Genomic DNA, 46,970 nt, shown 5'->3' on the forward strand with positions numbered 1-46,970 from the left:
CTTTGCAATGCCCTCTATACGCTTTTCGTCAAGCCTGAGCCTGTCCTGCTTGGCTTCGGTCATGCCGTTAGCCTTTGCAGCGGCGATATCCTTTGCGTTTTCTGCGATTATAAGCTCTTTGTTTTCAAGGAGAGCCTTTGATATCTCAGCGAGTGCCCTGTCCTTCTGCGAAGTTGAAGCGACTGCCGCTGCTGACTCCGCAGCCTTGGCTCTTTTTCCCAGTTCCTCTGTATAGCTCATATTAACACCTCTTGTTGTTTTATCTGAATAATAGCTCTGTTTTTTCGGATTTACTGTGCCTTGAAGAGAGTTCCTATCTCCTTGTCCTCAAAGAGGTCGTAGAGCTTTTCGGGGTCTCTTCCGTTCATGATTATCATGTCTATGCCTGCATTTGTGGCTATTTTTGCGGCATTTATCTTCGTGGACATACCGCCTGTGCCCAGAGGCGAGCCTGCGCCGCCTGCCATAGCCTCTATCTCGGGAGTTATCTTCTCAACGAGGGGGATAGGCTTGGCGTCGGGATTTTCACGGGGGTCGCCGTCATAGAGAGCGTCGATGTCCGAGAGTATAAGCAGGAGATCGGCTCTTGAAAGCTCCGCAACAAGGGCGGAGAGAGAGTCGTTCTCGCCGATCTCGAGCTCCAGCTCGTCGATAGCGATAGTGTCGTTCTCGTTAACTATGGGGATAACGTCCATATTCACCAGCTTCTCCACGGTATTCATGAAGTTTTCGCAGTGATTGGGGTTGTTTATGATCGTTTTGGTGAGCAGTATCTGCGCCACCGTAACGCTGTATTTTGCGAACATATCGTCGTATACGTGCATGAGCTCGCACTGACCTATAGCGGCAACAGCCTGCTTGGTCTTGGTGTCCCTGGGCTTTTCCGGGAGACCCAGCTTTCCTGCGCCGAGACCCACAGCTCCCGAGGAGACCATGATGATCTCACGTCCCGAGTTGTGAAGGTCGGAAATGACGCGGACAAGGTTCGTCATGCGGCGTATATTGAGCTTGCCCGTTTTGTGGGCAAGGGTGGAGGTTCCGAGTTTTATGACGATACGCTTCTTTTCGGATATATTTCTCATAAGTGTATCTTCCTTCAGTTGACTTTATTCTGCGGACTGCCTTTCTGCCATGCCCTGATGTTCGCACAGACGATGTCCACAAGCCGCTGTCTCGTTTCAAGGGGCGCCCATGCAGTATGGGGCGTGATGATGCAGTTCTTTGCACCCTTGAGGGGCGTGTCGGGAGACATAGGCTCCTTTTCCAGTACGTCGAGGTATGCGGCTGCGATCTTTCCGCTGTTCAGAGCCTGTGCAAGGTCGGCTTCACTGACAACTCCTCCGCGTGATGTGTTTATCAGCATTGCAGAGGGCTTCATACGGGAAAGGAGCTCGCTGTTTACCATTCCTGCCGTTTTGTCTGTGAGCGGACAGTGGAATGTGAGCACGTCGGCTTTTCCGACGGCTGTGTAAAGGTCTGTGACCTCATATGGGCAGTCCTTTGGCTGTGTTCTTGTGCTTACGACAATATTCATGCCGAATGCAGAGCCTATCTCTGCTACCTTTCGTCCGATAGAGCCGAATCCCACTATTGACAGAGTTTTCCCCGAAAGCTCGGAAGTCGGGACAGGGAAGTACGAAAATGCGGGAGAACGCTCCCATTCGCCGTTCTTTACGGCAATATCGTAGTCCCTGATGCGGCTGAAACGGTCGAGTATGTATGCGAATACCTGCTGAGCTACCGAATTTGTGGAGTACTGTCCCGCATTGCAGACCACTATGCCTTTTTCGGCGGCATAGGCGATATCAACGTTGTTGTAGCCTGTTGCGAAAAGTCCTACATATTTGATATTCGGGCAGGTGTCCATTATTTCCTTTGTGATAAGCACCTTGTTGCAGAGCACGATGTCCGCGTCGCCTATATTTGCGGCGGTCTCTTCGGGCTTTGTGAGCGGGATTATCTTGATTTCGCCCAGCTCTTCAAGCTGAGTTGTGGGGATATCTCCGCTGATATTGACTGTATACCAGTCCAGGACGGCTATCTTCATAGCTCAGTTCTCCTCTTTTTTGCTGTCCTTGTCGGAAGCTGCAGCTTCTTCGGCTTTCTTCGGCTTGCATATGACCGAGGATATGAAAGCGGCAAGGATAAGGATGAACTCTATTATCCCTACTGCGTAGAAAACTGTCTTGTTCTTTGAGATAAGCAGAAGCAGCGCTATAGGAGCTGCTATAGCGAATATAAGCTGAAATGGCTTTTTCTGTACAGCAAATCTGTAGCCGAAAAAGATAACGGAAGCTATTACGACTCCGATGAGCATCCATGACGGGAATGGGAAGATAGAGGGATCCTCAACGTCCGAGATCTTGGCGATAGCTGTGAGCATATTTGAAAAAAGCATTTTTTACTCCGATCCTCCGCCGTATACATTATATTTTCAAGTCGGAATATGGCGGAATTTTAAAATTATGCAAAAGCCTGCACATTACAGTATAACACAAACAGCTCAGAAATTCAACTATTTTTTAAAAAATACACAAAAAATTTGTTATGTATCCTGCCGTATTTTCGGCTGTTTTTAACAGGGACTTGAAATTTTGCAGTTTTCGGCGTATAATATTATATAAATCATAATTTTACTTTGCAAAATTATGATTAGTTTAGAGTTGAGAGTTAAGAGTTGAGAGTTAATGAGTTCGCTTCGCTCACATTATTTAAATGATGTCGCCGCAGGCGATACCATAACTTTCAACTCTCAATTCTCAACTTCAAAATTTAGCATAGCTGAATTTTGTTTTACAGGAGGTGCGGTAAATGATATATATGCTTGAAGATGAAGACGGGATAAGAAATTTTGTACTATACGGACTAAAAACCTCGGGTATGGAAGCCGAGGGCTTTGATACTCCGTCCGCACTCAGGGAGGCAATGTCAAAGCAGCTTCCCGACTTGCTCCTTCTCGACCGTATGCTCCCCGAGGAGGACGGTCTCACAGTGCTGAAAAAGCTCCGTAGCGCTCCCGAAACGAGAAAGCTTCCTGTGATAATGCTTACCGCAAAGGGTTCGGAGCTTGACAAGGTCGAGGGGCTTGACAGCGGAGCAGACGACTATATCGCAAAACCCTTCGGAATGCTTGAACTGATATCGCGAATAAAGGCGCTCCTGCGCCGTACATCAGATACTCCCGGCGGAAGTGAAAGACTGGAGATCGGCGGGCTCTGCATATTTCCCTCAAAGCATGAGGTCTTTGCGGACGGGGAAAAGATCACTCTCACCCTCAAGGAATACGATATGCTGCTGTTCCTGGTCAGGAACAGGGGAGAGGTATATTCCCGCGACAGCCTTCTGAAGGAGATATGGGGCTACGATTTTTCAGGCGAGAGCCGCACTGTTGACGTTCATATAAGAACTCTCAGGCAGAAGCTGGGCAGCTGCGGAGATATAATCCGGACTATCCGCGGAGTAGGCTATAAGGCAGGTGACGAAGCAGGTGACTAAGAAAATATTCCTCAGTATAATAACAATATGTATCATGACCCTGCTTGCAGCGATATTTCTCGTTACGGCTTTGCTCTACAGCAGGTCCGCAGAGATAGCGTCAGCAGAGGTCAGGACCGACGCAAGGCTTATTGCTTCCGCTGTGGAGCAGAGCGGCGGAAACTACCTCGACAAGACCGATTTCGGCGGAAATATCCGCGTAACATGGATAGCTTCCGGCGGAAATGTCATATATGACACCGATGAGGACCCTGATTCTCTCGAAAACCACTCAGACCGTGAGGAGATATCTCAGGCTTTCGATAGCGGCGAGGGCAGTTCCTCAAGATATTCCAGCACCATAATGCAGAAGACGGTAAATCACGCTGTAAGGCTGAAAGACGGCTCTGTTATAAGAGTTTCCGGAGTTCACAGCTCACTCACTGCGGAGCTTATGAAAGCTTTGAGCCCGATGCTTGCCATACTTATCGCAGTTGTGCTCTTTTCGGTGCTTGCGGCTTCAATGGTGTCGAGAAATATCGTAAGACCTATAAATAATATCGACCTTTCCCACCCGAAAATAAAGAAGAACTACAAGGAACTTGCGCCCCTTCTTGAAAAGCTGAATTCGCAGAATGCCAAGGTAAGCAGGCAGATGGACGAGCTTCAGAGCAGCCGCGAGCAGTTCAGCCTTATGACGGAAAGCATGGAGGAGGGTCTCATAATCGCCGACCCGAAGCTCATTGTCCTCACCTGCAATTCCAGTGCGCTCAGACTTCTCGGGGCAGGCTCGTTTACTCAGGGACAGAGCGTATATGCCCTGAACAATTCCGATGTTTTCAGACGCTGTCTCCTCAATGCTCTTGGCGGCAGGCGCTCGGAGTGCATACTGCGGACTGGCGACGGTCAGAGGGAGGTCATCGCAAGCCCTGCAAACAGCATAGACATGGTATGCGGAATCGTAGTCTTTATCATGGACGTTACGGAAAAGCAGGAGCTTGAAACAATGCGCCGCGAGTTTACGTCGAATGTTTCCCACGAGCTGAAAACTCCCCTTACCACTATCTACGGTATCGCCGATATGCTCGCAAACGGCATGGTGCAGAGCGGCGATGTGGCGGAGTTCGGCGGGAATATCCGCAGCGAAGCCGAAAGGCTCATAAACCTTATCAACGATATAGTTTCGCTTTCAAAGCTGGACGAGGACGCTGCTCCTCATGAGAACGAAAATATCGAGCTGTTCGCTCTTGCGGAGGAGGTACTTGACAGATTAAAGCTGAATGCTGAGGAAAAAGGCGTCGTTACGTCGCTTTCGGGAGAAAAGGTGTCTATAACGGGCAGCCGCACCATTCTAAGCGAGGTATTGTACAATCTCTGCGACAACGGTATAAAATACAATGTCAGCGGCGGAAGTCTCAGCGTGAAGATATCACATATCCCTCAGAGGGTGATAATCACTGTCAGCGATACCGGCATGGGAATACCTAAGCAGTATCTGGGACGTGTTTTCGAGCGCTTCTACCGCGTTGACAAGAGCCGCTCGAGCAGGATAAAAGGCACAGGTCTGGGACTTTCAATTGTAAAGCACGGCGTTCTTTATCATAACGGAACTGTCCGCGTAGACAGCGAAGAGGGAAAGGGAACTGTGTTCACGGTGGAGCTGCCTATCGAAAAAAAGCAGCATAACGAAGAACAGGGAGTGTTTTGATGAGCAGAGGCATTACTGCCGAGGAGCTTGAAAGGCTTGACAGCTCTGAGTATTTATTGATAGATATACGCGACAGCTCGGCTTTTGAGTACGGTCATATCGACGGTGCGGTGAATATAGCGCAGGATAAGCTCTGCGAGGCGGAGCTTCCTAAAGACAAAAAGCTCATAATCTGCTGCAGGAGCGGCATTATCAGCGGCCAGACCGCAGAGGAGCTCTGCGACAGGGGCTTTGACGCATATGACCTGGTCGGCGGTTATGTGGACTGGCTGAGAATAAAAATGGCTGACCGTCAGGTGACTGCCGATGTGGAGCTGAGCCTGCGGAAGAAGTTCAAGAAATCCATATGGTGCAAATTCACAAAGGCTATAAACGAGTACGAACTGGTAAAGCCCAATGATAGGATAGCCGTCTGTATTTCGGGCGGAAAGGACTCCATGCTCATGGCGAAGCTCTTTCAGGAGCTTAAAAGGCATGACAAGTTTCCCTTTGAGGTGGAATTCCTTGTTATGGATCCGGGTTACAGTCCCGAGAACCGCCGCGTTATCGAGGAAAATACCCGTTCAATGTCCATACCCGTGCATATTTTCGAGTCGGATATATTTGATTCGGTCTATAATATTGAGAAAAATCCCTGTTATATATGCGCCCGCATGAGAAGAGGCTATCTTTACAGCCACGCGAAGGCGCTGGGCTGCAACAAAATTGCTCTCGGACATCATTTCGACGACGTTATCGAGACTATCCTCATGGGTATGCTCTACGGCGGTCAGGTTCAGACTATGATGCCGAAGCTACACAGCACCAACTTTGAGGGCATGGAGCTCATTCGTCCCCTTTATCTCGTCCGTGAAGCCGATATAAAGCACTGGCGGGACTATAACGGTCTGCATTTCATACAGTGTGCCTGCAAGTTCACGGATACCTGCACTACCTGCGCTCCCGACAGCCGGACGGTATCGAAAAGAATGGAGATAAAGAACCTCATTGCTGAACTGAAAAAGGTCAATCCGCAGGTGGAGAAGAATATCTTCCGCAGCGTGGAAAACGTAAATACAAATACGGTCATAGCATATAAGGACAACGAGGGAGTTCACAGGTTCCTCGATACATACGACAGCAAAACGGACTTGAAATAAGTCCGTTTTTTCTTTCTTGAACATTAATTTCCATGTTTTAAAGACGTTTTGCGCGTCATAATAGTAACACGGCATCAAAAAACAATTAAGGAGAAATTGCAATGAGCAATAACAGCAATAACAATAAAGGCGAAATGACACAGAAGGGCAGAGAGGCTCTCGAAAGATTCAAGATGGAGTCTGCAAATGAGCTCGGTATCAACCTCAAGCAGGGCTACAACGGTGACCTTACTTCACGTGAGGCCGGCTCTATCGGCGGCAGCATGGTCAAGAAGATGATCGACTCATATAAGATGCAGTAACAGCTGTATTACGCAAAAAAGGGAACGCTCAGGCGTTCCCTTTGCTGTTGTCAGAAAAAAACGAATGCACATATTCCCACGATGACGGAGGCGAAAGCCATACCGAAGATCACCTTTACAATGGGCTTGTTGAGAGATTTCATGCGTTCCTCCGAGATCTCGTCAAGGGACTTGCCTTCCATGAAAGCCTTTATTTCCCTGTAGGTCTGGATATCGTTGGCTTTTTTCATTTTTTCCACTTTTATGGCGGTGAACATGGATACTGAAAAGAGTATTCCCCATATAATTCCGCCGATCCAGCCGAGGTACTTTATCAGCGGCAGGATAGAGACTGCAGCGATGATATACTCGGCAGTGAGGAGCCATGCCATAGCATTGAACTTCTTAACGTCACTTTTTTCGATTTCATTTTTCATAGATTCAACATCTCCTTTAACTAATTCGTCAAGAGAAATATTGAAAAGCTTTCCGAGAAGCAGAAGGCTGTGTATGTCGGGGTAGCTCTTGCCGTTTTCCCAGTTTGAGACAGTCTGTCTGCTGACATAGGCTTTTTCAGCAAGAGTCTCCTGTGACCAGTTCAGCTTTCCGCGGAACTTCTTGATCTGATTTCCGATCTCCATGTTTTTCCTCCTTTGGAGTTCTTTTCTCCTGACTGACACAAGTATAGCACCAGTCGGCGGAGATTACTACCAATGCTCTTTTACATCTGCGGAAAAAAAGCTGTAAAAAGGCGTTGACATTCCATGTAAAAGCAGTTTTACATGGCTGAAAACAGGCGTTTGTGAGATGTATAAAAACGGGCAGCTTAAAGGGCTGCCCTTTACGGAAAGGTCACTTGCTCTTTCGTCTTATAAGGATAGCGACGAGGTCGGGACCGATATTTGATGTGACTACAGCGCCGATGCAGCCCATCATCTCTGCCTTGCGGCCCGTCTTTCTTACGAGCTCCTTTTCGACTTCCTTTGCAACAGTATCGTCCCTGCCGTGAAGGAGTATGTACGGAGTCTGAGGAGTCATATTCTTTTCGGCGATCTCTGCGAGCTTAGGAACTATGTTTTTCTCGCCTCTTATCTTGTCAACAGTTTCGGTAGTACCGTCTGCGAAGAGGATAACGGGCTTGAGTCCCAGGAGCTCTCCCGCAAAAGCCTTTGCGGCGGAGATACGGCCCGATTTCTTGGCGTATTTCAGTGAGAACGGAACTGCATATATAGCGCAGACATTGAACCAGTCCTCGAGATAAGCCACTATTTCCTCGGCGTCAGCGCCGCGGCGTATCTTTTTTGCAGCTTCCATAACGGGATAGCCGTAGAAAAGGGTGTAGCACTTTGAATCGAGGTTGAAAATCCGGAGCTTGTCCTTTGCCTCGGGGTTATTGTCGAAAAAGTCGTTCTTTCCAATTATGGAGTTGTTGTATGTACCCGAGCCCTGTGAGTTTATGGATACGCTTATGATATCGGTATAACCCTGCCCGAAGAGTTCCTTGTAGGCTTCCTCGAAGGTCACGGGAGATATCTGCGAATGCTTCGGTATCTCGTCTGTTTCCGCGAGAAGCTCATAGAATTCCTGTGTGGACTTGTCATACATTTCGCGGAAACTCTTTCCGCCTACTGTCAGTGTAAACGGAAGTACCTTTATTCCAAGCTCCTCAACAGTCTCTTTTGGCAGGTCGCAGCATGAATCGGTAAGAATTACGATCTTTGACATAATAATATCTCCTTTACCAAGTATATTGTGTAAGTTTTCCCTCACGGGAGAGGTCGGGATAGTCCCATTGTCTCAGGACCTCATATACCGCTATGGCAACGGAATTCGAGAGGTTTAGGCTGCGGAGCTCGTTCCGCATGGGTATCCTCAGACAGCTGTCGGGATTATCGTGTAGGAGGGCTTCGGGAAGTCCCTTGTCCTCTCTTCCGAAGATGAGGTAGGAATTATCGGGGTATTCTGCTTCACTGTGGACGTGGAGTCCCTTTGTCGTGAAGTAGAAGAAGTTTCCGCCCTCATTCTTTGCGAAAAAGTCGCCGAGGCTGTCATAATATGTAATGTCCAGCTTGTCCCAGTAGTCAAGGCCTGCGCGTTTGAGCTGCTTGTCGCTGACCTCGAATCCCAGCGGACGGACGAGGTGTAGCCTTGCTCCCGTAACGGCGCAGGTTCGGGAGATATTACCCGTATTTTGCGGTATCTGCGGTTCTACAAGGACGATATTGAGATTTTGCATAATTATCCTTCTGTTTTTATAATATTGTTATTTGGCGTAAATCGCCTTTATACAGCAATTATTCGGCTCAAAGTCTATCTTCAAAACATCTTTTATATCGCTGTCGGTCATATCCTTCCATTTATCATCAATATAAACGAAAGACTTACCTTTTTCGGATACAGTTTTATATTCCAGATCGTCATAGTCGGCATCTTCTCCCTCAACAGGCGCTCCCTTGGTATAGCTGATAATTATGGCATAGTCGGTAACATCTATGGGAGTATCAAGGTCTATGGTATGATAACCGTGATAGCCGAGCTTTGCGTCCTGAGAACAGAGAAGCTCCGAAAAGTCCTCATTATATATCTCTATCTTTATATCCTGCAGGTCGAAGTTATTATATGTACCCACAGCAGCAAGCTTTCCTGCCTTGTGAAAAATATTGGCAGTTTTTGTGCTGTCTCCTGTCCTGACATATCTGTCCTCCTCTGTGCCTGCGTCATAGCTGAGCACCTCTCCGTATTTATCGGTAACGGAGTGGCTTATGGCGTATTCGAGAGGAGCACTGTAGGATATATAATAATATCCCGCTGAGCCAAAAGAGCTGTTATAGGTTATCCATGCGCCGTCCTCTGAGGCAGGCTCCTTGAAGTATTCCTTCGGGAAATGGTCATCGTAGCCTATAATGGTCACATCGTGGTCGAAATTGTCATCTTTTGTATAATTTATGGTGCGGTAGGTACCGAACCAGCCCTTTTTGCTGTCATCACTGTCAAGAATACCGATAGCGACTCCGCCTCTTTTGCGGATATTTTCCTTTATGGCTTCTTTGTCGTTTTTATCAAGAAAGACAGAGCTGTCAAGAACAAGGGCACCAAAACCGCCTGACAGTCTGAATGTTACTATCGGCTGTGATCCGCCAAAAAATTTTGCGTCTATGCCGTCTTTTACGAAAAAGCCCTCGTCTTTTTCAGCTAAGTAGGTGCTGTCAAGAAGCTTCATGGGATCTATTGAGATATAGCTTCCGTTTTTCTTGAAATATGCGGTCTCCATACTTGCAGCCGCTGCATGGAGCCAGCAGGTACCGTACTCCTGAGACTTCATTTCAAACTCTGTCATTTCATCAGCGATATTATAGTACCCTTCCTTGCCGTGAACGTAATCGTAGACCTTTTTCTCCTTTGTGGTGGGTTCAGCGGTAGTTGTCGCTTCGGTAGGAACAGGCAGCTTCTCAAAGGAGGTGTTGTTGTCAGAGCAGCTGAATACAGACAGCGTCCCCGCAATTAAAAATGATAAAATAAGCAGTTTTTTCATTACTTATTCCTTTCGTTGTATCAGAATAGTTATGCGTATTTTTCAGATAATAATACCGTCCGCACTGCGGATAATAATATGTACGGAGTTTTGGATATGAATATGAAATCGCTTGCAAAGGGTGCGGCTGCGGGAGCCATAGTCGGTATTGCCTGCTATGCTTTTTCCAATGCCCGTCCCATGAAGAAAATGAGTATAAAGCGTGACGCAGGGAAAACTCTCAAAGCTGCAGGAAATCTGCTTGACGATATAAAATCGGTGCTTATGTAGGTTCGCCTGAGTTGCGTCTGAAACCAAGATAGCTTTCGAGAATGAGGACGGCTGCAACGGCGTCAACGACTGCCTTGCGCTTTTTGCCGCGTGTGTTGGTGACGTTCAGCGCGTTATGTGCTGAAACGGTGGTGCAGCGCTCGTCCCAGAGCTTGACAGGACAGTCTGTGAGCTTTTCAAGCTCCTCGGCGAAGAGCCTGCATTTTTCGGCTCTTTCGCCGACTGTTCCGTTCATATTCATGGGATATCCGACTACTATCTGCTCCGCGCGCTGCTCTTTTGCGAGAGCGGCGGTTTTTTCTATACATTTGGTGAAGTCCTTTTCGGCTATGACGGTAACGGGAGAAGCTATCATCTCGCTTTTACCGCATATTGCGATACCCGTTCTCGCGTCGCCGAAGTCAACTGACATTATGATCATTTTATCGTTCCCCTAATACCATATTCTGCGGAGCATAAATATGAGCTAAGTTGTTAGTTTTTAGTGCATAGTGATTGGTTGATAATGTAGTGATATGCTAATCACTATTTACCACGGCTTGACCGTGCCGATTATATCCTTGACTGAAGCAATGCCCTTGCCGTCAAGCCATTCGTTCATTTCCTCAATTATCCTTACAGGAGCATATGGGTCTGTGAATATAGCCGCGCCCACCTGTACTGCGGAGGCTCCTGCCATCATGAGTTCGATAGCGTCGCGTCCCGAGGACACTCCGCCCATGCCGATAACAGGGATATTTACCGCATTCGCAACCTGCCATACCATGCGTACAGCGATAGGGAATACTGCAGGACCGCTCATTCCGCCCACGTTGTTGCGGAGTATCGGTCTGCCAGTATTTATATCTATCCTCATGCCGAGGAGTGTATTTATAAGTGAAACTGCGTCAGCTCCTGCGGCTTCCACGGACTTTGCTATGTCCGCAATGCTTGTGACATTGGGCGAAAGCTTGACAACAAGAGGTTTCTTTGTGACTGCGCGTACTCTCTTTGTGACCTCGGCAGCCATTTCGCAGCTCGTACCGAAAGCCGCTCCGCCCTGTTTTACGTTGGGGCAGGAGATGTTGAGCTCTATCATATGTACGTCTGTATCTTCCAGCTTTGCGGCGACTTCCGCACATTCGTCGGGAGTCGAGCCTGCAATGTTTGCAAGCACCACAAGGTCCTTTGTAAGCAGATATGGGAGCTCAGTACCGATGAAATGGTCGATGCCTGGATTCTGGAGTCCTACGGAATTGAGCATACCCGAGGGAGTTTCTGCAATTCTCGGGGCGAGATTGCCCGTGCGGAGATGTAAGGTCGTGCCCTTTGTGGCGATACCGCCCAGTCTGTCGAGGGGGAAGAGCTCCTCATATTCTCTTCCGTAGCCGAAAACTCCCGAAGCAGGTATTATAGGGTTCTTGAAGTCTACGCCGCAGACTTTTACAGAAAGATCAGCCATTACCAGAGCACCTCCTCAGCATTGAAAACAGGACCGTCCTTGCAGACGTGTGCGAAGTATTCCTCGTCATTGCGGACTGTGCGGCAGGCACAGCCGAGACAGGCTCCGATACCGCAGGCCATGCGCTCTTCCAGGGATATCTCGCAGAAAATATCCTTTTCCTTACATATTTTTGCAACATTTTTCAGCATTGGCATAGGTCCGCAGGCATAAACAGCGTCGATACCGCCTTTTTCAGCCAGCTCCGCGAGAGGTTGGGTCACAAATCCGTGAATGCCTGCCGAGCCGTCGTCGGTGCAGAGTATGGTCTCAGCGCCCGTGCTGCGGAAATCGTCCTGCAGTATTACTGCGGAAGCGTTCCTGAAGCCGCTTACAGCGACTGCCTTGCTGCCGTAGAGCTTCGCAAGGGGGAGCATCGGAGGAGTTCCTATGCCGCCGCCGATAAGGACTACTTTATTATATGAAGTATCAACAGTAAATCCGTGACCGAGGGGAGCAAGCATATCTATGAGCTCGCCCTTGTTGAGCCTGGCGATTTCAGAAGTTCCCTCGCCGCGTATCTCGAAAACTATGCGGAGAGTTCCTTTTTCCTTGTCGATACCGCAGATAGAGATAGGTCTGCGGAGGGTGAAGCCCTTTGCTCTTATATGTACGAACTGTCCCGGGCAGGCTGCTGCCGCCACTTCGGGACAGGCGATCGTGAAGCTGTATATTTCACGGGCGATTGCAGTTTTTTCTGTGATCATGAATTGACCCTGAGTATATTTCATATTAACTCCTTTCATAAATCAGAATTTAACAGTCACATAATTCTTTAATTCGTTGTTCTTGACTATCCTTTTCGCTTCCGGAAGAGTCAATTTCACATCTATGACGTATGGTATATTTCTGGTTTGCTCAACAAATTCACCTAAAGAAATTTCCAAAGAGAATGCTTTTCTGATTTTCATCAGTACACGTTTGTCGGTTATTTCTTTTTCAATGACAATCTGCGGTTTCTTATAGGCGTTATCATCAGCCTCAACATAAATAAAGCAATCATTTTCCAAATAATAATTGATTGCATCGATCAGTTGTTTAACAGTCGGATTGCTTTTTTCCATAAGGTATTCTGTGATTACATCAACAATTATTTCATCTGTGACATAGGAATCCATATCATTTTGAACTGCAAAAGAAGGATAAACTTCTTCGTCGTCATCTGTGACTATAATACTGTCAGATATACAGCATTCAGTTGTTTTCTTTATTTTCTTAACGTCTTTATAATACACAGTCCATCCGTCATCAACGATTTCTCCATCCTCGTTATAGACACTAAGTAATTCTTTTATCAAATCTTCAAAAGTCAGTATTCTATCTTTAAGCATAATAGTTACTCCTCTAAAGTATGATTTACACTATTATAACATATACGGTTAAAAAAAGCAACAGGCAAGGATTGCTCCCTTATAATATAGTATATATAATTGGTCAGACCAATATGAAAAAGCGAGAAAAAAGCTGAAAAGTTGTGAAATAGTGTGATAAATGCAAAAAAATCTTTAAAAAAACTCGAAATTGACCTTAAACAAGATTTGCGGTTCATATGAACTTATGTTATAATCATATCATCATCAGAGAGGAGTTAAAGACGATGAGTAGATTGATACCGGGCACAACAATGAAGTTTACAGATCAGGCAAGAGAATCAGCATTTTCCCTTATTTCTCCGGTGCTTGAGGCTACGGGCGGACTTACGCTCTCACAGCTCTCAAAGCTGACAGGCCTTGAGGGAACGACCATACAGAACTGGATCAAACGAGGGTGGGTATCTGCTACCAAGGGCAAGAAGTATTCCGAAAAGCAGATACTTCGCATACTCCTGATAAATATGCTCCGCAAGGCTATGAAGCTTGAGGATATCGCAAATCTTATGCGCTACATCAACGGTGACGTTGAAGATACCTCTGACGATATCATAGATGATATACTCCTTTATGATATCCTTTGCAGGATAATCTTCACAGCCGAGGACGAGGGTGCTTTCGATACAGAGCATATCAAGGCTCTTGTAGCTCAGGAGGTCGCAGATAACACAAAGGCTATCGCCGATGACGAAAAGCTCAAAAAAGCAATGTTCGTCATGGTAATGGGTTATCGCAGCGGCTGTCTCAGGACTGAAATGGAAAAGGGACTTGAGGTAATTCTCGACGAAATGTAAGTTTAGGGGTAAACATTACAGTATATATGGTATACGGGAGGTATTGAATATGAATGTTGTAACTGCATTATTAATGAACAAAAAGAAGATAATCAAGCTTTTTGAAGTATCAAAGGCGTTTTCGGCAGACAGTGCAAAGACTCTTGACGAAATGGGTATCTTTAATCCCGAAGCAACATTTGAACTTCTGTACGACAACGTGATATCAGCAACAGAGGACGGAAAATATTATCTCAACAAGGCTTAAAGCTTATAACGTACAATTAAGAGGTGAACCATTATGGCATTTGTATTTGCTCCGCCAGTTGGACTTATAAAGAAAAAAAGAGTGATCAGGGCGCTTATGAAAGCAAACGCTTATTCAGAAAGCAGCGCCAAAAGGCTTGATGAAATAGGACTGTTCAATCCGTACTCATTCCCGTTGGTGACCGCCCGGATGATACGGCGTCACGTAATATCAGTCACTGATGACGGAAGATATTACATTAACAGGACATGATGTATAAGATATAGTAGAGGAGGGTCAATATGGCATTTCTTCCATCTGTTTTCTATATGAGAAAAATAAAAATAATCAGCTTGCTCATGAGCGCAAACGCTTTTTCAGCTGATACTGCAAAAAGACTTGATGAGATCGGCCTCACAGAGCCTTACGCATTCCCGTCACTGACAGTCCGCATGATAAAAAGGAATGTCATTTCGGTGACGGGTGAGGGAAAGATCTATCTTTGCCAGTAAAAGGAGAATAATTATGGCAGTAAATGTAAGAGAAGTAAATGGAAATACAGCACCGAGGAAGTCAGGCTTCAAGGGTGTGAAGTGGATCATCGCAGGACTTGCAGCGATTTTTGTGGCTGCCAATTCCTTTACGATAGTTCCTGCAGGACATACGGGAGTAACGCTCACGCTGGGCGAGGTTGCAAGCAATCCGCTTCCTGAGGGCTTTCATTTGAAGGCTCCCTTCATTCAGACAGTAGAGAAGATGTCAAACAAGATACAGGTATATCAGACAGACGCTTCGGCGGTATCAAGAGACCTTCAGACCGTAAAGAGCACTATTGCCGTAAACTACAGACTTGTTTCGGATATGACCCCGAAGATGTACAAGGATACAGGTATGGAGTATGAGACCATTCTCATGATGCCTGTGGTACAGGAGTGTATGAAGTCCGCAACAGCCAAGTACAACGCAGAACAGCTCATCACAGAGCGTGAATCTGTCAGCAACGAGGTAAAGTCGGCTCTCGATGAAAAGCTTAATGGATATGGTATCTATATAGAAAAGTTCAACATCGTGAACTTTGATTTCTCAAAGGAGTTCAACGAGGCTATCGAAGCTAAGCAGGTAGCTGAGCAGAATCTTCTCAAGACCAAGACAGAGCAGGAACAGGCAAAGGTAGTTGCAAAGACCGAGGCTGAGAAGAAGGTCATCGCCGCCAATGCGGAGGCTGAGGCCATACTCGCTCAGGCACAGGCTCAGGCTGACGCCAACAGGCTCCTTGAGGAGTCGCTCTCCAATAAGGTTATCGCCTATGAGCAGATACAGAAGTGGAACGGTGTAATGCCTAAAGTTACAGGCAACAGCAACGGCGGACTTCTCATAGACGTTAATATAGATGACGCAGCACCAAATGCTGCAGACTGAACTGAAAATTGACTTTCGGGGGTCAACACGCTCTCGGAGCGGAATAAAGTTCTCATTCTCCGTTGGGGAACGGGAAATGAGGACACTCATCTGACCAGGAAAAATAGGGATCCGAAGCTGCTTGAAAGAAAGCTTCGCAAAATAAAAAGTGCAGATGTCTTGGGGAAGACGGTCTGCACAGGGGTAAACGATTCATATAAAGCATATAAATTCACATTACGCCATGATATAGGGGTGATCGGGGGTAAACGATCACTCAGGCAGAATGCGGTGGTTTTCTTGAAAAAAGCAGAGACAATGGGATTTCGGGTCTCTGAAGGGATGTATTGGGCGTTCCTTTACAACACTATAGGGGGATCTCAGGGAGAGCTTATGTAGGGGTACATAAGCTCTTCCGCATTTTTATGGAAAATAAGCTCTTTTTCGGAGTCCGTGAGGGGGAGCCTTTCTATCATGGCTATCTCGTTTGCCGGATCGTCCCAGGGGCAGTCGCTGCCGAAGAGGACTTTGTCTGCACCCTGCATACGGATTATGCGGAAGAGCTGCTCGTCCTCTATATATCGGGCGATAACGCTCACATCGAACCACAGGTTATCATATCTGCCTGCGGTGTATTTTTCAATATCGTTCCAAAGCTTCATGCCGCCGAGATGTGCGGCTATTATTTTCAGTTTCGGGAAGTTCTCAGCCACGGCCGCAAAGCTCTGCGGAGTGGCTCTTATAATATCCTCCGAGTACGGGTCCCAGCCGCCGTGAAAGACCGCAAGGAGCCCGAGTTCTGCTATTTTTTCGTATATGGGGAACATTCTCTCCTCGTCGGGACAGAATTTCTGATATTCCGAGTGGAACTTTACTCCGCACAGACCGAGGCTTTTTATCCTTTCAACCTCGTCAAGGGCGTCCTCGGCGTCGGGGTGGACAGTTCCGCAGCAATAAAGACCGCCGCCCTTAACGGACGCAGCCCATTTGTTGATAGTTGCCTGCTGTGAGGGCTTTGTTGCCACAGGAAGCAGCATTGCACGTTCTATGCCGTTTTCGGCAAGCTTTCTGCGGAGCCCGTCTACGGTACCGTCTGTTGCGGGCGATATGCCGCTTGTCTTGGCAAGTCCCGAAAGTGCGCGCTGAGCGAGCTCATCAGTGAAGGCATGGGTGTGAAAGTCGAAATACCGCATAGATCACTCCATAACGTGTTCCATTGCGTGGTAGAAGATAGTTTTTACGTGGTCGTCGCAGATGGAGTAGAATATGGTCTTGCCGTCGCGGCGCGAGCTTACGAGGCGAGCCTGTTTCAGCACTCTCAGCTGGTGAGAGATAGCCGACTGGGTCATTTCAAGAAGTCTTGCGATGTCACAGACGCACATCTCGCTCTGACAGAGCACGAAAATTATCCTTACCCTTGTGGCGTCGCCGAAGACCTTGAGAAGCTCCGCAGCGTCATACAGGTACTTTTCGTCGGGCATGACCTTTGAGACCTTTTCAACGATATCCTTGTGTACTCCGTGAGTACCGCATATGTGTTCTTCCATACTGATCTCCTTTATAGATTTGAGAGGATGATAACTGCTGCCGCAGCCGTTGCGATACCGAGTATAAACCCGATAGTGCAGGTGGCGCAGGAGAATTTATCGAATACGAATTTTTTGTTCCCTGCAAGCAGGACAGTGCAGCTTTTGTCGCTCCTGTAGAGCTTGCTTCGGAAAAAGCCCTCCTCGGGGAAAACGTTCGGGTACTCGCTGCCGTCTATAATGTAGTAGGCGACCTTGAATCGGCTGCGCGGACTTTTGTCGATACGTGAGAAATAAGCCGTCTTTTTCTTCGCAAACAGCATACGGACAAAGAAAAATATCAGCAGAAGCAGCGACAGCACATATATAGCCCCTACCAGGACAGCTCCCACAAAGAGCAGGTATATCGCGTCAATGCCGAGAACAAGGCAAAGTACGACGACAACAGCGATAACGAGTATGAACTCCAAAGCGATCCCCCCCTAACCGCAGGCTGATTATACTTTTTACTATTATAACACAGAATCTGAAATAAATCAACGGCTTAGTTCAGAACCGGTATCTGTATGGGCGCTTTCCGGACGCCCGTGGATATATGCTTGACTATTTCAGCCGTTAATAGTATAATTACAGCATAACATAAGGGAGTTGAGAATGCTGTGAAAGATCTGACTGAATTATTCCGGAAGGGGATAGAAAACGGAGCAGGCTATGAGTCGTATGATATCAGAAAGGCTGTAAATACCTTGACTGATATTTCCTGCGACCTGGACGATGAAGGCAGTAACTGGGAGCTTATCCTGCTGGGCGCAGGCAGGTCGGAAGCACGTGTGCTTGGCTTTGTATCGCGGTATTATCCCGTAGCTCTGCTGGTCAGGGACTGCCCCGATGAGCTTATAAAAATTCTTCGTGAGATGAATGTGGGAACAGAGTTTTTTGACAGCGACTGTCCGACGACAGAAATAAAGATATGGAAAGCGGAGGAGTTTATTAAGGAGCTTCGTGAGAATAATGTTTCAGCATATTTTATTGAAAAGTATTTTCCTATTTTGGAAATACAGAAGTCAGAAGGCAGAGAATTGCACATTCCGCGCTTTTACGGGAGCTTTTCGTGCGATGAAGAAATACTGAGAAAATATGCCCCGTTCAAAAGAATACTTGACGACCGCTTCCTTGATGACGGAGAATTTGACCTTAACGATGAAAGAATGTATTATATTTATGAGAATATCCCATATATCACGCCCTACAGCTTTACTTTTGAGGAGATAAGATGAGGCATAAGGATTAAGAACAAAGAACTAAGTATGGGCGCACTTGTGCGCCCATTCAATATATCTCCGATAATATTATTTCTTTCAGTTCTCCCTCATAAGCAGTGAACACATCCAGCTGCTGCAGGAGCTCTTCTGCACGGGCGCGGCATTCTGCGGAGCTCTTTCCGCGGAAGTACTTCACCTCGCTGAGACTGTCCGTAAGATAGCGCACAGCGAGCTCCCCTGTGAGCCATAGCACACCGTAGTACAGGGATTTGACCTCGTCAGTAGTGAGAAGCCCTCCCAGCCCTTGTGCAAAGCCATGTGTGATATCGCGGACTGCCTGCATATCAGGCTCTTTTCCGCGGCAGACCGAGCGTACAAGGTCGCCGTAGTCAATGGCTGTATAGCCGTACATGACCGTATCGAGGTCGATGATAGCGGGAGTATCACCGATGATAATGTTATCGGGCTTTGCGTCGCCGTGGATTATCCTCTTTTTCAGCGAGCCTGTGAATATCTGTCCAATGGTACTGCGGAGTCTGTCGAGTTTTGCCATTATATCGTGTCCTGTGCCGTTTTTGGCGGCAAGCGCGGCAAAATAGCGGTCAAAGCTGTGGAACCCTTCTATAGCAGGCACAGTATTCAGCGTCTGTCCGTCCATTACCCTTATAAATGTGCCGAAAAGCTGTCCCGCAGTCTCAGCGTCAGCTGATGTTTCGGGATCTGCAGCGATATACCTGTACATACGCCACACACTGCCCTCCGAGACTGCATAATTTCTGCCCTCACAGACAATGAAATGCGGGACTGAGATTTCGGGAATGTCCGAAAAAGCCGCTTCGATACGGCTTATATTGTCCATTACGGCTTCGGGAGCGCGGAAAACGGAGCTGTTCAGCGACTGGAGTATGTACTTTTTACCGCCGCATACTGCGAGAAAAGTGCTGTTTATGTGTCCTGCCCTGAGCGCGGTGAGTTCTTCTGCCTCGGGAAGTCCGAAAAGCATTGGTATTCTGTGTGTATCCATAAAAGTTCCTTCCAATAATTCGGAATTAAAAAGGGCGCACACAGTGCGCCCGTAAATGGCTGATAGCTGAAAGCTCAGTTTTTGAGGCTCTGCATAGGTGCAGGGATACGTCCGCCGCGGTTGATGAACTTTGCAGGGGACTTCTCTCTGATAGGCATGACAGGACCGCTGCCCAGGAGTCCGCCGAATTCGAGGGTATCTCCCTCCTTCTTGCCGATAGCAGGGATAAGGCGTACTGCCGTTGTCTTTGAGTTCACCATGCCTATAGCAGCTTCGTCTGCAATGATAGCCGAGATAGTCTCGGGAGCTATATCTCCCGGAACTACTATCATGTCCAGTCCTACGGAGCATACTGCCGTCATTGCTTCAAGCTTTTCAAGGCTGAGAACGCCTGCAACTGCCGCATCTATCATGCCTGCGTCCTCGGATACGGGGATAAATGCGCCCGAGAGTCCGCCGACTGTTGATGAAGCCATTACTCCGCCCTTCTTTACAGCGTCGTTGAGCATTGCGAGGCAGGCTGTAGTGCCGTGAGTTCCGCACATTTCAAGTCCCATTTCCTCAAGGATATGAGCAACGCTGTCGCCCACAGCAGGTGTGGGAGCAAGTGACAGGTCAACGATACCGAAGGGAACGCCGAGCAGCTCCGAAGCTCTTGCACCGACGAGCTGACCCATACGGGTTATCTTGAATGCGGTCTTCTTGATGATATCCGCAATTTCATTTATCGAAGCGTCGGGGTATTTGGTAAGGGCTGCACGTACAACTCCCGGACCCGAAACGCCTACGTGTATCTCGCAGTCGGGCTCGCCCACGCCGTGGAAAGCTCCTGCCATGAAGGGGTTATCCTCAACGGCATTGCAGAAAACAACGAGCTTTGCAGGACCTATGCAGTCGCGGTCTGCGGTCTTTTCGGCAGCTTCCTTGACTATCTGTCCCATGAGCTTTACAGCGTCCATATTTATACCCGACTTTGTTGAGCCGATATTTACTGACGAGCATATATTCTGAGTAACGTCGAGAGCCTCGGGGATTGACTTGATGAGAGCCATATCTCCTGCGCTGAAGCCCTTATGTACCAGCGCCGAATAGCCGCCTATGAAGTTTACTCCGCAGGTATCGGCTGCTCTCTGGAGAGCTTTTGCGAACTTTACAGTGTCACCGTCGGGGCAGGCAGCGGCTAACATAGCTATAGGAGTAACGGAGATACGCTTGTTAACGATAGGTATGCCGTATTCCTTTTCTATCTGCTGACCAACGGGTACGAGGTTCCCTGCTTTTGTAACTATCTTGTTGTAGACCTTTTCGCAGGCTTTGTCTATATCCGTGTCGATACAGTCAAGGAGAGATATACCCATAGTGATAGTACGTATATCAAGGCACTCGTCCTGTATCATGCGGATAGTTTCAAGTATATTATATACATTAAGCATTTAGCGGACTTCCTTTCATCAGACGCTGTGCATGGAGTTGAATATATCCTCATGCATTGTGTGTATAGAAAGACCGAGCTCTGTGCCGAGTGCTGTCATGCGGTCGACGAGCTCCGAGAAATCGCCCTTTATAGCGGAAATATCAACCAGCATTATCATTGCGAACATATCCTGAAGAACGCTCTGCGTCACCTCGATAACGTTAACATTGTATTCGGCGCAGATACCGCTTACCTTGTGGAGGATACCCACGGTATCCTTACCAATAACAGTTACAACTGCTCTCATAGTCAAAGACCTCCGTTTTCTTGTTATTCGGCGTATCCCGAATGATTGATATAATTATAACACACAGCTGATAAAAAAGCAACAGCCGCCATGAAAAAATTTGAGTTTTCAGCCTGCAAGGGTGCAGAGCGTGTCTGCGTCAGTCCGTTTCGGCTTCTTCCTGTATTATATAAGCGATATTGAACAGTATCTTTTTGCTGTCCAGCAGCTTGAAAAACTGCTTCAGGGTGAGGACTCCGCAGACGTTGTTGTACTCTCCTCCCTGCAAGCGGGGCAGGAACATTATCCTTTTCTTCGGGGAAAGGCTCAGGAGCTTTTTCATGACTGCCCTGAATGAACGGTAGTATCCCGGCTTGAAACGCAGGGTGTACATACCCGATGTCCTGTCAGTCCAGAACGGGTAGACTTTATCGGCTTCGGGGACAGAACTGTCTATATCTGCGATATTAAAGGCACTGAAAATGCGGTTATCGGTATCTGTTTCAAAAAGGCTGCACCATGCTCCTCTTTTTTCGGCCATATAGGAAAAGGTATCCGTATAGCGATGCCTTCCGCCGTATCTTGAGTTTACCTCTATCCGTATGTTATCAATTATCATTGGCTGTATGGACTTGCCGCCCTCTACAAGTATTTCAAGATCATATGACATATTTATCCTCCTTTTGGAACGATATGGCTGAAGTGCCGATGGTTTACGAAATTATAGCATACAGCTGATAAAAAGCAGCAGCCGCAGGGCGATTTTCCCTTTTTCAGTATGCGGAAAGGGCACTTACCCCTCGTCGTAATATCCTTTTTCAAGCCTTTCAAGATTGTTTGGGCTCACATACACGGGAAATCTTCCGGTGCGTTCGGCAGTCTGCCCGTTGAGCATACCCGTATGGAAGGATATGTGACGGAACTGCCTCAGAATCAGTTCAAGGCGCATGAAAGGGCAGCTTTCGGGATATTCGTACAGCTGCTCGTCGCTAAGACCGTCAAGATAATACATGGTCTTGATGCGTACCTGCTCAAGGTAGTCAAGAAGCTCTCTGTCGCTGAGGACAACGTCGCAGGGAATGTCAGGGTTGTCCATGCACGCCTCCCTCTGGAGCGAAGGCTCAGTGAAAACATTTGGGTTGAAGTACCATTTGTCTGCGGAATGGATTGTATGATATGCGTATCTCCACGCAGGAGAGCCGCATACAGGGGCGTTCCTGTTATATGTCATCAGCGCAGTCCTAAGGTTGACAAAATTTGCATTGGTCTCGTTTTTTATCATTTCCGTGAGCTTTCTCATGTAATATCACCTCTTGCTGTATATTCTATCACATAAAACCACCTCAGTCAACGCTTTTCAGAGGGATATTTTTACAGCTATACTCCTTCTCACTAATCACTGATTGCTGCTCGCTACTCGCTGTTCGGTTACTTTTTTTTTTAAACAGTGGAAATTTCTCTCATGATGTGTTATAATAATAGAATATAGCAAAAGGGGCTGAAACTATGAAACTTATGGACTGTCATACACATACCGAATTTTCCGTTGATTCCGAGGCTGATATTGAGCTTTGCATAAAGCGCGCCGCAGAGCTGGGACTTGCCGCATATGCCATAACCGACCACTGCGAGTGCAATGCGTGGTACGGCAGGGAGCACTATCCCGAGGATACGTGGTATCTCCGCGAAAGCTTCGATTATTCCGATGATTTTGAGTATTCCGCGACTGCTGTCACCGCCCTGAAGGAAAGATATGAGGGAAAGCTCAATCTTCTGTGCGGAGTTGAGCTGGGACAGATACTCCACGACGTTGAAACGGCTAAGATAGTAAACGCCGATAAAAGGGTGGATTTCATAATCGGCTCGGTACATCAGGTCATGGGAGAACAGGATTTCTACTTCATAGACTATGAGAAAATGACCATGGACGATATATATGACCTGCTGAAGCGCTATTTCAGGGAGGTTTACGACCTTAGCAGTACAAATCTTTTCGACGTTATCGGACACATTACCTACTGTCTGCGCTATATGAAGCAGAGGAACGGCATTGAAGCCGATATAAGCCGATATGACGACATTATCGCGGAGACCTTCCGCAATCTTGCCCGCAACGGCAAGGGCATAGAGATAAATACTTCGGGACTCAGACAGGGCTTCGGAGACTGCTTCCCGAACCTCAGGTACGTCAAAATGTACCGTGACATGGGGGGAGAGATAGTCACCATAGGTTCGGACTCCCATACAGTTGAGGATATAGGGGCAAATGTGGCTGATGGCATAGAAATAGCCCGTGCCGCAGGATTTACAAGGGCGGCGTACTTCAAAAACAGAAAACCTTATTTCATTGATATAAAGTAAAAATATACAACGAAAGGAACTGATATCATGAACGACATCATAAAAATATTACAGCAGAACGCCCGTATATCAAATACGGCGCTTGGCGAAATGCTCGGCATTACCGCAGAGGAAGCCGCCGCACAGATAGAACAGCTCGAAAAGAGCGGCGTTATCAAGGGCTACAGCGTTATCGTTGACGACGACCTTTACGATAAATCCACTGTTTACGCTACTATCGAGTTAAAGGTAACTCCACAGCGCGACTGCGGATTTGACGATATCGCAAAGACTATCATGATGTATGACGAGGTCGAGAGCGTAAGCCTTATGTCCTCGGGAGCTTACGACCTTGCGGTAGAGGTCAAGGGAAACGACCTCAAGGACGTTGCCTTCTTCGTTTCCGAGAGACTTGCCACCATTGACGGAATATTATCGACTTCAACACACTTTATACTGAAAAAATACAAGGAAAAGGGCATTTTCATCGACAGTGAAGAGCCTGACGAAAGGGGACTCGGCTGATCGTGATAGATTACGACAAGGTCCTTTCGGACAAGATAAAAAGCATAAAGCCCTCGGGAATACGTAAGTTCTTCGATATTGCAGGAACTATGGAGGACGTTATCTCCCTGGGCGTCGGCGAGCCCGATTTCAATACTCCCTGGGCTATAAGGAAGTCGGCTATACAGGTGCTGGAGAGAAAGCACATAATCTACGGTCCAAACAAGGGTATCGCTCCCCTCAGAAGCACTATTTCTGCTCATATCGAGAAAAAACACGGCATAAAGTACGATCCCGACAAGGAGATAATCGTTACTGTCGGCGGTTCTGAGGCGATAGACCTTACAGTCCGCGGACTTCTCGACCCCGGCGACGAGGTCCTCGTTGTGGAGCCTTGTTTCGTCTGTTATGCTCCTCTTGTGGAACTTGCAGGGGGAGTGCCCGTTTCCGTGCCGACACGCATCGAGAACAACTTCAAGCTGACTCTCGAGGATTTCAAAGACAAGATCACTGAGCGCACAAAGCTCCTCATACTGCCTTTCCCCAACAATCCTACGGGAGCTGTCATGACAAGGAAAGATCTGGAACCCATTGCCGATTTCCTGCGTGATACGAATATAATGGTACTTACTGACGAGATATACTCCGAGCTAACCTATGGAATGAAGCATTTCTCTATCATAGAGCTGGAGGGCATGAGAGAGCGTACAATATATGTGAACGGTTTCTCAAAGGCTTATGCCATGACCGGCTGGAGACTTGGCTATGTTACGGCTCCTGCACCTATAATCTCACAGATAGCGAAGATACATCAGTACGGTATCATGTGCAGTCCCTTCATCAGTCAGAATGCGGCTGTTGAAGCTCTTACCGCCTGTGACGCGGAAGTCGCAAAAATGGTTGACGAGTACAATACCCGCCGCCGCTACCTTGTAGGCGAGTTCAACCGTCTCGGTCTGACCTGCTTTAACCCCGAGGGAGCCTTCTATGTGTTCCCGTGTATCAAGAGCACAGGTCTTACAAGCGAGGAGTTCTGTGAAAGACTGCTCTTTGAGGAACGGGTCGCGGCAGTTCCGGGCAGCGCTTTCGGCGACAGCGGCGAGGGATATATGCGTATTTCCTATGCTTATTCTCTCAAACACCTTATGGAAGCTATCAAGCGTATCGAAAAGTTCCTGAAAAAGCTGGAGAACGAGAAGAAATGAAAGTAAAAACAGCAGCAAAGATAAATCTTGCCCTTGACGTTACGGGAAAGCTCCCGAACGGCTACCATACCATCGAGAGCGTTTTCCAGACCGTAGGGCTTTACGACGAGGTATCAGTGGAGCTGACACCAAAGGACATAGTTCTCAGCTGTGAAGTTCCGGAGGAGTTTGCGGCTTCCGACCCTATACCCTGCGATGAGCGCAATATCGCGTACAAAGCGGCGAAGCTGTTCTTTGAGGAGAACGGAATGGACTGCGGCTGCCGTATACATATTAAAAAGGGTATCCCTTCGCAGGCAGGCATGGGCGGCGGCAGCACCGACGCTGCAGCTGTTCTCTACTGTCTCGGCAGAATGACGGGCAAAAGCGTAAAAGCTCCAGAAAAACTTGGTGCGGATGTGCCTTTCTTCCTCACGGGCGGAACTGCCTATGTTGAGGGCATAGGGGAGAGGATAACTCCCATTGCCGATCATTCGGGGAAAATACTGGTCATTGCAAAGGGAAAAGAGGGCGTTTCCACAGCTCAGGCTTACGGAAACATCGACAGTCTCAGCGCTCCTGAGCACCCCGAGACCCGCAAGCTCGTGGAAGCCATAGAAAAAGCTCCTGATACGGCTTATAAATTCTTCGGGAATCTCTTTGAACAGGCTGTTGAGCTTGCAGAAGTCAGCGACATCAGAAGTGAAATGCTGAAATCTCGCGCCCTGAGCGCAGTCATGACGGGCAGCGGCTCGGCAGTTTTCGGACTTTTCAAAGAGCCTGCACAGGCAGTCAGATGCGTTGACAAGCTCAGGGAAAAGGGCTATTTTGCCTGTGTATGCGAGACAGTCCCCGAGAGCTTTATCATACTTGATTAAAAACTTATCGCCGCAGGGCGATAAGTTTTTTTATATCCTTTCATGCTTCGGTGTATTATTAATATGTTAGACATTTTGATGAAAATTAACAAAATCTATTGACAAGTCTGCTCATTTAAGTTATAATTATGATACAAAATCGAAAAATTCGATTTATTTTTACTTTGCTGAAAGGTGTTGAATAGTAATTATGGGAAAATTTATAATCAAGGCTACCAAGACAGGCTATACCTTTAGTCTGAAAGCTGGTAACGGAGAGATCATCGCTACGGGCGGAGAGGTCTACAATACTCTCGCAAGCGTAAAGAACGGTATCGCAAGTGTTGCCAAGAACGCTCCCGTTGCTAATCTTGAGGATCAGACGATCGAAGGGTTCCAGTCGGAGAACAATCCTAAGTTTGAGATCTATAAGGACAAGTCGGGCGAATTCAGATTCCGCCTTAAAGCAAAAAACGGTGAGATAATTGCCGCCAGCGAGGGCTATGTCAAGAAGGACAGCTGCAAAAAGGGCATAGCGAGCGTAAGGAAGAACGCTGTTGACGCTCCCGTTATCGAGCCGGAGCCCGAGAAAAAGTGAATATGAGTATAAGGGTGTGATGATCTTGATCTGTCACACCCCTTTTTGCTGTATTATAAATTGTAAATTACCTGTTGACAATTTCTATAGTGTTAGTATATAATAAGTATGGCGGAGCTTTTGCGTGTTAGCAGCGCAGAAGCTGTTTAGCACCGCCTTTACTGCTCTCTCCCGTGAGTCACCACCGATGGGAGCAATACTATGAAATTTTCAAAAATGCATGGCATCGGCAACGACTATATCTATGTGAACTGCTTCGAGGAGACGGTCAGCGAGCCGGAAAAGGTCTCGGTGATACTCAGCGACAGACACAAGGGCGTAGGCTCTGACGGACTTGTGCTCATCATGCCCTCGGAAAAGGCTGATTTCCGTATGAGGATATTCAACGCGGACGGCTCTGAAGCTATGATGTGCGGCAATGCCACGCGCTGTATCGGCAAATACGTCTATGATACGGGACTTACCGACAAGCCCGACATTACACTGGAGACAAATTCGGGCATAAAATACCTGAAGCTTTATACAAAGGACGGAAAAGTGGACTCTGTTACCGTGGATATGGGCAAGGCTGTCCTTGTTCCCAAGGATATCCCCGTGAACAGCGGAAAGGAGCGTTTCATAAGCGAGCCCGTGGAGGTCTGCGGCAGAACGTGGGATATCACCTGCGTTTCTATGGGGAACCCCCATGCAGTCATCTTTACGGAGGGCGTTTCGGAGCTTGACCTTGAAAAAATAGGCCCTTACTTCGAGAACCATGAGCTCTTCCCGAACCGCGTGAATACCGAGTTCGCAGAGGTCATCGACGACCACACCCTCAATATGCGCGTATGGGAGCGCGGAAGCGGCGAGACTTTCGCCTGCGGTACGGGTACCTGTGCTACAGTTGTAGCGGCAGTCCTCAACGGCATTTGCCGCCATGACGAGGAAGTCCTCGTACATCTTAGGGGCGGGGACCTGCGTATCACATACAAGTCCGACGGGACTGTTCTCATGACGGGTCCTGCGGAGTACGTTTTCGAGGGAAATGTTTCCGACGAGTTCATAAATAAAGCAAAGGAGAATGTTGTATGCCGCAGCTGAATGAAAATTTTCTCAGACTTGAGAAAAATTACCTTTTTATAAATATCGCAAAGAAAATAGCCGCTTTCAAGGAGCTTCACCCCGAGGCGGACATAATAAGAATGGGTATCGGCGACGTTACCCTGCCTATCGCACCTGTAGTCATTGAAGCCATGAAGAAGGGCTGCGACGAAATGGGCGTAAAGGAAACGTTCAAGGGCTATGAGGACAGCGGTGCAGGCTATGACTTCCTGCGCGAGGCTGTTTCACGCTATTATAAGAGCTTCGGAGCAGATGTGGCTCCCGATGAGATAAGGATAAACGACGGTGCAAAGTCAGACTGCGGAAATATCGTGGATATCTTCGGGGACGACAATATCATACTCGTTACCGACCCTGCGTATCCCGTATATGTGGACTCAAACCTTATGAGCGGCAGGAAGATAATCTATGCCGACTCCAACGAGGAGAACGGCTTTGCAGCTATGCCTGACGAGTCGGTACACGCGGATATAATCTATCTCTGCTCGCCCAACAATCCTACGGGCTCGGTCTACACAAGGGCTCAGCTTGCGGAGTGGATAGCCTATGCGAAGCGCAATAACGCTGTTATCATCTATGATTCGGCTTATGAAGCATTTATCACAGACCCTGATGTGCCGAGGAGCATTTTCTGTATTGAGGGCGCAAAGGAGTGCTGTATCGAGATGTGTTCACTGTCCAAGACCGCAGGCTTTACGGGTATGCGCTGCGGATACACGGTAATACCCGAGGCTCTCAAGGTCATAGCGAGCGACGGTACGGAGGTATCAGTGGCTCAGATATGGGGCAGAAGACAGGGAAGCAAGTTCAACGGCGTTTCCTATCCTGTCCAGTGTGCGGCAGCTGCCGTTTTCACTGACGAGGGACTGAAACAGGTCCATGAGAATATCGAATATTATCAGGAAAATGCCCGTATCATCTCTGAAACTATGAAAAAACTGGGCGTAAAGTTCACAGGCGGCGTAAATTCGCCTTATATTTGGTTCAAGTGTCCCAATGACATGAAGAGCTGGGACTTCTTCGACATCATGCTGGAAAAGATAGCCGTTGTCGGAACTCCCGGCGCAGGCTTCGGAAAGAACGGAGAGGGCTGGTTCAGACTTACCTCCTTCGGCGACAGACAGCGTACTATCGAGGCTATGGAGCGCTTTGAAAAGCTTGTAAACGGAATATGATAAAAAAATGGGCGTTTCGCCCATTTTTTTATTCAGCCTTTTACTCTCTGTATGATTTTGCACCTTTAAATGTCAAAAATCTATTGACAGGAACTCCAAAATATTATATAATAATTATGTTGTATTTATTTGCATAATATTACTATGGCAGTATATGCAGCTTTGTTTTACATCATTAATCCGCAGTCGGAATATATACATAGAAATAAGCGGTTCAAATATGATTATAGAACAAATCTTGGACGGGGATACTTACGTCCGTCTATTTTTTGCTGGCTGAGAAATCCTCAGCTGTTCATCTATATATTTACAAATGAATAAAATAATGCGGCATTTACCGCCTTTAAGTAATAATTAAAATTAATGATACAAACTAATTATTATTTTTACGAAAAAGGAGGTAATGCACTGTATGGATCCAATCATCGCTATTGTCCTTATAATAGCTGCTCTTGCAGCGGGAGTCGGCGTTGGATATGCTCTTTTCTTCAAAAAGGGTATCGCCGCAGGCGTGGAAAAGCGTAAGCGCGACGCAGAAGCGATAGTTGGTTCTGCCGAGCAGCAGGCCGAGCGTATCGTAGAAGACGCCGAAAAGGACGCTGACAACAAGAAGAAGAGCGCTCTTATCGAGGCTAAGGACGAGATACATAAGCTCCGTACTGAAGCGGATAAGGAGATCAAGGATCGCAGAGCAGAGCTGTCACGTCAGGAAAGACGTATGCAGCAGAAAGAGGAGAATTTAGACAAAAAGACTGATAACCTCGAGAAAAAGGAGGATATGCTCAATCAGAAGATCAAATCAGCTGACGAAAAGCTGAAGGAGGCTGACTCTATCAAGAAGAGCCAGATGGATATTCTCGAGCGTATTTCCGAGTTTACAAAGGATCAGGCTAAGGAGTACATAATCTCAAAGCTCGAAGACGACCTCGTACACGAAAAGGCTGTAAAGATAGCAGCCTATGAGCAGCAGATCAAGGACGAATGTCAGGAGAAGGCAAGAAGCTATATTTCTCTTGCCATCGCAAAGGTAGCTGCCGATCAGGTGTCAGAGGCGGCAGTATCTGTTGTTCCTCTTCCCAATGATGAAATGAAGGGCCGTATCATCGGCCGTGAGGGACGCAACATCAGGACCCTTGAGACCCTCACAGGTGTCGATCTTATCATTGACGATACTCCCGAAGCGATCACGATATCCTGTTTTGACCAGATCAGGCGTGAGGTCGCAAGGATAGCCCTCGAAAAGCTCATTGCCGACGGCCGTATCCATCCTACACGTATTGAGGAGATGGTGGAAAAGGCCCGCCGCGAGGTAGAGTACCGCATCAAGCAGGAGGGTGAGCGCGCTGTTATCGAGACCAATGTTCACGGCCTCAACCACGAGCTCATCAAGCTTATCGGACGTCTTAAATTCCGTACAAGTTACAGGCAGAATGTCCTCGATCATTCTATCGAGGTCGCTAAGCTCTGCGGAGTTCTTGCTTCAGAGCTGGGCGTTGACGCAAATATCGCAAGACGTGCAGGACTTCTCCATGATATCGGTAAGGCTCTTACTGCCGAGATCGAGGGTTCTCATGTACAGATAGGCGTTGACGTTTGTAAAAAATACAACGAAAATCCTGTTATTATCCACGCTGTTGAAGCTCACCACAACGATGTTGAGCCGAAAACAGTAATTGCCTGCATAGTTCAGGCAGCCGACGCTATCTCAGCTGCAAGACCTGCCGCAAGAAGCGAAAACTATGAAAGCTATATCAAGCGCCTCCAGAAGCTCGAGGAGATATGCAACTCCTACGACGGCGTTGAAAAGTGCTTCGCTGTACAGGCAGGACGCGAAGTCAGGATCATGGTCACACCTGAGGTCATCAACGATGAGAAGATGGTACTCGTGGCAAGACAGATCGCTCAGCAGATCGAGACTGAAATGGACTATCCCGGTCAGATCAAGATCAATATCATACGCGAAAGCAGAGTTACTGACTACGCAAAATAATGCAACTTACTGCGGAAGCAGAACCGTTTCCGCAGACGTTTCGGCTGTCGGGCATTATGCTCGACAGCCGATTTATTTTACTGTGGAGACTCCGGGAAGCGCTTCCCGGTGCCTTCAGAGTAAAATATCATGTCCATGATAGGATTACATGAGGGGGCTATTCTATGAAAGGAAAAGTATTTATCGGAGCGCTTGCTTCGGCAGCTGCTTCGCTGCTTCTTGCAGCGGCGTCCGTTTCTGTGGGCGCGTCTGCCGCATGGAAGAAAACAGGGCTGATAGGTGATATCAACGGCGACGGTGCTGTAAATATCGCCGATATTGTCACGCTGTCGAAACATCTGCGCGGAACTGAAAAGCTGGGCGAAGACAGCGTTTTCAGAATGGCTGACGGCAGCGATTATATCGTCAGGACTGCAGGAAAAGACGATGTGAAGCTTGAGGCGAATACACGGAGCATACAAAAAGCCGATCTGGACAGGAACGGCGCTGTTGAGGTATTTGACCTTGTGCAGCTCAGAAAGGTGGTAATTGCGTCTTCTCCCTGCGGTGAGATAATGAAATGGGAAGAGGATCCGAAGCCTGCAACAACTACCACAACTGTCGTAACAACGACCACGGCTACGACTACAACTGCTCCACCGCCACCGCCTCCTCCGCCTCAGAAAAAGGACTTCATCGAACCGCCTTTAGCGGATATGTACGGCAGTATGCCGTCTCAGGGAAAGGTCAATCTGCTTATATTCTATGTGGATTTTACCGACTGCAGGTTCGAATATGATCCGTCGGTGGAGGAAATAGAAAGGATAGCCTTCGGCAAAGAGGACGACAAATCGGCTTCGTATCCTTTCGAGAGCTTCAGCGCGTTCTATAAACGAGCCTCGAAGGGGGCTCTGGAACTCAGCGGAAAGGCTTACAAGTACACCTGTGAGGAAAAAATAGCCAAATACGGCGATGATGAATATAAATCACTGTTTGCCGAAGAGGTAATAAGCAAGATGGACGATATCGTTGATTACAGTCAGTTCGACGCGAACGGTGACCATGTTATCGACGCCATACTCTTCTGTGTGCCGGGCTCTTCGGGCAACGACTGGTGGTCGTGTGCAGGGCAGTACTACGGCGAGGCGCTTACTGTTGACGGCATGACCCCGGGACATATGATCACAGGCAATGCCGCTATCAAAAGCTCGAACAGCTATATAACTTTTATCTCCACATATTCTCATGAAATAGCTCACTGCATGGGACTTCCCGATTATTACCTCTATAACGAGAAGAAGGATATCGACGGTATGCACGGTTCTGCGGGATTTGAACTCATGGACGAAGCTTATTCCGATCTCTCGGCAGTATCCAAGCTCATGCTCGGCTGGCTGAGAGAGGATCAGGTTCAGGTTTACGACCCTGAAAAGGGAGAGCAGACCTTCACTATCGTCAACGGTCAGACCGACGGCGGAAACTGCCTCATAATCCCGAGAGGAGACCTTAACGGCTACAAATCTGAGTTCTTTATCGTTGAATATACCACCCTTGAGGGAAATAACAGCCTTTTAGAGTCAGCTTTCAGAAAAACCAGAGTCCTAGGAAGCGGAATAAGCGTAAAACACATCGAAGCGGACATATATACCAACATATACGGAACTTTTTTCAAGTATCAGAGCGGACATGACGAGTATACAAATTACAATAAGGACCGCCGCTTTATCAGGCTCGTAAATGATGCTGAGGGCGATGGAAGGCATAAAACCGATAATTTCTTCTATACAGGCGATGTAATATCAAACGCTGTGAAGGGCTTTGCGTGGTATGACAGCTACGGCAGCGAGACCGTAGACCCGAATCTCACCATAACTGTGGGAGAATTGAAGGATAACGCCTATACCGTAACAGTTTCAAGAAAATAAACTGCATCTGATGCAGGAAGGAAAGAAAAACAATGTCAAAATCAATCAAAAGCACCCCGAAAACTATCTTCCACACCACAGAGAAATCGAATTTTATCCTTAACATGACCGAGGAGCAGTATTCAAAGCTCGCTTCTTACGGACTTGTCATAGGAATGTTCCTGATGCCTCTGTTCACACTTGCACCCGAGATAAACGACGATAAGTTCTCCTATGCCATGACGGCAGGCGGACTTGCCGTTGCAGGCGTCATCAATATGATACTTGCCATTATAGCCATAATGAAGAAGTACATCACCAAAGCGGCAATGCTTCCCGTATGCGCTTTCGGAGGAATGATAGCGTGGGGCGTGATATCGCTTATAAACGGCTATGATTACGGAGTAGGCTTTTACGGCTTTACGGAAAGAGGCGAGGGACTTCTTGCAATACTCTTCTACGGCTGCTTCTTCACCACGGCGATAGCCATAAAGCGGAAAAGCGCAGTGCAGCGCGTCATAAACGGCGCCATTGGCGTGGGAGTGTTCAACTGCATAATAGCTCTTCTTCAGATATTCGGCGGATACCTTTCACATTATGCCGATATCGGAGCTTTAAGTGCAGACGGCGATATGAAAGACCTTTATGTATATGCAGCTTCGGGACTTTCGATGTCTCCGCTCTTCCTTGCAATGCTGCTCACACTTTCACTTACGGCAGCTCTCATAGGCTTTGTTACCTCTGACAGCAGGAGAAACAGGATAATTTATCTTGCTTCGGCGCTTCTGTTCTCCTTTGTCATCATGTTCACATACTCCCTCATCGGTATCTGCGGACTCGTGTTCTCACTGGTTGCGGCAGCTGCTGCAGTTATTATCCGCAAAGCTCCGAAAGTACGCCTTTTATGCGTGCCTGCCGCCGCTGTATTTGCAGCTCTTGCGGTGGTACTTGTTAATTCGGGCAATATAGGAAATATTGATTCATATGAGCTCCACGACGGACGTATACTGTGGTATGCGGACGGCTACAGCAGAGCGGGAGCTTCGGGCAATATAGATACAAGAGTACTCGATATCGACGATACGGGAGCGGTTTACTGGTATCTCAATGATACGGCAATGGATATCATCGGCAAATACAAGCTTACGGGAACAGGTCCCGAGCAGCTTATCTATCCTCAGCTGAAAACAGCCGCAGGCATGACCGACGTCAGGGATATGATACTTCAGAGGGGCAACAGACTGACCTTTGACAAGGTTTACAACGAGTACCTCTACACAGCGGCTACAAGGGGAATACCGTCCCTTATAGCGCTCCTGCTGGTGCTTATCCCGGTTATAGCCGCGGGCATAAAGGCTGTACGCAAGGGTAAGTACAACGAGCTCTTTATACTGTTCGCCATGACGGCAGGGGGAGTCATCATCTTCTTCATCGGCTGCAGCAGCATAGTCTATGCGCCTGTTTTCTGGGCGGTTGCAGGAGCTTCATGTGCTGATATCGTAGGCGACAAGCTTCCTTTGAATGAAAAGTCGGAAGAAAAGGCAGCTTCTGAAAAGAAGTCCGATAATACAAAGAAAACATCTGCAAAGCCGGGGAAAAAATCCGGTAAGAAAAAATAATATCAGAGTTTGCATATTTTGCGGACGACAAACAGCCGTTCCTGATATGCGGTCTGAAATGTTCAAATCAGCCTGAGAGATAAACTCTCAGGCTGATTTTGCCTGTATACAGGGCACTTGATAACAATTGTAAGCAAGAACTAACAAAAAACTATTGATTTTTTACTCAGATATGTTAAAATGAAAATACGAGGAGCGCAGGCTCCCGAATAACACGGAGGTGTATGTATATGGCATATATTATTTCTGATGATTGTGTAAGCTGCGGCGCTTGTGCAGCAGAGTGCCCTGTTGGTGCTATCTCTGAGGGCGACGGCAAGTACGTTATCGACGCAGACGCTTGTGTTGAGTGCGGTGCTTGTGCAGGTGTATGTCCTGTTGGCGCTCCTAACGCTGAATAATCAAAAAAAGACGATAAGCAGTTCCTTTTTCGGGAACTGCTTATTTTTTTGCCCCTTATTCGCAGCAGCCCGAGCGAACTACGAAGGAATTGCAGTCTGTACACTCGGGAACAGTAGGATTGTCCTCGTGAGTGCCTACAGAGATACAGTCGAGAGAGCAGTAATGCTCGGATACCAGGTTGTGTCTGCACTGAGAAACATCGCACTTAATGCTTTTGTTTTTCTTCTGATCTTCCATGATAAAATCTCCGTTCTGATTATTGGGTTCGCCTTGAACCGATAATAGTATTACCGCTTTTTTGCAGGATATGCAGAGAAGATATATGAACGAAAATAAAATAAATTATTACATCATGAAAACAATAATGCAGTATTATTGACTTTTACAAATGATTATGATAATATTATCAGTAAGGAGCGCAGCTCCCAATGATATAATATTATGGAGGGGTCCAGTATGTATGAAAATCAGGATAACAACATGAACACTGCTTTTTCTGACGGCTACGAAACGACCGTGTCGGGCGTTGACAACGTAACGAGAAAAGGCAAGGGAAGAAAGGCTGCCCTGATAGGGGGTATATCAGCAGCAGTTATCGCAGGCGGTTCTGTTACAGCTTATGCAGTTTCTGACACGGTAAAAAATCAGGTTAAGCTCCGCGTAAGCAGCCCTGAGAAGTACTACGCATGGGTGACTGAGAAGAACTCGGACACTATCGGCAGAACTGTAGGGGATAGTTACAGAAAGCTGCTTGAAAAGCGTGAGAAGGGTGAAACCCTTGATATCAAGCTCTCATTTGAGCCTTCACAGGACGCAAAGGATATGTTGAGCGATGGTATATTTGGTGACGTGGAAGATGAAGTTACAAAGAGCGTAACGGACGTTATCAACAATACGAATGAGATATTTCTTTCAGGCAGCTATAAGGTAAAGAAGAACAGAATCAGCTCAGATATCGGACTTGAACTTGACGGTAAGGATATAGCGACCTATGAGTTTGCTGCCGATGTCAGTGATATGGATTATTTCTTCCGGATCCCAGAGCTCAAGGAACAGTGGCTGTGCGTTGAAATGGGCGACAGTCAAGGAATGTACGGTATCAGCGGAATAATAAGCACCTACAAGGCTTTGCTTGAAGACCCGTCGGCAGTTATCTCGCCTGACGAGCTGGAAGAGGAAGTGAACAGGTACGCAGGCGTATGGGCTGATTTTGCCGATGAGGTAAAGCTTGAGAAAAAGGAAAGCGTTGATATCTGCGATATCAGTGTGAATTATACAGTTGCTACCGTAAACTTAACAGATAAGGACGCTGACAAGCTCGGTATGCAGTACCTTGAGGAAATGAAGAATGACAAGCTGCTCAGGGATATCGTTGTCAACAGGCTGAAACTTGTTGACGAGGCAGGATATATGGAAGATATCGAAGACGGTATCAGCGGTTTCAGGAACAACCTGGAGAAAAACGATTACGATAACGAAGTCATCGTAAGCATAGATACATACATCGACGCTACGGGAACTATCCGCGGCCTCTGGTTTAGAAATGACGACGAGGGTTTAAGAATGCTGCTCGGAAAGGACGGCAGCGCAGTAAGAGGCGAGTTAGCGTTCATTGACGATAATGAACCGAGATTCAGAGCGCTTCTCAAAGCAGAGGAAAGCGGCAAGAGCTACAGCGGCGACCTTACATTCATATCCAAGAATTACTATAATTATAACTTCTCGGAAGGTTGTTATGAAAATTTCGATGAAGAGACTGTTACCGTGAATTTCAGCGATGTTGAGGTAAAGGACGATGAAAAGGGCTATTTCAGCGGAGATTTCTCAATAATCGCCCCCGACGCCGACCCGATAGATATTTCATTTATCTCAGACGGCAAGAGTGAAGAGATAAAGTATGACATTATTATTGACGGCACAGATTACGGCAGGCTTAAGCTTGTATATGCGCTGAATGACGGTGTGGATATTGATATGCCGAGCAAGAGCGGTGCCTTTATGGTAGATATGACAAATATCGAAGACTATGAGGGTTATATCAGCTCTGACGAGCTCGCTGAGTTTTTAAAGAACACTCTCGAAAAGATCGGTATTGACAAAGAGCTTGCCGAGAGCGGAGCAGAAAGCTTCAAGTACGGATACGACAAACGTGCGGAAGAAGCTGACGGCTTTGACTATGATGAATGGGACAGCGACGACTTTGACTTTGATTATGACGACGAGGACGAAGATGAGTTCGGAAGTACCGCAGGTTCTTCCAAGAAGGAAGATATCATAGGCGGAGCTGACGCCCCGTCAGGTATGGTTATCGGCGGTTCAGATGACAACGGACTTGATTTCGAGTTTGACCCGAGCCAGTTCAGATATGAGGACTTCAAGGATCAGATGACTGAAGAAGAGTTCAACCAGTGGATGGATCTCATGGAGCAGTTTACAAAAAAAGCATCATAAATAAAAAACGGCCTCTTTATGTGCAGTACTCATAAAGAAGTATATATGGGACTTATCGGGGGAAACCTTTCTGAGGAAAGGTTCTCCCCCCGAACCCCTTTCCAAAGACTTTTAACCCAAATTTTTCCAAACAGGATGCCCCCTGTAAGATATACAGAGGGCGTTTTTATTATGTTGGGCATCCTGTTTGGAAAAATTTAAGCTGGAAGTTTTAGGAAAGGAGTTTGAGGAAGAACCCTTTTTCAAAAGGGTTTTCCTCAATAAATTCTCACAAATACTTCTCTATGCGTATCGCACATATGAGGTCGTTTTTTGATCCTTTTGTCTATGGTGGCGCACATTATGTATCGGAGAAAAAGCAGCGACATCAACAAATTGTACTGTTCGCTTTTGTGCAAAACATAGAATTTGAAAATTATTTTTTACTTATTAAACGGTTTTCCGTTTAATAAGGGCTGATTTCAGCCCCCTTATAGAAAGCGTTTTTCATTCAAAGAAAAAGGGCGGCAAAGCCGCCCGACTAATTACTTGCATATTGTAATTCTTAATTTTTAGTTCTTAGCTCTTAATTCTTATCAGCTATCTCCCTGAGCTTTGTAAGAATAACGTTAGCCGCGTCGAATTTGGACATCAGCTCCATTTCCTGCGTATCGTCAGGAGTAATCATGGTGATGATATTGGTGTCCGTACCGAAGCCGGAACCTGCCTTTTTCAGCGAATTGGCGCATATCATATCGCAGTTCTTCTTTGTGAGCTTTGCACGGGAGTTCTCGATAACGTTGTCTGTTTCCATTGAGAAGCCGCAGATAACCTGTCCTTTGCGGCGGTTTTCTCCGATATACTTCAGGATATCGGTAGTGCGCTTAAGAGGTATGCTCATATCGCCGTCGGACTTCTTTATCTTGCTGGTCGCAGTAGTTACGGGAGTATAATCCGCAACAGCCGCGGCTTTTATAACTATATCGGTCTCGTCAAGGCGCTCCTTTACGGCGTTGAACATATCCTCCGCAGACTTCACGGGAACTACGTTCACGAACATGGGCGGCTCGACATCGGTATGAGCGGCAACGACTGTAACTTCCGCTCCTCTCAGCATAGCGGCTCTTGCAAGAGCGAAGCCCATTTTTCCGCTGGAATGATTGGTTATGAAGCGGACTGGGTCGATACTCTCACGGGTAGCACCTGCGGTAACGAGTATCTTTCTGCCTGCGAGGTCTTTCTCGAAAGCAGCCTCGCGGACGATGTATTCAAGGAGAGTTTCCTCGTCGGGGAGCTTTCCGTCGCCGATATCGCGGTTTGCAAGCATTCCGCGTACAGGCTCGACTATTTCGTAGCCGAACTTTTTCAGCTTTTCGATATTGTCCTGAACTATGGGATTGTGGAACATATTATGGTTCATAGCAGGAGCGATTATCTTTTTGCAGGTACACGCCATAACAGTGGTAGTAAGCATATCATCGGCTATACCGCCTGCTATCTTGCCGATAACGTTTGCAGAGGCAGGAGCTATCATTACTACATCGGCTTTCTTGGCGATAGAAACGTGCTCCACGCTGTACTCGAAATTGCGGTCAAAGGTGTCGATGAGACACTTGTGCTGAGTGAGAGTCTCAAATGTCAGCGGATGAACGAAATTCAGTGAATTCGGGGTCATAGCAACATGGACGTCGGCGCCCAGCTTTGTGAGCATACGTGCAAGGTTACATATCTTGTAAACGGCTATAGAGCCTGTAACTCCAAGTAAAACAGTTTTTCCCGTAAGCATGGCATTCACCTCATATGTGCAGCTCATTAGGGCATTCCTCTCCCTTATGGCACGCGATTATGTTATTTACAGTAGTTTCAGCGATATTGCTGAGAGCTTCCTCAGTGAGGAAGGCCTGATGAGAAGTAACGATGACGTTTGGCATTGAGATAAGACGGGCAAGGGTATCGTCTGCAATGATGTGTCCCGAGAAGTCCTGGAAGAAAACATCTGCTTCTTCCTCGTATACGTCAAGGCAGGCGGCTCCTATTTTACGTGCTTTTATGCCCTCGAGTAGAGCTTCTGCGTCGATAAGGGCTCCTCGTGAGGTATTGACGATAACTACGCCCTTTTTCAGCTTTTCCACTGATTTGCTGTCTATCATGTGATAGGTCTCGTCTGTGAGGGGGCAGTGGAAGGAGATGATATCGCTTCTGCTGAAAAGCTCGTCCAGCTCTACATACTCGATATCGCTGTCCTTTGCAGGGAACTTGTCATAGGCGATAACGTTCATGCCGAAACCGCGGCAGATATTGATGAATATGCGTCCTATCTTACCTGTACCCACAACGCCCACGGTCTTTCCGTGGAGGTCGAAGCCTGTGAGACCGTTCAGCGAGAAGTTATGGTCACGGGTACGGATATAAGCCTTGTGAACGCGGCGTATGGACGTAAGGAGCAGAGCCATGGCGTGTTCCGCGACCGCATATGGCGAGTAGGCAGGAACGCTTACGACCTTCAGCTTGTCCTTTGCGTACTTGATATCAACGTTGTTATAGCCTGCACAGCGCAAAGCGAGAACTTTTACGCCGAGACTGCATAGCTTGTCGATAACAGCAGCATTGACGGTATCGTTCACGAAAACGCAGGCAGCTTCGCAGCCCTTTGCCAGCTCGGCTGTGTCCTCGTTGAGCTTGGTCTCGTAGAATTTGAACTTTATGCCGTTTTCCTTGCCGAATTTCTCAAATGACGGCGTATCATACGGTTTTGTATCAAAAAATGCGACTTTCATTTTATCACCTTCCTGTTATTTTTTAGTTTACCCATTAATTATGAAGCTCTAAGAGAAAAATCTTAGAGCTTCATAAGCAGTTTCTATTGTATTATCCCTTGATTTGCATTTCAGACTATCTCCGCAAAGATACCTGCAAGAGAAGCGATATATGTTTTCTGAACAGTTTCCGCAGGGATGACCTCGCCGTTTATCTTGAGGTCCATAGTAGCGCAGGCGTCAGCAACGAGAGTTACTGCATAGCCGTGGTCCATTGCTGCACGGACTGTTGTATCAACGCACATATGTGTCATCATTCCGCAGACTATGAGCTTTTCAACGCCGAGACTGCGTAAACAGTCGTTCAGCTCTGTGCCGAGGAAGCTGTTCGGGCAGTACTTGTTGATAACGATATCATCGGGCAGGGGAGCTATCCTCTCGGATATCTCGCAGCCGTATGTTCCCTCGTTGAAAAAGTCGTCATCGTCGGGGTTGATGTGTTTTATGTAAATGATCGGGCGTCCGATTTTACGGCTCTCGGCGATGAGCTCGACAATTCTGTCTTCTGCTTTCCTCGGATCGTGGAGCATACAGGCTCCGCCCTCGAAGTAGTCGTTCTGGACGTCAATTATCAGTAAAGCTTCTTTCATATACATATCTCCCTTAGTTTGTTATCTTTCTTTTTTACAGATGTAAAAACAACTTTTAAATAGTATACCACATTGAAGCGCCTGTGTCAATCTGTTGCACAGTGGTAATAATAACGAAATCTTATACATATAATGAAGTAAAAATGTAAAGTAAGCAAAATCATAATTATATGGCAGAAAACAAAAAGCAGGACAGCCTGCGCTGTCCTGTTACTGTCATACTTCTGGTGTTACGACCTCTCCGTTTTCATTTGTTGGTATCACGGGTTCTGTTGCTGCCGGTTCAGCGGCTGCCTCTGTGGGAGCTGTCTGTGCCTCGGGCTCAGCATTTGCTGTAGGTACTTCGGCTGTTGCAGAAGCGGTCTCTTCAGCTGCTTCTGTCTGCTGCTGCGGAGCTTCCGTCTGCGTTTCTGTACTTGCGGCAGTTGCTGCTTCCGTAGCTGCGGCAGTAGCAGCAGCGGTAGCTTCTTCTGCTTTCTGAGTTCCTGCGGCTGAGTCGTATGTGCTGTTTTCACCTGTGTAGCTGTATGTTTCAACATTGCATGAGCACAGGCTGATGACTGATAGTAAAAGTACTGCGATTGTTTTGAATTTCATTGTATTACTCTCCTTTTTGTGTTATCGTAAATAGGGCGAGACTATTGTCTCGCCCCTGTTTTGGATCAGTTTAGCCGCCAACTTCAACAGTTAATGTTTCGCTGTTGGTGATAACGTCTTCTGTATCGAATTCTGTGATCTCGATCTCAGCTGTAACATATTTTTTCATGTTTATCCCTCCCTGTTATCCTTACTTGTTTCTGTAGGTCATAGTTGCCTCATAGTATTTATATATTGAGGAAGCTGAGTCCTTATACGCTGTGTTGTAGTTACTGTTAAGTACAGCGTATACGAATGAGAGTGCAGATACATCGTATGTGCTTACTCCATTGTCTGTTGTGACCTTGATATTATATGTATTGCCAAGCTTGTGAGCGGAGATATTTGAGATTACTATCTTATAGCGTCCGTCGCTTGCCTGCTTGGTAACAGTATAATCATTCTCGCTGAGGCCGTCAATGCTGATCGAAACATCGCCGCTGTAATCCTTGTTCGGAGCAACGAAAACATTGAGAGCTGTCTCTGCATCAAGTGAAAGGGAATAGGTTATCTTGTCTATATCGGACTTTACGAGCTCGCCCTTGTGTGCATACTTCTCTGTAGCTGCCTTAATTTCGTCGTGATCGTAGGACTCTGTGTAATACTTGGTCATTTCTGTGTGATCAACGCCGATAGTCCATTTATTTGTATCTGCGAGCATCGGCTGAGCGTAATGACCGTAGTCAGCTATGGACTGTACAAGAGCAACCATTTCGGGCTCTAAAAGATCTGCAGACTTTTCTACTGCATTTACATATTCAAGTACTGAGTATGTCTTTTCTACAGTTTTATCACCGTAGTGGAATACTGCTGTGATAGTGTCTGCCATCTGAACAGAATTTACATAGCAGGTAAATCCGTAGTATTTGCCTGACTGATTCTTGAAGTTCTCGTCGAATGTATCTGTGTACTTCTTGCCGTTTACTGTGAAGTCAACGTAGCTTGCAGCCTTTTCTTCATCTGTGAGACCTGAGAGGTCAAGGAAGAAGTTTACACCGATCTGTCCGCTGAGGACAAGGTTCTGCCTTTGGAAAGTAGGCTCGACGAATGGCTCTGCCGCGATTATAACGTCTGCTTCGGAAACTTCCTTGTAGCCGTTTGCGTAGCCCTCAACAGGGAGGTAGTACTTGCCGCCGGCTGTGTAGTACTCGATGTTTCCTGCAACGCCGATGTCTGCGCTCTTAGCCTCTACCTTTGTGAAGTCGTCTGCAGCAACAACGTTGATAGTCTTTGAAGCTGTGCCTGTGTATTCGCCGAGACCGCTGATCTCAACTGTGAAGCTTCCGCTCTCGCTTGTGGAGTCTGCGGAAATGAACTTATAATCAGTTCCCTCTGTAAGCTCAGCATTATTTTCGTCAACTACGCTTACATAGCTGTTCGGAGAAGCTTTGCCGTTCTCGTCAAGAACGATAAGGTCAACTGCGGGAACGATGAAGTCGTCTGAAATAACGGAAGCTGTTCCTTCAATAAGAACGTCTTCCTCGGAAACTTCCCTGTATCCGTTTGCATAGCCCTCGACAGGGAGGAAGAAACGGTCGTCAATTGTATAGTATTCGATGTTTCCGTAACCGTTGGGTCCTGATGCCTTTGCCTCTACCTTTGTGAGTTCATTAGCAGCAACAACGGTCATAGTCTTTGAAGCATAACCAGTACAGCTGTTGATACCATTGAGCTCTACCGTGAACTCGCCGCTGTGGCTTGCAGCACCTGAAACAAACTTGAAATCAGTGTTTTCAACAAGCGCGGAAGATGTACCGTCTGCGTTTTCTGCAACTACTTTTACGAATGTGTTCGGGTAAGCCTTGCCGTCCTTATCGAGAGTGATAAGGTCAACAGGTGAAACGATATCAGTGTTGGTTATTTCATATGTGCCGACGTCATATATACCATATGATATGAAAGGTGTATCATCATATTCGTCAAATTCGGCAAGCTCGGGATTGTAGATGATATAGTATGCAAGACCGTTGCCGTAAGGCTGGATCCATTTTACAGTCTCATCCGATTCGATAACAGCCTTTAAGCGCGCTGCTTCTTCCTTGTCAAGCTCAGGATCCATTGTTAATATGCAGTCGTTTAATTTAAGCTTGGAGATATCAGAAGAAACTCCCTTCTTTGTCTTGCAGGAGAAGAGATAGTTAGTATCGTCGTAATATCCTGCATAACCTGCGATGAATACGCCAAGTTCGGGAGCAGGAACTTCGATATCATATCTGAGATGATAGGTTTTTGAATCGTACTTGAAGTTACCAACATTTTCTGTAACTTTGAAGTTGTTTTCGGGGCAGTCAAAATAAAGTGAATCGTTTGAATAAACGGAGCACTTCCTGTCGACCCAGTACTTCTTGCCTGTGTTTCCGAATGTAAGGGTAGGATCAATGTATTCGCCGTGCTCAACTGCAATCTGACCCTTGAAATACTTTTCAAACTGCATATATGATCTTACAGGAGTATAATTGCACTTGCTGCACTGAGATGAGAACTGGATATATGCAGAGTCAAGGTAATCAGATGTCAGCGAAGGATATTCCTCTTTATCATTTGCGTGGATGTATTCGGCAACGATAGTGTGTTTTCCTGAACCGAGGAAGAAGACGCCGGCTGATCTGTTGGTAGCGCCTTCAAAGTAATTGCCTCTGAATACATTATTGCCGTCGATTGTCAGTTTGAGGTAGTCGATATTTTCTTCGTTCGATACCCAGTAGTTCAGATTGACTGTACGTCCGTTAGGAACATTTACCTTGAAAGTTGTCTTTGCATTGGTAGATGAAGAGTTGCCTAACTGACCGTAATTGTTCGATCTCCATAAGCCGGGGCTGAGCTCCTCGAATTTATAATTGTTCTTTGATTCACTTGTCACAGTGAAGTCTGTAAGGTCGTGAGCTTCGACAGAATTATCGTAAGGATTCGTATGTGTGCCGTCGCCGTTGTCAGTATATTCCCCCTGCTTTGTGAAGAGGACTTCCTTCTTGCCGTAACGGATATTCTCATACTGGTATGTATTACCTCTTGGTGAATTAAAGGTATATATGTATTCGTTGTTCTTGAACTCTTCGTTTGTGATATCGTCAACGTGAGGAGTTCCTTCTATTTTCTGGTCGTCGCTGTTCCAGAGAGCGGGGAATACAAGCTTGACAGGGCTGTATATCATAGTGATATCGCCGTCCAGATGCCACAGCTCGCCGTTGTTGAATATATATCTTGATGACGAGTGAGTGTTCTGAGGTGTGTAGATAACTGTCAGTGTTTCGCCTGTCGCGTTTCTGATGTCGCCATATACATGGATACTGTTTTCTGTTCCTGTTGCGCTTGCAGAAAGGGTAGGTCTGTTAGAAAGTATTCCCGTGTTAGCAGGGAATGAGTAGGATGCCAGTGTAATAACTGCGAGAGCGCCAGCAGCAACTTTTTTGAAAGAAGATTTACTTGCTTTACCCATTTTGATTTTCCTCCAATTAAAATAATATTACATTAAAGTAATTCTGTAAAGTCCTTCTGTGCTGACGAGTGGAATACCACTATACTTCTCATTTCTTTACAGATAATGTAAAAAGCGCACTCATAAGGGTAGGGAAAACCTTAAGTAGTACGCCTTTGAAACTGAATTAATAGTACGAGGATATAGTTAGACCATGCATTATATGAAAAGCTGTACAGCGTTTGCATGGAAACGTCACCCCCAATATGATTTCCAGTGCATTTTGAATATTAGCAACTTGAACTTATTATATCATATCTAAAAATAAATGTCATGTCTGTTTATCTACATTTCATAATTTGTTCACAATAATCGTGCATTGATTACAAATGGAAGCTTTCCATCTTGTATAAATTAGTGCGAATATTACATAATTTTTCGCCCGATTTCGGGCATATTCAGATTATATACCGCAATCATTTGATATATTAAATTCATATGGCATTTATACTAAATTTTGACATATATAATTTTATAATGTAGTGCAAAAAAGCAGTAAATCGGGGTATGCACTGCGGTTCATTTATTTACAAAAAAATATTGTAATGCTCTTTATTATAAAGAATTTTTAGTGTCGGCGGATGATAACCCGACGTGATAGACCTGTTATTGTTTGACATAAAAAATTTTTTGTGCTATAATCAAGAAACACTGAATCATACCGATGATTCGGGCAAAAGTTGATTAGGGGAAAAATTAAGTACATAAGGAGGTAAAAATTATGAATAGTAAAATAAAAAAATTCACAGCTAAAGTGCTTGCAGCTATTATGCTTGTCTGCACACTTGGGGCATACGATTTCGGCTCTGAAGTGAATGCTGCCGAAACCAATATGTACATTACCGCTAATTTGCATTCTTATTCATTTGATCCGACTTATAACAAGGGTGCTTGGCTTGATCCTGCTGCAGACGGAACCTTCCCTGTAATGGTGCTTGTGCACGGTGCGGGCGGTCCCGGAAATCAGTCATCGATCATGATGGACAATATGAACAAATGGATAGCTAAGGGTTATGTTGACCCGATGGTGCTTGTGATGCCGCGCATTGATCAGATCAAGGAACCAAACTACGGTCTGATAGATTTCGGAGAGTTTGTTTCAAACGGACATTGTCAGAGTCTTGTTGATCACATAAAAGCAGGAGATGTATCTCAGAAGGCAGACCTTTCTGCTCCTTTATCCATCATGGGATTCTCAATGGGCGGAGCAGTTTCCTTACAGGCAGGCTGCAAAATGGGTGATACATTCTCGAATGTAGGAGGTCTGAGCCCGTCATGGATATTCTACTCGGATACAGACCTTGGATATTGTAAAAAGGCTTCGGAACTTGTATATCCAAAGAATGAGGACGGTCATTTCCTTATGGCTTACGGCGCAGGAGAAGAGGCACAGTTCAAGTATGATGTTCAGAAGAATGTATCTGCTGTTGAAAACAACGGACAGAACATAAAGAACCGCTTCAAGGTATATGAAGCTCCTGCTACTGTTAACGGAGTTCATATCCCTCATGGCTGGAATCTTTTCAAAAGAGAGATATTTGTTTTCTTGTACTACATGAAGAATGAATGCCTGCCAACTCCTGAGATAGTTGAAGTTGCCTGCGGTTCAGGTACAGCAGGACTTTACGGAAATGTAAGCGTTAACGGTACATACAAAGAGGGTGAGACAGTAAGTGCTGTTGTTTCAGGCAGCAACGCTTCTGAATTCACATATAAATGGAGAACAGGAAAAAATTATATAAGCGGCGCTACCTCAAGCAGTTACACTCTTACTTCTGCCGATGTCGGAAAGAAGATAAGCTGTGAGCTGGCTGACAAGAGCGGCAATTTAGTGGGTGTTATAAGTGGTACTGCTTCCTCGGAGACAGTAAAGAAGTCTGATGCGGTTACAAGTGCAAAGCCTGTATCTACAACCACAAAGACTACGACTACTACGACAAAGACAACAACAAAGGCTACCACAACAACAGCGAAGCCTACAACTACGACAACAAAGACAACTACAAAGGCTACCACAACAACAGCGAAGCCTACAACTACGACAACAAAGACAACTACAAAGGCTACCACAACAACAGCAAAGCCTACAACCACGACAACAAAGACAACTACAAAGGCTACCACAACAACAGCAAAGCCTACAACTACGACAACAAAGACAACTACAAAGGCTACCACAACAACAG

Annotated in this window: 50 protein-coding genes (1 of these 50 only partly in view); 24 read left to right on the forward strand and 26 right to left on the reverse strand. The window is 46.6% G+C overall.

All coding sequences use genetic code 11. The features are described from left to right. The 4 genes in view from IKW96_RS07155 to IKW96_RS07170 are tightly spaced (at most 50 nt apart) and all read right to left on the reverse strand, a layout consistent with a single transcriptional unit that may run on beyond the window. A protein-coding gene (locus IKW96_RS07155; RefSeq protein WP_296572396.1) for a glutamate-5-semialdehyde dehydrogenase crosses the window boundary here: on the reverse strand, nt 1–240 show its beginning. The gene continues 1,008 nt to the left of window position 1, outside the view; the window shows 240 of its 1,248 coding nt (coding positions 1–240); its start codon is at nt 238–240; its stop codon lies beyond the left edge, outside the window. 50 nt (nt 241–290) lie between these two features. Then, nucleotides 291–1,082, reverse strand: coding sequence for a glutamate 5-kinase (proB, locus tag IKW96_RS07160; RefSeq protein ID WP_296572399.1), 792 nt, complete (start codon nt 1,080–1,082; stop codon nt 291–293). Between the two features lie 14 nt (nt 1,083–1,096). Next, nucleotides 1,097–2,047 carry a D-2-hydroxyacid dehydrogenase gene (locus tag IKW96_RS07165; RefSeq protein ID WP_296572402.1) on the reverse strand — a complete coding sequence of 317 codons (951 nt, stop codon included), beginning with the start codon at nt 2,045–2,047 and terminating at the stop codon, nt 1,097–1,099. A 3-nt stretch (nt 2,048–2,050) separates the two neighbouring features. Then, entirely contained in the window at nt 2,051–2,398 is a 348-nt protein-coding gene (locus IKW96_RS07170) for a hypothetical protein (RefSeq protein WP_296572404.1), read from the reverse strand. 413 nt (nt 2,399–2,811) lie between these two features. On the opposite strand from IKW96_RS07170, the gene IKW96_RS07175 reads away from it, so the two are divergent. From IKW96_RS07175 to IKW96_RS07190, 4 genes are all read left to right on the forward strand, one after another. Then, on the forward strand, nt 2,812–3,495 hold the full coding sequence (locus IKW96_RS07175) for a response regulator transcription factor (RefSeq protein ID WP_296572407.1): 684 nt from the start codon (nt 2,812–2,814) through the stop codon (nt 3,493–3,495). After that, nucleotides 3,488–5,182 carry an ATP-binding protein gene (locus IKW96_RS07180; RefSeq protein ID WP_296572410.1) on the forward strand — a complete coding sequence of 565 codons (1,695 nt, stop codon included), beginning with the start codon at nt 3,488–3,490 and terminating at the stop codon, nt 5,180–5,182. The genes IKW96_RS07175 and IKW96_RS07180 overlap by 8 nt, the downstream gene beginning before the upstream one ends. Beyond that, nucleotides 5,182–6,321, forward strand: a complete 1,140-nt coding sequence (locus IKW96_RS07185) for an ATP-binding protein (RefSeq protein WP_296572413.1) — start codon at nt 5,182–5,184, stop codon at nt 6,319–6,321. The genes IKW96_RS07180 and IKW96_RS07185 overlap by 1 nt, the downstream gene beginning before the upstream one ends. A 101-nt stretch (nt 6,322–6,422) precedes the next feature. Then, nucleotides 6,423–6,623, forward strand: a complete 201-nt coding sequence (locus tag IKW96_RS07190; RefSeq protein WP_296572416.1) for an alpha/beta-type small acid-soluble spore protein — start codon at nt 6,423–6,425, stop codon at nt 6,621–6,623. Nucleotides 6,624–6,673: 50 nt separating this feature from the next. Here IKW96_RS07190 and IKW96_RS07195 read toward each other — a convergent pair whose 3' ends face one another. The 4 genes from IKW96_RS07195 to IKW96_RS07210 form a co-directional block, all read right to left on the reverse strand. Further along, the gene (locus tag IKW96_RS07195) at nt 6,674–7,243 is read right to left on the reverse strand and encodes a helix-turn-helix transcriptional regulator (RefSeq protein WP_296572418.1); all 570 of its coding nucleotides are present in this window, start codon (nt 7,241–7,243) and stop codon (nt 6,674–6,676) included. Nucleotides 7,244–7,454: 211 nt separating this feature from the next. Continuing rightward, nucleotides 7,455–8,327, reverse strand: a complete 873-nt coding sequence (locus tag IKW96_RS07200; protein WP_296572421.1) for a DegV family protein — start codon at nt 8,325–8,327, stop codon at nt 7,455–7,457. 13 nt (nt 8,328–8,340) lie between these two features. Continuing rightward, nucleotides 8,341–8,838 (reverse strand): tRNA (uridine(34)/cytosine(34)/5-carboxymethylaminomethyluridine(34)-2'-O)-methyltransferase TrmL, encoded by a 498-nt coding sequence (gene trmL / locus IKW96_RS07205; RefSeq protein WP_296572424.1) that lies wholly within the window; start codon nt 8,836–8,838, stop codon nt 8,341–8,343. Between the two features lie 27 nt (nt 8,839–8,865). Beyond that, the gene (locus tag IKW96_RS07210) at nt 8,866–10,134 is read right to left on the reverse strand and encodes a lectin like domain-containing protein (RefSeq protein ID WP_296572427.1); all 1,269 of its coding nucleotides are present in this window, start codon (nt 10,132–10,134) and stop codon (nt 8,866–8,868) included. 96 nt (nt 10,135–10,230) lie between these two features. Here IKW96_RS07210 and IKW96_RS07215 point away from each other — a divergent pair, with 96 nt between their 5' ends. Beyond that, on the forward strand, nt 10,231–10,404 hold the full coding sequence (locus tag IKW96_RS07215; RefSeq protein WP_296572429.1) for a hypothetical protein: 174 nt from the start codon (nt 10,231–10,233) through the stop codon (nt 10,402–10,404). Here the strand turns inward: IKW96_RS07215 and ruvX are convergent. The 4 genes from ruvX to IKW96_RS07235 all read right to left on the reverse strand — a co-directional run bounded on the left by ruvX (nt 10,397) and on the right by IKW96_RS07235 (nt 13,215). Further along, entirely contained in the window at nt 10,397–10,825 is a 429-nt protein-coding gene (gene ruvX / locus IKW96_RS07220) for a Holliday junction resolvase RuvX (protein ID WP_296572432.1), read from the reverse strand. The genes IKW96_RS07215 and ruvX overlap by 8 nt on opposite strands. Before the next feature lie 108 nt (nt 10,826–10,933). Beyond that, nucleotides 10,934–11,845, reverse strand: coding sequence for a dihydroorotate dehydrogenase (locus IKW96_RS07225; protein WP_296572436.1), 912 nt, complete (start codon nt 11,843–11,845; stop codon nt 10,934–10,936). After that, nucleotides 11,845–12,615: a dihydroorotate dehydrogenase electron transfer subunit gene (locus IKW96_RS07230; protein WP_296572439.1), complete on the reverse strand. Its 771-nt coding sequence runs from the start codon at nt 12,613–12,615 to the stop codon at nt 11,845–11,847. The genes IKW96_RS07225 and IKW96_RS07230 overlap by 1 nt, the downstream gene beginning before the upstream one ends. A gap of 18 nt (nt 12,616–12,633) precedes the next feature. Beyond that, the gene (locus IKW96_RS07235) at nt 12,634–13,215 is read right to left on the reverse strand and encodes a hypothetical protein (protein WP_296572441.1); all 582 of its coding nucleotides are present in this window, start codon (nt 13,213–13,215) and stop codon (nt 12,634–12,636) included. 266 nt (nt 13,216–13,481) lie between these two features. Between IKW96_RS07235 and IKW96_RS07240 the strand changes: the two genes are divergently transcribed. Genes IKW96_RS07240 through IKW96_RS07260 form a run of 5 tightly spaced genes read left to right on the forward strand, consistent with a single transcriptional unit; the run spans nt 13,482 to nt 15,693 of the window. Beyond that, complete coding sequence (locus IKW96_RS07240) at nt 13,482–14,048, forward strand: DUF1836 domain-containing protein (protein WP_296572445.1); 567 nt, start codon at nt 13,482–13,484, stop codon at nt 14,046–14,048. Nucleotides 14,049–14,097: 49 nt separating this feature from the next. Then, nucleotides 14,098–14,295 carry a hypothetical protein gene (locus tag IKW96_RS07245; protein WP_296572447.1) on the forward strand — a complete coding sequence of 66 codons (198 nt, stop codon included), beginning with the start codon at nt 14,098–14,100 and terminating at the stop codon, nt 14,293–14,295. A 33-nt stretch (nt 14,296–14,328) separates the two neighbouring features. Beyond that, nucleotides 14,329–14,547: a hypothetical protein gene (locus IKW96_RS07250; RefSeq protein WP_296572452.1), complete on the forward strand. Its 219-nt coding sequence runs from the start codon at nt 14,329–14,331 to the stop codon at nt 14,545–14,547. 29 nt (nt 14,548–14,576) lie between these two features. Next, nucleotides 14,577–14,786, forward strand: coding sequence for a hypothetical protein (locus IKW96_RS07255; protein WP_296572455.1), 210 nt, complete (start codon nt 14,577–14,579; stop codon nt 14,784–14,786). Nucleotides 14,787–14,799: 13 nt separating this feature from the next. Continuing rightward, nucleotides 14,800–15,693, forward strand: coding sequence for a prohibitin family protein (locus IKW96_RS07260; RefSeq protein ID WP_296572458.1), 894 nt, complete (start codon nt 14,800–14,802; stop codon nt 15,691–15,693). A gap of 359 nt (nt 15,694–16,052) precedes the next feature. On the opposite strand, the gene IKW96_RS07265 is transcribed toward IKW96_RS07260, so the two are convergent. The 3 genes from IKW96_RS07265 to IKW96_RS07275 are packed head-to-tail and all read right to left on the reverse strand — an operon-like array spanning nt 16,053 to nt 17,668. After that, nucleotides 16,053–16,865, reverse strand: coding sequence for an amidohydrolase family protein (locus IKW96_RS07265; RefSeq protein WP_296572461.1), 813 nt, complete (start codon nt 16,863–16,865; stop codon nt 16,053–16,055). 3 nt (nt 16,866–16,868) lie between these two features. Then, nucleotides 16,869–17,219: a helix-turn-helix transcriptional regulator gene (locus IKW96_RS07270; RefSeq protein ID WP_296572466.1), complete on the reverse strand. Its 351-nt coding sequence runs from the start codon at nt 17,217–17,219 to the stop codon at nt 16,869–16,871. An 11-nt stretch (nt 17,220–17,230) separates the two neighbouring features. Beyond that, on the reverse strand, nt 17,231–17,668 hold the full coding sequence (locus IKW96_RS07275) for a hypothetical protein (RefSeq protein WP_296572469.1): 438 nt from the start codon (nt 17,666–17,668) through the stop codon (nt 17,231–17,233). A 189-nt stretch (nt 17,669–17,857) separates the two neighbouring features. Between IKW96_RS07275 and IKW96_RS07280 the strand changes: the two genes are divergently transcribed. Continuing rightward, entirely contained in the window at nt 17,858–18,475 is a 618-nt protein-coding gene (locus tag IKW96_RS07280; RefSeq protein WP_296572472.1) for a hypothetical protein, read from the forward strand. Between the two features lie 52 nt (nt 18,476–18,527). On the opposite strand, the gene IKW96_RS07285 is transcribed toward IKW96_RS07280, so the two are convergent. The 5 genes from IKW96_RS07285 to IKW96_RS07305 form a co-directional block, all read right to left on the reverse strand. Then, nucleotides 18,528–19,484 carry an aminoglycoside phosphotransferase family protein gene (locus IKW96_RS07285; protein WP_296572475.1) on the reverse strand — a complete coding sequence of 319 codons (957 nt, stop codon included), beginning with the start codon at nt 19,482–19,484 and terminating at the stop codon, nt 18,528–18,530. 74 nt (nt 19,485–19,558) lie between these two features. Then, nucleotides 19,559–20,917: a PFL family protein gene (locus IKW96_RS07290; protein WP_296572478.1), complete on the reverse strand. Its 1,359-nt coding sequence runs from the start codon at nt 20,915–20,917 to the stop codon at nt 19,559–19,561. Between the two features lie 18 nt (nt 20,918–20,935). Beyond that, nucleotides 20,936–21,205 (reverse strand): ACT domain-containing protein, encoded by a 270-nt coding sequence (locus IKW96_RS07295; protein ID WP_028515335.1) that lies wholly within the window; start codon nt 21,203–21,205, stop codon nt 20,936–20,938. A 139-nt stretch (nt 21,206–21,344) separates the two neighbouring features. After that, on the reverse strand, nt 21,345–21,854 hold the full coding sequence (locus tag IKW96_RS07300) for a hypothetical protein (protein ID WP_296572481.1): 510 nt from the start codon (nt 21,852–21,854) through the stop codon (nt 21,345–21,347). Nucleotides 21,855–21,977: 123 nt separating this feature from the next. Then, on the reverse strand, nt 21,978–22,484 hold the full coding sequence (locus IKW96_RS07305) for a DinB family protein (protein WP_296572484.1): 507 nt from the start codon (nt 22,482–22,484) through the stop codon (nt 21,978–21,980). 206 nt (nt 22,485–22,690) lie between these two features. Between IKW96_RS07305 and IKW96_RS07310 the strand changes: the two genes are divergently transcribed. From IKW96_RS07310 to IKW96_RS07360, 11 genes are all read left to right on the forward strand, one after another. Next, complete coding sequence (locus tag IKW96_RS07310) at nt 22,691–23,545, forward strand: histidinol-phosphatase HisJ family protein (RefSeq protein WP_296572487.1); 855 nt, start codon at nt 22,691–22,693, stop codon at nt 23,543–23,545. A 27-nt stretch (nt 23,546–23,572) separates the two neighbouring features. Further along, nucleotides 23,573–24,049 carry an Lrp/AsnC family transcriptional regulator gene (locus IKW96_RS07315; protein WP_296572489.1) on the forward strand — a complete coding sequence of 159 codons (477 nt, stop codon included), beginning with the start codon at nt 23,573–23,575 and terminating at the stop codon, nt 24,047–24,049. A gap of 2 nt (nt 24,050–24,051) precedes the next feature. Further along, the gene (locus IKW96_RS07320; protein WP_296572492.1) at nt 24,052–25,233 is read left to right on the forward strand and encodes an aminotransferase class I/II-fold pyridoxal phosphate-dependent enzyme; all 1,182 of its coding nucleotides are present in this window, start codon (nt 24,052–24,054) and stop codon (nt 25,231–25,233) included. Next, on the forward strand, nt 25,230–26,090 hold the full coding sequence (ispE, locus tag IKW96_RS07325) for a 4-(cytidine 5'-diphospho)-2-C-methyl-D-erythritol kinase (protein ID WP_296572497.1): 861 nt from the start codon (nt 25,230–25,232) through the stop codon (nt 26,088–26,090). Before IKW96_RS07320 ends, ispE begins: the two co-directional genes overlap by 4 nt. A gap of 190 nt (nt 26,091–26,280) precedes the next feature. Next, entirely contained in the window at nt 26,281–26,667 is a 387-nt protein-coding gene (locus IKW96_RS07330) for a YegP family protein (RefSeq protein WP_296572500.1), read from the forward strand. A 201-nt stretch (nt 26,668–26,868) separates the two neighbouring features. Further along, nucleotides 26,869–27,747, forward strand: coding sequence for a diaminopimelate epimerase (dapF, locus tag IKW96_RS07335; RefSeq protein ID WP_296572503.1), 879 nt, complete (start codon nt 26,869–26,871; stop codon nt 27,745–27,747). Further along, nucleotides 27,735–28,943: an LL-diaminopimelate aminotransferase gene (locus tag IKW96_RS07340; protein WP_296572507.1), complete on the forward strand. Its 1,209-nt coding sequence runs from the start codon at nt 27,735–27,737 to the stop codon at nt 28,941–28,943. The genes dapF and IKW96_RS07340 overlap by 13 nt, the downstream gene beginning before the upstream one ends. Nucleotides 28,944–29,355: 412 nt before the next feature. Next, on the forward strand, nt 29,356–30,933 hold the full coding sequence (gene rny / locus IKW96_RS07345; protein WP_296572509.1) for a ribonuclease Y: 1,578 nt from the start codon (nt 29,356–29,358) through the stop codon (nt 30,931–30,933). A gap of 164 nt (nt 30,934–31,097) precedes the next feature. Continuing rightward, nucleotides 31,098–32,837 (forward strand): dockerin type I domain-containing protein, encoded by a 1,740-nt coding sequence (locus tag IKW96_RS07350; RefSeq protein WP_296572511.1) that lies wholly within the window; start codon nt 31,098–31,100, stop codon nt 32,835–32,837. Between the two features lie 32 nt (nt 32,838–32,869). Next, entirely contained in the window at nt 32,870–34,435 is a 1,566-nt protein-coding gene (locus IKW96_RS07355) for an O-antigen ligase family protein (RefSeq protein WP_296572514.1), read from the forward strand. A gap of 230 nt (nt 34,436–34,665) precedes the next feature. After that, the gene (locus IKW96_RS07360; RefSeq protein ID WP_295080422.1) at nt 34,666–34,836 is read left to right on the forward strand and encodes a DUF362 domain-containing protein; all 171 of its coding nucleotides are present in this window, start codon (nt 34,666–34,668) and stop codon (nt 34,834–34,836) included. A gap of 55 nt (nt 34,837–34,891) precedes the next feature. Here IKW96_RS07360 and IKW96_RS07365 read toward each other — a convergent pair whose 3' ends face one another. Further along, complete coding sequence (locus tag IKW96_RS07365; RefSeq protein ID WP_296572518.1) at nt 34,892–35,074, reverse strand: DUF1540 domain-containing protein; 183 nt, start codon at nt 35,072–35,074, stop codon at nt 34,892–34,894. 219 nt (nt 35,075–35,293) lie between these two features. Between IKW96_RS07365 and IKW96_RS07370 the strand changes: the two genes are divergently transcribed. Next, complete coding sequence (locus tag IKW96_RS07370; RefSeq protein ID WP_296572521.1) at nt 35,294–37,288, forward strand: hypothetical protein; 1,995 nt, start codon at nt 35,294–35,296, stop codon at nt 37,286–37,288. A gap of 565 nt (nt 37,289–37,853) precedes the next feature. On the opposite strand, the gene coaBC is transcribed toward IKW96_RS07370, so the two are convergent. The 5 genes from coaBC to IKW96_RS07395 all read right to left on the reverse strand — a co-directional run bounded on the left by coaBC (nt 37,854) and on the right by IKW96_RS07395 (nt 44,745). Then, nucleotides 37,854–39,053, reverse strand: coding sequence for a bifunctional phosphopantothenoylcysteine decarboxylase/phosphopantothenate--cysteine ligase CoaBC (coaBC, locus tag IKW96_RS07375; RefSeq protein ID WP_296572540.1), 1,200 nt, complete (start codon nt 39,051–39,053; stop codon nt 37,854–37,856). Between the two features lie 10 nt (nt 39,054–39,063). After that, nucleotides 39,064–40,044, reverse strand: a complete 981-nt coding sequence (locus tag IKW96_RS07380; protein WP_296572523.1) for a 2-hydroxyacid dehydrogenase — start codon at nt 40,042–40,044, stop codon at nt 39,064–39,066. A 110-nt stretch (nt 40,045–40,154) separates the two neighbouring features. Next, nucleotides 40,155–40,673, reverse strand: a complete 519-nt coding sequence (locus tag IKW96_RS07385) for a cysteine hydrolase family protein (RefSeq protein ID WP_296572526.1) — start codon at nt 40,671–40,673, stop codon at nt 40,155–40,157. 216 nt (nt 40,674–40,889) lie between these two features. Further along, nucleotides 40,890–41,270 (reverse strand): hypothetical protein, encoded by a 381-nt coding sequence (locus IKW96_RS07390; protein WP_296572530.1) that lies wholly within the window; start codon nt 41,268–41,270, stop codon nt 40,890–40,892. Nucleotides 41,271–41,460: 190 nt separating this feature from the next. Further along, nucleotides 41,461–44,745, reverse strand: a complete 3,285-nt coding sequence (locus tag IKW96_RS07395; protein WP_296572534.1) for a hypothetical protein — start codon at nt 44,743–44,745, stop codon at nt 41,461–41,463. Between the two features lie 760 nt (nt 44,746–45,505). On the opposite strand from IKW96_RS07395, the gene IKW96_RS07400 reads away from it, so the two are divergent. Beyond that, a partial coding sequence (locus IKW96_RS07400) for an alpha/beta hydrolase-fold protein (RefSeq protein WP_296572537.1) occupies nt 45,506–46,970 on the forward strand: 1,465 nt, incomplete at its 3' end.

The organism is Ruminococcus sp., assembly GCF_017549005.1.
Lineage (GTDB): Bacteria > Bacillota > Clostridia > Oscillospirales > Ruminococcaceae > Ruminococcus.

What these genes read in the sequence shown, in the direction of transcription:
- proB (WP_296572399.1), bottom strand. Translation starts at nt 1,082, where the DNA reads ATGAGAAATATATCCGAAAAGAAGCGTATCGTCATAAAACTCGGAACC.
- IKW96_RS07165 (WP_296572402.1), bottom strand. Translation starts at nt 2,047, where the DNA reads ATGAAGATAGCCGTCCTGGACTGGTATACAGTCAATATCAGCGGAGAT.
- IKW96_RS07170 (WP_296572404.1), bottom strand. Translation starts at nt 2,398, where the DNA reads ATGCTTTTTTCAAATATGCTCACAGCTATCGCCAAGATCTCGGACGTT.
- IKW96_RS07175 (WP_296572407.1), top strand. Translation starts at nt 2,812, where the DNA reads ATGATATATATGCTTGAAGATGAAGACGGGATAAGAAATTTTGTACTA.
- IKW96_RS07185 (WP_296572413.1), top strand. Translation starts at nt 5,182, where the DNA reads ATGAGCAGAGGCATTACTGCCGAGGAGCTTGAAAGGCTTGACAGCTCT.
- IKW96_RS07190 (WP_296572416.1), top strand. Translation starts at nt 6,423, where the DNA reads ATGAGCAATAACAGCAATAACAATAAAGGCGAAATGACACAGAAGGGC.
- IKW96_RS07195 (WP_296572418.1), bottom strand. Translation starts at nt 7,243, where the DNA reads ATGGAGATCGGAAATCAGATCAAGAAGTTCCGCGGAAAGCTGAACTGG.
- IKW96_RS07200 (WP_296572421.1), bottom strand. Translation starts at nt 8,327, where the DNA reads ATGTCAAAGATCGTAATTCTTACCGATTCATGCTGCGACCTGCCAAAA.
- trmL (WP_296572424.1), bottom strand. Translation starts at nt 8,838, where the DNA reads ATGCAAAATCTCAATATCGTCCTTGTAGAACCGCAGATACCGCAAAAT.
- IKW96_RS07210 (WP_296572427.1), bottom strand. Translation starts at nt 10,134, where the DNA reads ATGAAAAAACTGCTTATTTTATCATTTTTAATTGCGGGGACGCTGTCT.
- IKW96_RS07215 (WP_296572429.1), top strand. Translation starts at nt 10,231, where the DNA reads ATGAATATGAAATCGCTTGCAAAGGGTGCGGCTGCGGGAGCCATAGTC.
- ruvX (WP_296572432.1), bottom strand. Translation starts at nt 10,825, where the DNA reads ATGATCATAATGTCAGTTGACTTCGGCGACGCGAGAACGGGTATCGCA.
- IKW96_RS07225 (WP_296572436.1), bottom strand. Translation starts at nt 11,845, where the DNA reads ATGGCTGATCTTTCTGTAAAAGTCTGCGGCGTAGACTTCAAGAACCCT.
- IKW96_RS07230 (WP_296572439.1), bottom strand. Translation starts at nt 12,615, where the DNA reads ATGAAATATACTCAGGGTCAATTCATGATCACAGAAAAAACTGCAATC.
- IKW96_RS07235 (WP_296572441.1), bottom strand. Translation starts at nt 13,215, where the DNA reads ATGCTTAAAGATAGAATACTGACTTTTGAAGATTTGATAAAAGAATTA.
- IKW96_RS07240 (WP_296572445.1), top strand. Translation starts at nt 13,482, where the DNA reads ATGAGTAGATTGATACCGGGCACAACAATGAAGTTTACAGATCAGGCA.
- IKW96_RS07245 (WP_296572447.1), top strand. Translation starts at nt 14,098, where the DNA reads ATGAATGTTGTAACTGCATTATTAATGAACAAAAAGAAGATAATCAAG.
- IKW96_RS07250 (WP_296572452.1), top strand. Translation starts at nt 14,329, where the DNA reads ATGGCATTTGTATTTGCTCCGCCAGTTGGACTTATAAAGAAAAAAAGA.
- IKW96_RS07255 (WP_296572455.1), top strand. Translation starts at nt 14,577, where the DNA reads ATGGCATTTCTTCCATCTGTTTTCTATATGAGAAAAATAAAAATAATC.
- IKW96_RS07260 (WP_296572458.1), top strand. Translation starts at nt 14,800, where the DNA reads ATGGCAGTAAATGTAAGAGAAGTAAATGGAAATACAGCACCGAGGAAG.
- IKW96_RS07265 (WP_296572461.1), bottom strand. Translation starts at nt 16,865, where the DNA reads ATGCGGTATTTCGACTTTCACACCCATGCCTTCACTGATGAGCTCGCT.
- IKW96_RS07270 (WP_296572466.1), bottom strand. Translation starts at nt 17,219, where the DNA reads ATGGAAGAACACATATGCGGTACTCACGGAGTACACAAGGATATCGTT.
- IKW96_RS07285 (WP_296572475.1), bottom strand. Translation starts at nt 19,484, where the DNA reads ATGGATACACACAGAATACCAATGCTTTTCGGACTTCCCGAGGCAGAA.
- IKW96_RS07290 (WP_296572478.1), bottom strand. Translation starts at nt 20,917, where the DNA reads ATGCTTAATGTATATAATATACTTGAAACTATCCGCATGATACAGGAC.
- IKW96_RS07295 (WP_028515335.1), bottom strand. Translation starts at nt 21,205, where the DNA reads ATGAGAGCAGTTGTAACTGTTATTGGTAAGGATACCGTGGGTATCCTC.
- IKW96_RS07300 (WP_296572481.1), bottom strand. Translation starts at nt 21,854, where the DNA reads ATGTCATATGATCTTGAAATACTTGTAGAGGGCGGCAAGTCCATACAG.
- IKW96_RS07305 (WP_296572484.1), bottom strand. Translation starts at nt 22,484, where the DNA reads ATGAGAAAGCTCACGGAAATGATAAAAAACGAGACCAATGCAAATTTT.
- IKW96_RS07310 (WP_296572487.1), top strand. Translation starts at nt 22,691, where the DNA reads ATGAAACTTATGGACTGTCATACACATACCGAATTTTCCGTTGATTCC.
- IKW96_RS07315 (WP_296572489.1), top strand. Translation starts at nt 23,573, where the DNA reads ATGAACGACATCATAAAAATATTACAGCAGAACGCCCGTATATCAAAT.
- ispE (WP_296572497.1), top strand. Translation starts at nt 25,230, where the DNA reads ATGAAAGTAAAAACAGCAGCAAAGATAAATCTTGCCCTTGACGTTACG.
- IKW96_RS07330 (WP_296572500.1), top strand. Translation starts at nt 26,281, where the DNA reads ATGGGAAAATTTATAATCAAGGCTACCAAGACAGGCTATACCTTTAGT.
- dapF (WP_296572503.1), top strand. Translation starts at nt 26,869, where the DNA reads ATGAAATTTTCAAAAATGCATGGCATCGGCAACGACTATATCTATGTG.
- IKW96_RS07340 (WP_296572507.1), top strand. Translation starts at nt 27,735, where the DNA reads ATGCCGCAGCTGAATGAAAATTTTCTCAGACTTGAGAAAAATTACCTT.
- rny (WP_296572509.1), top strand. Translation starts at nt 29,356, where the DNA reads ATGGATCCAATCATCGCTATTGTCCTTATAATAGCTGCTCTTGCAGCG.
- IKW96_RS07350 (WP_296572511.1), top strand. Translation starts at nt 31,098, where the DNA reads ATGAAAGGAAAAGTATTTATCGGAGCGCTTGCTTCGGCAGCTGCTTCG.
- IKW96_RS07355 (WP_296572514.1), top strand. Translation starts at nt 32,870, where the DNA reads ATGTCAAAATCAATCAAAAGCACCCCGAAAACTATCTTCCACACCACA.
- IKW96_RS07360 (WP_295080422.1), top strand. Translation starts at nt 34,666, where the DNA reads ATGGCATATATTATTTCTGATGATTGTGTAAGCTGCGGCGCTTGTGCA.
- IKW96_RS07365 (WP_296572518.1), bottom strand. Translation starts at nt 35,074, where the DNA reads ATGGAAGATCAGAAGAAAAACAAAAGCATTAAGTGCGATGTTTCTCAG.
- IKW96_RS07370 (WP_296572521.1), top strand. Translation starts at nt 35,294, where the DNA reads ATGTATGAAAATCAGGATAACAACATGAACACTGCTTTTTCTGACGGC.
- coaBC (WP_296572540.1), bottom strand. Translation starts at nt 39,053, where the DNA reads ATGCTTACGGGAAAAACTGTTTTACTTGGAGTTACAGGCTCTATAGCC.
- IKW96_RS07380 (WP_296572523.1), bottom strand. Translation starts at nt 40,044, where the DNA reads ATGAAAGTCGCATTTTTTGATACAAAACCGTATGATACGCCGTCATTT.
- IKW96_RS07385 (WP_296572526.1), bottom strand. Translation starts at nt 40,673, where the DNA reads ATGAAAGAAGCTTTACTGATAATTGACGTCCAGAACGACTACTTCGAG.
- IKW96_RS07390 (WP_296572530.1), bottom strand. Translation starts at nt 41,270, where the DNA reads ATGAAATTCAAAACAATCGCAGTACTTTTACTATCAGTCATCAGCCTG.
- IKW96_RS07395 (WP_296572534.1), bottom strand. Translation starts at nt 44,745, where the DNA reads ATGGGTAAAGCAAGTAAATCTTCTTTCAAAAAAGTTGCTGCTGGCGCT.